The 56,864-nt window shown below is 59.9% G+C and carries 51 protein-coding genes (2 of these 51 running past the window's edge); 29 read left to right on the forward strand and 22 right to left on the reverse strand.

Features of this window, described 5'->3' with window-relative positions; all coding sequences use genetic code 11:
- The 3 genes in view from RHIBUN_RS0115505 to RHIBUN_RS0115515 are tightly spaced (at most 14 nt apart) and all read left to right on the forward strand, a layout consistent with a single transcriptional unit that may run on beyond the window.
- On the forward strand, window positions 1-458 hold the 3' portion of the coding sequence (locus RHIBUN_RS0115505) for a D-amino-acid transaminase (protein WP_025660228.1). Its footprint begins 394 nt before the window's first position; the window shows 458 of its 852 coding nt (coding positions 395-852); its start codon lies off the left edge, out of view; its stop codon occupies window positions 456-458.
- 14 nt (window positions 459-472) lie between these two features.
- The gene (locus RHIBUN_RS0115510) at window positions 473-1,510 is read left to right on the forward strand and encodes a P1 family peptidase (protein ID WP_025660229.1); all 1,038 of its coding nucleotides are present in this window, start codon (window positions 473-475) and stop codon (window positions 1,508-1,510) included.
- Entirely contained in the window at window positions 1,507-2,307 is an 801-nt protein-coding gene (locus RHIBUN_RS0115515; protein WP_025660230.1) for a M55 family metallopeptidase, read from the forward strand. Before RHIBUN_RS0115510 ends, RHIBUN_RS0115515 begins: the two co-directional genes overlap by 4 nt.
- Window positions 2,308-2,331: 24 nt before the next feature.
- Here the strand turns inward: RHIBUN_RS0115515 and RHIBUN_RS0115520 are convergent, their stop codons facing one another.
- On the reverse strand, window positions 2,332-3,273 hold the full coding sequence (locus RHIBUN_RS0115520; RefSeq protein WP_025660231.1) for a LysR family transcriptional regulator: 942 nt from the start codon (window positions 3,271-3,273) through the stop codon (window positions 2,332-2,334).
- Window positions 3,274-3,491: 218 nt separating this feature from the next.
- Between RHIBUN_RS0115520 and RHIBUN_RS0115525 the strand changes: the two genes are divergently transcribed.
- The 7 genes from RHIBUN_RS0115525 (at window position 3,492) to RHIBUN_RS0115555 (ending at window position 11,727) form a co-directional block, all read left to right on the forward strand.
- Window positions 3,492-5,120 carry an amidohydrolase gene (locus tag RHIBUN_RS0115525; RefSeq protein ID WP_025660232.1) on the forward strand — a complete coding sequence of 543 codons (1,629 nt, stop codon included), beginning with the start codon at window positions 3,492-3,494 and terminating at the stop codon, window positions 5,118-5,120.
- A 65-nt stretch (window positions 5,121-5,185) separates the two neighbouring features.
- Window positions 5,186-6,778: an ABC transporter substrate-binding protein gene (locus tag RHIBUN_RS0115530; RefSeq protein WP_025660233.1), complete on the forward strand. Its 1,593-nt coding sequence runs from the start codon at window positions 5,186-5,188 to the stop codon at window positions 6,776-6,778.
- 96 nt (window positions 6,779-6,874) lie between these two features.
- Entirely contained in the window at window positions 6,875-7,810 is a 936-nt protein-coding gene (locus tag RHIBUN_RS0115535) for an ABC transporter permease (RefSeq protein ID WP_025660234.1), read from the forward strand.
- Window positions 7,811-7,814: 4 nt separating this feature from the next.
- Complete coding sequence (locus RHIBUN_RS0115540; protein WP_025660235.1) at window positions 7,815-8,636, forward strand: ABC transporter permease; 822 nt, start codon at window positions 7,815-7,817, stop codon at window positions 8,634-8,636.
- Window positions 8,633-9,541, forward strand: a complete 909-nt coding sequence (locus RHIBUN_RS0115545; protein WP_025660236.1) for an ABC transporter ATP-binding protein — start codon at window positions 8,633-8,635, stop codon at window positions 9,539-9,541. The genes RHIBUN_RS0115540 and RHIBUN_RS0115545 overlap by 4 nt, the downstream gene beginning before the upstream one ends.
- The gene (locus tag RHIBUN_RS0115550; protein ID WP_025660237.1) at window positions 9,538-10,503 is read left to right on the forward strand and encodes an ATP-binding cassette domain-containing protein; all 966 of its coding nucleotides are present in this window, start codon (window positions 9,538-9,540) and stop codon (window positions 10,501-10,503) included. Before RHIBUN_RS0115545 ends, RHIBUN_RS0115550 begins: the two co-directional genes overlap by 4 nt.
- A 351-nt stretch (window positions 10,504-10,854) precedes the next feature.
- The gene (locus tag RHIBUN_RS0115555; protein ID WP_025660238.1) at window positions 10,855-11,727 is read left to right on the forward strand and encodes a Hint domain-containing protein; all 873 of its coding nucleotides are present in this window, start codon (window positions 10,855-10,857) and stop codon (window positions 11,725-11,727) included.
- 156 nt (window positions 11,728-11,883) lie between these two features.
- On the opposite strand, the gene RHIBUN_RS0115560 is transcribed toward RHIBUN_RS0115555, so the two are convergent.
- The 8 genes from RHIBUN_RS0115560 to RHIBUN_RS0115595 form a co-directional block, all read right to left on the reverse strand.
- The gene (locus tag RHIBUN_RS0115560) at window positions 11,884-12,861 is read right to left on the reverse strand and encodes a L,D-transpeptidase (RefSeq protein WP_025660239.1); all 978 of its coding nucleotides are present in this window, start codon (window positions 12,859-12,861) and stop codon (window positions 11,884-11,886) included.
- Window positions 12,862-13,036: 175 nt separating this feature from the next.
- The gene (locus RHIBUN_RS0115565) at window positions 13,037-13,816 is read right to left on the reverse strand and encodes an ATP-binding cassette domain-containing protein (protein WP_025660240.1); all 780 of its coding nucleotides are present in this window, start codon (window positions 13,814-13,816) and stop codon (window positions 13,037-13,039) included.
- A 502-nt stretch (window positions 13,817-14,318) separates the two neighbouring features.
- A complete protein-coding gene (locus RHIBUN_RS0115570) occupies window positions 14,319-14,657 on the reverse strand; it encodes a hypothetical protein (protein ID WP_025660241.1) in 339 nt (112 codons plus the stop codon).
- Window positions 14,658-14,675: 18 nt separating this feature from the next.
- A complete protein-coding gene (locus RHIBUN_RS0115575; protein ID WP_025660242.1) occupies window positions 14,676-15,230 on the reverse strand; it encodes an ATP-binding protein in 555 nt (184 codons plus the stop codon).
- A gap of 4 nt (window positions 15,231-15,234) precedes the next feature.
- Complete coding sequence (locus RHIBUN_RS0115580) at window positions 15,235-17,592, reverse strand: SpoIIE family protein phosphatase (protein WP_025660243.1); 2,358 nt, start codon at window positions 17,590-17,592, stop codon at window positions 15,235-15,237.
- The gene (locus RHIBUN_RS0115585) at window positions 17,589-18,767 is read right to left on the reverse strand and encodes a class I SAM-dependent methyltransferase (protein WP_025660244.1); all 1,179 of its coding nucleotides are present in this window, start codon (window positions 18,765-18,767) and stop codon (window positions 17,589-17,591) included. The genes RHIBUN_RS0115580 and RHIBUN_RS0115585 overlap by 4 nt, the downstream gene beginning before the upstream one ends.
- The gene (locus RHIBUN_RS0115590; protein WP_037216559.1) at window positions 18,764-19,261 is read right to left on the reverse strand and encodes a hypothetical protein; all 498 of its coding nucleotides are present in this window, start codon (window positions 19,259-19,261) and stop codon (window positions 18,764-18,766) included. The genes RHIBUN_RS0115585 and RHIBUN_RS0115590 overlap by 4 nt, the downstream gene beginning before the upstream one ends.
- Before the next feature lie 20 nt (window positions 19,262-19,281).
- Complete coding sequence (locus tag RHIBUN_RS0115595; RefSeq protein ID WP_025660246.1) at window positions 19,282-21,009, reverse strand: EAL domain-containing protein; 1,728 nt, start codon at window positions 21,007-21,009, stop codon at window positions 19,282-19,284.
- Between the two features lie 707 nt (window positions 21,010-21,716).
- Between RHIBUN_RS0115595 and RHIBUN_RS0115605 the strand changes: the two genes are divergently transcribed.
- Window positions 21,717-22,154, forward strand: a complete 438-nt coding sequence (locus tag RHIBUN_RS0115605; protein WP_025660248.1) for a hypothetical protein — start codon at window positions 21,717-21,719, stop codon at window positions 22,152-22,154.
- Between the two features lie 105 nt (window positions 22,155-22,259).
- Here the strand turns inward: RHIBUN_RS0115605 and RHIBUN_RS0115610 are convergent, their stop codons facing one another.
- Entirely contained in the window at window positions 22,260-22,892 is a 633-nt protein-coding gene (locus RHIBUN_RS0115610) for a hypothetical protein (protein WP_025660249.1), read from the reverse strand.
- Window positions 22,893-23,386: 494 nt separating this feature from the next.
- On the opposite strand from RHIBUN_RS0115610, the gene RHIBUN_RS0115615 reads away from it, so the two are divergent.
- Window positions 23,387-24,664, forward strand: coding sequence for a DUF3422 family protein (locus tag RHIBUN_RS0115615; protein WP_025660250.1), 1,278 nt, complete (start codon window positions 23,387-23,389; stop codon window positions 24,662-24,664).
- Between the two features lie 207 nt (window positions 24,665-24,871).
- Here RHIBUN_RS0115615 and RHIBUN_RS0115620 read toward each other — a convergent pair whose 3' ends face one another.
- From RHIBUN_RS0115620 to gabD, 4 genes are all read right to left on the reverse strand, one after another.
- The gene (locus tag RHIBUN_RS0115620) at window positions 24,872-26,413 is read right to left on the reverse strand and encodes a SpoVR family protein (RefSeq protein ID WP_025660251.1); all 1,542 of its coding nucleotides are present in this window, start codon (window positions 26,411-26,413) and stop codon (window positions 24,872-24,874) included.
- 11 nt (window positions 26,414-26,424) lie between these two features.
- Complete coding sequence (locus tag RHIBUN_RS0115625) at window positions 26,425-27,741, reverse strand: YeaH/YhbH family protein (RefSeq protein WP_025660252.1); 1,317 nt, start codon at window positions 27,739-27,741, stop codon at window positions 26,425-26,427.
- A 25-nt stretch (window positions 27,742-27,766) separates the two neighbouring features.
- Window positions 27,767-29,716 carry a PrkA family serine protein kinase gene (locus RHIBUN_RS0115630; RefSeq protein WP_025660253.1) on the reverse strand — a complete coding sequence of 650 codons (1,950 nt, stop codon included), beginning with the start codon at window positions 29,714-29,716 and terminating at the stop codon, window positions 27,767-27,769.
- A 405-nt stretch (window positions 29,717-30,121) separates the two neighbouring features.
- On the reverse strand, window positions 30,122-31,576 hold the full coding sequence (gabD, locus tag RHIBUN_RS0115640; protein WP_025660254.1) for an NADP-dependent succinate-semialdehyde dehydrogenase: 1,455 nt from the start codon (window positions 31,574-31,576) through the stop codon (window positions 30,122-30,124).
- 247 nt (window positions 31,577-31,823) lie between these two features.
- Here gabD and RHIBUN_RS0115645 point away from each other — a divergent pair, with 247 nt between their 5' ends.
- The 4 genes from RHIBUN_RS0115645 to RHIBUN_RS0115660 all read left to right on the forward strand — a co-directional run bounded on the left by RHIBUN_RS0115645 (window position 31,824) and on the right by RHIBUN_RS0115660 (window position 34,152).
- Window positions 31,824-32,516: an RNA polymerase sigma factor gene (locus RHIBUN_RS0115645; protein WP_025660255.1), complete on the forward strand. Its 693-nt coding sequence runs from the start codon at window positions 31,824-31,826 to the stop codon at window positions 32,514-32,516.
- An 89-nt stretch (window positions 32,517-32,605) separates the two neighbouring features.
- Window positions 32,606-33,130: a DUF4142 domain-containing protein gene (locus RHIBUN_RS0115650; RefSeq protein WP_025660256.1), complete on the forward strand. Its 525-nt coding sequence runs from the start codon at window positions 32,606-32,608 to the stop codon at window positions 33,128-33,130.
- Window positions 33,131-33,141: 11 nt separating this feature from the next.
- Entirely contained in the window at window positions 33,142-33,459 is a 318-nt protein-coding gene (locus tag RHIBUN_RS0115655) for a plastocyanin/azurin family copper-binding protein (RefSeq protein WP_025660257.1), read from the forward strand.
- Between the two features lie 105 nt (window positions 33,460-33,564).
- On the forward strand, window positions 33,565-34,152 hold the full coding sequence (locus tag RHIBUN_RS0115660) for a YigZ family protein (protein ID WP_025660258.1): 588 nt from the start codon (window positions 33,565-33,567) through the stop codon (window positions 34,150-34,152).
- Between the two features lie 63 nt (window positions 34,153-34,215).
- On the opposite strand, the gene RHIBUN_RS0115665 is transcribed toward RHIBUN_RS0115660, so the two are convergent.
- The 7 genes from RHIBUN_RS0115665 to RHIBUN_RS0115695 form a co-directional block, all read right to left on the reverse strand.
- Window positions 34,216-35,238, reverse strand: coding sequence for an LLM class flavin-dependent oxidoreductase (locus RHIBUN_RS0115665; RefSeq protein WP_025660259.1), 1,023 nt, complete (start codon window positions 35,236-35,238; stop codon window positions 34,216-34,218).
- 136 nt (window positions 35,239-35,374) lie between these two features.
- Complete coding sequence (locus tag RHIBUN_RS0115670) at window positions 35,375-36,922, reverse strand: DHA2 family efflux MFS transporter permease subunit (protein WP_025660260.1); 1,548 nt, start codon at window positions 36,920-36,922, stop codon at window positions 35,375-35,377.
- A 50-nt stretch (window positions 36,923-36,972) separates the two neighbouring features.
- Window positions 36,973-37,350: a VOC family protein gene (locus RHIBUN_RS0115675; RefSeq protein WP_025660261.1), complete on the reverse strand. Its 378-nt coding sequence runs from the start codon at window positions 37,348-37,350 to the stop codon at window positions 36,973-36,975.
- A gap of 354 nt (window positions 37,351-37,704) precedes the next feature.
- On the reverse strand, window positions 37,705-37,926 hold the full coding sequence (locus RHIBUN_RS0115680) for a hypothetical protein (RefSeq protein ID WP_025660262.1): 222 nt from the start codon (window positions 37,924-37,926) through the stop codon (window positions 37,705-37,707).
- Between the two features lie 322 nt (window positions 37,927-38,248).
- Window positions 38,249-39,430, reverse strand: coding sequence for a helix-turn-helix domain-containing protein (locus RHIBUN_RS0115685; protein ID WP_025660263.1), 1,182 nt, complete (start codon window positions 39,428-39,430; stop codon window positions 38,249-38,251).
- Window positions 39,431-39,661: 231 nt separating this feature from the next.
- A complete protein-coding gene (locus RHIBUN_RS0115690; RefSeq protein WP_025660264.1) occupies window positions 39,662-40,882 on the reverse strand; it encodes a 2-oxo acid dehydrogenase subunit E2 in 1,221 nt (406 codons plus the stop codon).
- A 3-nt stretch (window positions 40,883-40,885) separates the two neighbouring features.
- The gene (locus tag RHIBUN_RS0115695; RefSeq protein WP_025660265.1) at window positions 40,886-42,967 is read right to left on the reverse strand and encodes a transketolase C-terminal domain-containing protein; all 2,082 of its coding nucleotides are present in this window, start codon (window positions 42,965-42,967) and stop codon (window positions 40,886-40,888) included.
- Window positions 42,968-43,317: 350 nt separating this feature from the next.
- Here RHIBUN_RS0115695 and RHIBUN_RS35380 point away from each other — a divergent pair, with 350 nt between their 5' ends.
- The 4 genes from RHIBUN_RS35380 to minE all read left to right on the forward strand — a co-directional run bounded on the left by RHIBUN_RS35380 (window position 43,318) and on the right by minE (window position 45,582).
- On the forward strand, window positions 43,318-43,455 hold the full coding sequence (locus RHIBUN_RS35380) for a DUF1127 domain-containing protein (protein WP_018858054.1): 138 nt from the start codon (window positions 43,318-43,320) through the stop codon (window positions 43,453-43,455).
- Between the two features lie 293 nt (window positions 43,456-43,748).
- Window positions 43,749-44,474 (forward strand): septum site-determining protein MinC, encoded by a 726-nt coding sequence (minC, locus tag RHIBUN_RS0115705; RefSeq protein ID WP_025660266.1) that lies wholly within the window; start codon window positions 43,749-43,751, stop codon window positions 44,472-44,474.
- A 32-nt stretch (window positions 44,475-44,506) separates the two neighbouring features.
- A complete protein-coding gene (gene minD / locus RHIBUN_RS0115710) occupies window positions 44,507-45,325 on the forward strand; it encodes a septum site-determining protein MinD (RefSeq protein WP_025660267.1) in 819 nt (272 codons plus the stop codon).
- Window positions 45,322-45,582 (forward strand): cell division topological specificity factor MinE, encoded by a 261-nt coding sequence (minE, locus tag RHIBUN_RS0115715; RefSeq protein WP_018858057.1) that lies wholly within the window; start codon window positions 45,322-45,324, stop codon window positions 45,580-45,582. The genes minD and minE overlap by 4 nt, the downstream gene beginning before the upstream one ends.
- Before the next feature lie 57 nt (window positions 45,583-45,639).
- Here the strand turns inward: minE and RHIBUN_RS0115720 are convergent, their stop codons facing one another.
- Window positions 45,640-46,233: a TetR/AcrR family transcriptional regulator gene (locus tag RHIBUN_RS0115720; protein WP_025660268.1), complete on the reverse strand. Its 594-nt coding sequence runs from the start codon at window positions 46,231-46,233 to the stop codon at window positions 45,640-45,642.
- Between the two features lie 233 nt (window positions 46,234-46,466).
- On the opposite strand from RHIBUN_RS0115720, the gene RHIBUN_RS0115725 reads away from it, so the two are divergent.
- The 9 genes from RHIBUN_RS0115725 to RHIBUN_RS0115765 all read left to right on the forward strand — a co-directional run.
- Window positions 46,467-46,940 carry a (2Fe-2S)-binding protein gene (locus tag RHIBUN_RS0115725; protein ID WP_025660269.1) on the forward strand — a complete coding sequence of 158 codons (474 nt, stop codon included), beginning with the start codon at window positions 46,467-46,469 and terminating at the stop codon, window positions 46,938-46,940.
- Window positions 46,940-47,923, forward strand: a complete 984-nt coding sequence (locus tag RHIBUN_RS0115730; RefSeq protein ID WP_025660270.1) for a xanthine dehydrogenase family protein subunit M — start codon at window positions 46,940-46,942, stop codon at window positions 47,921-47,923. Before RHIBUN_RS0115725 ends, RHIBUN_RS0115730 begins: the two co-directional genes overlap by 1 nt.
- The gene (locus RHIBUN_RS0115735) at window positions 47,920-50,214 is read left to right on the forward strand and encodes a xanthine dehydrogenase family protein molybdopterin-binding subunit (RefSeq protein WP_025660271.1); all 2,295 of its coding nucleotides are present in this window, start codon (window positions 47,920-47,922) and stop codon (window positions 50,212-50,214) included. Before RHIBUN_RS0115730 ends, RHIBUN_RS0115735 begins: the two co-directional genes overlap by 4 nt.
- Before the next feature lie 574 nt (window positions 50,215-50,788).
- Window positions 50,789-51,538, forward strand: a complete 750-nt coding sequence (locus tag RHIBUN_RS0115740; protein WP_025660272.1) for a glycerophosphodiester phosphodiesterase family protein — start codon at window positions 50,789-50,791, stop codon at window positions 51,536-51,538.
- 72 nt (window positions 51,539-51,610) lie between these two features.
- Window positions 51,611-52,315: an HAD-IA family hydrolase gene (locus tag RHIBUN_RS0115745; RefSeq protein WP_025660273.1), complete on the forward strand. Its 705-nt coding sequence runs from the start codon at window positions 51,611-51,613 to the stop codon at window positions 52,313-52,315.
- Between the two features lie 54 nt (window positions 52,316-52,369).
- Complete coding sequence (locus tag RHIBUN_RS0115750; protein WP_025660274.1) at window positions 52,370-53,326, forward strand: sugar-binding transcriptional regulator; 957 nt, start codon at window positions 52,370-52,372, stop codon at window positions 53,324-53,326.
- A 265-nt stretch (window positions 53,327-53,591) separates the two neighbouring features.
- A complete protein-coding gene (locus tag RHIBUN_RS0115755) occupies window positions 53,592-55,220 on the forward strand; it encodes an ABC transporter substrate-binding protein (RefSeq protein WP_025660275.1) in 1,629 nt (542 codons plus the stop codon).
- 89 nt (window positions 55,221-55,309) lie between these two features.
- Window positions 55,310-56,326 (forward strand): ABC transporter ATP-binding protein, encoded by a 1,017-nt coding sequence (locus tag RHIBUN_RS0115760; RefSeq protein WP_025660276.1) that lies wholly within the window; start codon window positions 55,310-55,312, stop codon window positions 56,324-56,326.
- Window positions 56,323-56,864: the 5' portion of an oligopeptide/dipeptide ABC transporter ATP-binding protein gene (locus RHIBUN_RS0115765; protein ID WP_025660277.1), read on the forward strand. It continues 442 nt past the right edge of the window; only the first 542 of its 984 coding nucleotides appear in the window; it begins with the start codon at window positions 56,323-56,325; the stop codon falls past the right edge of the window. The genes RHIBUN_RS0115760 and RHIBUN_RS0115765 overlap by 4 nt, the downstream gene beginning before the upstream one ends.

A 56,864-nucleotide genomic window follows, 5' to 3' on the forward strand; every position in this document is an offset into this window, starting at 1 on the left:
CCGTCGACCTGGCTCCGGATCAGCGCTGGCGGAGGCGGGACATCAAGACGGCAATGCTGCTCGCACAGGTCATGGCCAAACAGGCTGCACGTGCGCGAGGCTTCGACGATGTCTGGCTAGTCGAGGACGGACTGGTGACGGAAGGCGCGTCTTCGACTGCGCATATCATCACCGCGGATCGACGAATCCTTACCCGGCCGGCTTCCCGTGCCACGCTGCCGGGCTGTACGCAGCGCGCCGTTGCACGTTTATGTGCCGAACAGGGATTGCTCTTAGAAGAGCGTGCCTTTACGCCCGAGGAAGCGCAGGGCGCCGCCGAGGCGTTCCAGACCTCAGCCTCGAGTCTGGTCATGCCGGTCGTGCGCATTGCCGACAAGTCGATCGGAGACGGCAAGCCTGGCCCGATGACGCGTCACCTGCAGACGCTCTATCTCGAGGCGGTTCGCGTTCAGGCATAGACAAGAGAACAGAGATGAAAACAGCGCGGGAACTCGGACTGATATTTGAGGGAGTAATGGCTCCCGGGCCAGAAAACGCCATTACCGATGTGCCTGGCGTGGCGGTTGGGCACCGCTCGCTCAGCGCCGAAGGCATCCATACGGGCGTCACCGCCATAGTTCCTCATCCAGGCGACATCTTTCGCAGGAAGCCGCGTGCGGCGGTCGAGGTGATAAACGGCTTCGGCAAGTCGGCGGGACTGATACAGGTCGCCGAACTCGGCACGATCGAGACACCGATTCTCCTGACCAATACGTTTGGTGTGGCCGCCTGCACCGAAGCGCTGATTCGCCGTGCGATCGCGGCAAATCCGGCCATCGGGCGCAAGACCTCGACGGTCAATGGCCTCGTCTTCGAATGCAATGACGGTAGCATCAGCGACATCCAGGCCATGGCGGTAACGCCCGCCGACGCCTGTGCGGCGCTTGACGACGCACGGACGGGTGAGGTGGAGCAGGGTGCGGTCGGAGCCGGATCCGGCATGACGGCGTTCGGCTTCAAGGCTGGCATTGGTACCGCGTCGCGGCGACTGCGGATTGCGAAGCGTGATTTCACCTTGGGAACACTGGTTCTTGCCAATTTCGGCGCTGCCGGCGACCTCATTCTGCCCGATGGTCGCCGGCCGGATCCTCGCCGTCCAGCCAGCCCGGAGCGGGGCTCCGTCATCGTCGTCATGGCGACGGATTTGCCGCTCGGCGATCGCCAGCTGCAGCGCGTCGCCAAACGCGGCGGTGCGGGGCTGGCGCGGCTCGGTGCCTTCTGGGGCAATGGTAGCGGCGATATCTGCCTGTGCTTCACCACCGCCGATCCGGTCGATCATGAACCGGCGTCACCCATTACGGCCCAGGACCGGCTTTCCGACGCGTTCATCGACACCGCCTTCCGCGCTGCCGCTGAAACCACACAGGAGGCGGTACTGAACGCGCTCTGCATGGCGCCTGCAACGCCCGGCCGCAACGGTCGCCTTTATCCCGCCCTTGCCGATTGGCTACAGGAGAACCCGCTGCAATGAAAGTTTTCATCTCTGCCGATATCGAAGGTACCGCAGGTATCGTTCATTGGGACGAGGCCGAGCGCACGCATGCCGACTGGAACGAGTTCCGCGCACTGATGACTGCCGAGGTCGTTGCTGCCTGCGACGGGGCTCGTGCTGCGGGAGCGACCGAGGTCGTGATCAAGGATGCTCATGACAGCGGGCGCAATCTGATCCTCGATCGGTTGCCGGACTATGTCCGGATCGTGCGTGGCTGGTCGGGGCATCCCGATGCGATGATGTTCGGTCTCGATGCCGGTTTTGCGGCGGCGATCTACACCGGCTACCATTCCAAGGCAGGCAGCGAGGCCAATCCGCTCGCTCACACGTCCAACCTGCGCATATCGCGCCTGCTTCTGAACGGTGAGGTGGCTTCCGAATTCACCGTGAACGCGCTCTGCGCGGCGGGATATGGGGTGCCTTCTGTCTTCCTGTCCGGCGACGCGGCCATATGCGCGGATGCGCGCGCGATGGTGCCCGGTATGTCCACGGTGGAGACACTTGAGGGTAAAGGCCGTGCCTCCACGTCGATCTCGCCCGCTTGGTCGCGCCGGCTTATCCGCGAGGGTGTGGCGTCCGCGCTGTCGGCGGATTTCAGCCAGACGCTCCCCGACCGGGCCGAGCGCTACGAAGTGGTGATCGAGTTCAACAATCCGACCGACGCCTATCGTGCTGGCTGGTACCCGGGCGCACGAGCCCATGGCCCGCGCGCCGTTGCTTTCGCCAATGCGGATTTTGCCGAAATCCTGCGTGCACTCGTTTTCATGAAGGTCTGAGGCTGCCGTTTCGTGAGCCGGTCGTCAGGCCGGCTCGCGCTCCAGCAGTTGCCTGGACATGCGCCAGAGTTCGTCGACCTTGCGATTGCGGCTCGCCGCGTGGCGGTAGAGGCGGATTTCGAGATCGAGATTCCACCCCTCGTCCTTCGAGGCGGGCACGAGGCGCCCTGACTCCATCTCGTCGCGTGCGAGGCTTTCAGGCAGCCAGCAGACGCCCGCTCCCGCAAGCGCCATGTTCATCAAACCGGCACTGATCGTATTCTCATGTGTCGTCCGGCGGCGAAATGGCGGGCGGCGAAGCAGAAGACGCGAGAGAGCCACGCCGAAGAAGGAATTGAAGCCGTAGCTGAGATAGGGGATTGCCAGCCGCTGCTGCTCGACGGCCCGATCGAGCAAATTTCTTCCGGCTTGCGAGTGACCGGATACGATGACGTTCGGCGCCACCAGAGGGATCAGCCGGTCGTGGGCGACGGTCAGCCACGCGAATTTGCCGCGGTCGAGATGGAATGGCACCTCCGGATGGGCGTAGGTCAGGAAGAAATCGGCCTCGTCGCCAACGAGCGCATCCAGGTTCGCCTCGATGCCACCTCGGTCCGGTATCAGCGAGGTGTTGAACGCTCCCCCTGCTTTCTCCAACGCCCGCAACCATTGCGGAAAGAATGTAACCGTCAGCGTGTGCAGTGCCGCGAAGCGAATGAGGCCGGGTTCATGTGACGGACGCAGGGCCTCTCGCGCCGCATAGCATGACCGGATCGTTTCCTGTGCGACGGGCAGGAAATTCCGGCCGGCCGGCGTCAGCTCGGCAGGCATCGCCGCACGGCTGATCAAGGTCGCGCCCAGCCATCCCTCGAGCTGCTTGATTCGGCGGCTGAAGGCCGGTTGTGTCACGTTGCGCAGTTCAGCCGCTCTCGAGAAACTGGAGGTGTCCGCAAGGGTTACGAAGTCCTCCAGCCATTTGATTTCCATTCCATTCTCCTCCCCAATGCTCCTCGCCCAATTCAGCATAAGTCATTCATCTTGAATAGATATGCCAAATTCGCATGAGGTTGTGCCAAAACCGAATTGGCCAAGCCTGCCACAAGCTTTCACCTTGTCACACGACAGAAATTCATGGACGGCGCGAGCGCTTCGCATCGCCTGTCCTTGGTGCCGGGTTCGTCCGGGTTGTGACAACGGAGCAGTTAATGGCAGTCAGAATTGAAGCCGATCTCATCCTTCACAACGGCCGCATATGGTGTGGTCGCGAGGAAGGATCCTGCGAGGCGGTGGCCGTCTGGCAGGGAAAGGTACTCGCAACCGGCAGCAGTGCAGAGATGCTGAGCCTTAAGGGATCGCGCACCGAGGTCATCGATCTGGACGGCCGTTTTGCCAGCCCCGGACTGATCGACAACCATCTGCACCTGATTTCGACCGGTATCGTCATGGGCTGGGTGGACGCGACGCCTGCCGCGGCCCCCACCCACGCCGCGCTGATGCGCCAGATCGCCGAACGCGCGGCGGTGACGCCGAAGGGCGAGTGGGTTCGCGCACGTGGCTATGATCAGGTCAAGCTCGATACGGGCCGGCATCCGACACGCGCGGACCTTGATCTCGCTGCGCCGGATCATCCGGTACTGGTGACGCGGGCGTGTGGCCATGTGGCGATCGCCAATTCGAGAGCCTTGACGCTGGCAGGCGTGACCGAGGCGACACCGGTGCCGGATGGCGGCGTCATCGGCCTGACGGACGGCAAACTGAACGGCCTTCTGGCGGAGAACGCCATGAACCTCGTCAAGGCCGTGATACCGTCGCCCAGGACCGCCGAACTGATCGATGGGATCGAGCGCGCCGGGCAATATCTCTTGTCCCTCGGCATTACGAGTTGCATGGACGCCGCCGTCGGGCAGCTTTCCGGCTTTGCGGAAATTCAGGCCTATGAAATGGCCAAGATCGCGGGTCGCTTGCCCGTGCGCGTCTGGCTGACCCTTCTTGGTGATCCCGGCGTGTCGATTGTCGAGGATTGCTGGCGCGCGGGCCTCATCTCCGGCGCCGGCGACGACATGCTGCGCGTTGGCGCGGTGAAAATATTCCTTGATGGATCGGCCGGTGGACGCACGGCGTGGATGACGAAGCCTTACAAGGACGAGCCGGAAAACCTCGGCGTGCAGATGCTGCCCGACGCGGTCGTCGAGGAGATTGTGCAGTCCTGTCATGACCGGGGCTACCAAATGGCTTGCCATGCAATCGGCGACGGCGCTATCGAGCAGTTGATCACGGCTTACGAGAAGGCGCTTGCCGCCAATCCTGATCCGGATCGCCGCCACCGTGTGGAGCATTGCGGCTATCCCTCTGCAGAGCAAAACGCGCGCATGAAGGCGGCGGGCATTCTGCCGGCGCCGCAGATGGCCTTCATTCACGATTTCGGGGACAGCTATATCTCCGTCCTCGGCGAGGAGCGCGGCGTCAAGTCCTACCCGATCGGCACGTGGGCGCGCATGGGGCTCAAACCCTCCACCGGCTCCGACTCACCGGTCTGCTCGCCCAATCCTTTCCCCGACCTCTACGCGATGATCACCCGCCAGACCGGCAAGGGCACCGTCATGGATGCCTCCGAGAAGCTTGGTCGCGAGGAGGCGCTCCAGGCCTACACGGAATACGGTGCCCATTCGCAGAAGGCTGAAAACGTGAAGGGGCGGCTGGTCGCTGGTCAGTGGGCTGACATCGCGGTCTTCGACAATGATCTTCTCACCGCATCGCCCGAGGCGATCCTGTCCGATACGCGCTGCCTGCTGACGCTGCTGGCTGGCCGTGTAGTGCACGACGCGCGAGGCTGAGCCACTCAAAAAAAATGACTGACACGATGCCGAAAAGGGAACCCGGCACAAAGAGGGAGAACGAAATGCTGAAGAGACTTTCAATCGCTGCGATGCTCAGCCTGGGCGTCGCGACCATGGCGTTTGCGGATGGCGAGCGTCATGGTGGTACACTTGTATTCACCGCGCCTTATGGCTCCAGTTTCGCGACGCTGGATGTTCAGTCGAGCCCCAACACGCAGGAAGAATTCATCACCCAGGCCATTCACCGGGCGCTCTACAGCTGGGACTCGATCAACAACAAGCCGGTTCTGGAATTGGCGACCTCGGCTGATGTTTCCGAGGACGGGACGACCTACACCTATCATCTGCGCGACAACGCCGTCTTTCACAACGGCAAGCCGCTGACGGCCGATGACATCATCTACAGCTACAAGCGCATCGGCAACCCGAAGAACGCGTTCCCCGGTGCCAGCTATATCGCTATCATCAAAGGCGCCGACGACTATATCGCCGGCAAGGCGCAAGACATCAGCGGCCTGAAGAAGATCGATGATCACACGCTTCAGGTCACCTATACCGGGCCAATCAATCCCGGCTTTTCGTTGATGCAGAACACGACGGTGATCTATCCCTCGAACGTCGCGGACGAGTCGACTTTCGGCAAAAATCCGATCGGTCTCGGCGCCTTCGCCTTCAAGGAATACACGCCTGGCTCGCAGGTCGTCGTGGAGAAGTTCGACAAGTACTACGAGAAGGGCAAGCCCTATCTCGACCGCGTGAAGATCGTGCTGATGGGTGAGGATTCCGCCCGCGACGTGGCCTTCCGCAACAAGGAAATCGACGTGTCGATCCTTGGGCCCACCCAGTATCAAGCTTACCAGGGTGAGGATGCCCTGAAGGACCATCTGCTGGAGGTCGCCGAGGTCTACACCCGCAACATCGGCTTCAATCCGGCCTTCGAGCCGTTCAAGGACAAGCGGGTGCGCCAGGCCATCAACTATGCAATCAACACCCCGCTGATCGTCGAGCGCCTGGTCAAGAACAAGGCCTACCCGGCTTCCGGCTGGCTGCCGCTCTCCTCGCCGGCGTTCGACAAGGAAAAGCCTGCCTATGCCTATGATCCGGAAAAAGCCAAGGCGCTTCTCGCCGAAGCCGGTTACGCCAAAGGCTTCTCCTTCGAAGTGACCGCCAGCCCGAACGAAAGCTGGGGCGTGCCGATCGTTGAAGCCGTCCTGCCGATGCTGCAGAAGGTCGGCATCACGGTGAAGCCGAAGCCGGTCGAAAGCTCGGCACTCGGCGACGCGGTGACGTCGAACAACTTCCAGGCCTTCATCTGGTCGAACCTCTCCGGCCCGGATCCGCTGCAGGCGCTTCGCTGCTACTACTCCAAGACGCCGCAGTCGGCCTGCAACTACGAGAGCTTCTCGAACGCCGATTTCGACAAACTCTACGAAGCAGCGCAGCAGGAACGAGACCCGGCCAAGCAGAACGAACTGCTACGCCAGGCGAACAACCTGATCCAGGAAGAAGCGCCGGTCTGGTTCTTCAACTACAACAAGGCAGTGATGGCATACCAGCCGTGGATCCACGGGCTTGTTCCGAATGCGACGGAACTGGCCATCCAGCCTTACGATGAAATCTGGATCGACGACACGGCGCCGGACTCGCGCAGTTAATCCGGGAGTTCATGCCGGTGGCCGCGGGATTTCCGCGGCCATTCGAATTCGCATTGCCGCGCGCCTCCCTAAAGGGCGACCAAAACGGGTTTGTTCATGCTTCGCTTCACTCTGCGCCGCGTCCTGCAGATCGTGCCGACGGTGATCGTCGTGGCGTTGTTGATATTCGTCATCTTCAGCGTTGTGCCGGGCAGCTTTGCCACCAGCCTGTTTGCCGATGGCAAACGCACCGCTGACCCACAACTGATTGCCCACCTCAACCAGGAATTCGGCCTCGACAAGCCGCTGACGGAGCGGTTCGTGAAATACGTCACCGACCTTGCGCGGCTCGACCTCGGGACCAGCTTTCGAAGTCGCCAGCCGGTGCTCGATCTGATCGGCGACCGCATGTGGGCTTCGCTGGAACTAGCGCTCGCCGCCATGGCGTTCGCGGTCGTGGTCGGCGTGCCGCTCGGTTTTCTCGCCGCTCTCCGTCCCGGATCGATTCTCGACACGACGACGATGATCGGCGCGGTCTCGGGTCTTTCGATGCCCCAGTTCTGGCTCGGGCTCCTGATGATGTACGTCTTTGCGCTTCATCTGAACTGGCTGCCGAGCTTCGGCTATGGCGACGGATCGTTCCGTAACCTGATCCTTCCCGCCGTCACGCTCGGCGTTACGCCGCTGGCGCTTCTGGCACGCACCACGCGGGCAGGGGTTCTCGACGTGCTGAACGCCGATTTCATTCGCACGGCGCATTCGAAGGGCATGAGCGAAGCCAAGGTCGTGCGCTGGCACGTGATGCGCAACGCTCTCGTGCTGATCGTGACAACGGTCGGCCTGCAATTCGGATCGCTGATCGGGCAGGCCGTGGTGATCGAGAAACTTTTCGCTTGGCCTGGCATCGGCTCGCTCCTGGTGGACAGCGTGGCGATCCGCGACATTCCCGCGGTGCAGGGGACGATCCTGGTCATCGTCCTCTGGTTCCTCGTCATCAACACCCTTGTCGACCTGATCTACGCGGCGATCGACCCGCGCATCAAGCAGGGGTGAGGCGATGCGCTTTGGTTTCAATTTCATCCTCGGCGCGCTTCTCACGGTGCTCGTCATCCTCGCCGGCATCTTTGCTCCCTGGATCGCGCCGTTCGATCCGGTGTTGAATGCCGATCTGATGAATGCCGAATTGCCGCCCGACGCCACATTCTGGTTTGGTACGGACGCTCAGGGCCGCGACGTCTTTACGCGCATTCTCTTTGGCGCGCAGATCTCGCTGACCGTCGGGATCGTCTCGCAGGTCATCAACTCCATCATCGGCTGCACGCTCGGCATGACTGCGGGCTACTGGGGCGGCTGGTGGGACGATCTCGTAAACGGTCTCACAAACGTCATGCTTGCCATCCCCTCCTTGATCTTCGCGCTGGCGGTCATGGCCGTACTTGGCCCGGGCCTGCCATCACTTCTGATTGCCCTGGGTCTCACGAACTGGAGCTGGACGTGCCGCATTGCGCGCTCCTCCACCTTGTCGCTGAAGTCTCAGGGATACGTCCAGGCGGCACAAACGCTTGGCTACGGCGATCTGCGCATCATGTTCACGCAGATCCTGCCCAACATGATGGGTCCGATCCTTGTCATGGCGACGCTGGGCATGGGCTCGGCGGTGCTTTCAGAGGCGGCTCTCTCCTTCCTCGGACTTGGCGTCCAGCCCCCCTTTCCGAGCTGGGGCTCGATGCTGACGGATGCGCGCCAGTTGATCCGCACCGCGCCCTGGGTCGCGGTGTTTCCGGGGCTCGCCATCTTCCTCTCGGTGCTTGGCTTCAACCTTCTGGGCGATGGGCTGCGCGACAGGCTCGATCCGCATATGAGGAGGCGCACGCCATGACTGCTCCGCTTCTCGACATCAAGGAACTCAAGCTCGATGTTTCGGCCGGGCGCTCTCTTCTTCCGATCCTCAAGGGCGTCTCGTTCCAGATCATGCCGGGTGAGGCCTATGGACTCGTGGGCGAATCCGGTTCTGGTAAATCAGTGACGTCGCTTGCCGTGATGGGTCTCCTGAAAAGGCCCTTGCGCGTTTCGGGCGGTGAAGTCGTCTTCAAGGGCCAGAACCTGCTCGCCCTGCCGAAGCGGGAGATGAGACGGCTGCGGGGAAACCGCGTCGCCATGATCTTCCAGGAGCCGATGACGGCGCTCAATCCGCTCTCCACGGTCGGGCGCCAGATCGCCGAGATGTTCGTCCTGCACCAGGGCAAGGACTGGGGCGAAGCGATGAAACTTGCCGTAGACGCGCTCGCAAGCGTGCGCGTGCCCAATCCGGACCGACGCGCCACGAACTATCCGCACCAGATGTCGGGCGGCTTGCGCCAGCGCGTGATGATCGCCATGGCGCTCGCATGCAATCCCGACCTCTTGATCGCGGATGAGCCGACAACGGCGTTGGACGTGACCGTTCAGGCCGAAGTCTTACGGTTGATCAAGGAACTCTGCGCCGCGCGCGGCACCGCGGTCCTGTTCATCAGCCACGATCTCGGCGTGATCGCCAGTGTTTGCCAGCGGGTGGGAGTGATGTATGCCGGTTGCCTGGTGGAGGAGAACGATACCGCTCTACTGTTTTCCGATCCGAGGCACGAGTACACGCGTGGGCTTCTCGGAGCGCTGCCGCGGCTGGGGGGGCGCAGCCTGCATGGACGCCAGCGCCTGGTAGACATCGACAGCATCATCGCCGATCGCTCGAAGTTGACCGAGACGCGGTTCATTGCGCCACGCCGCGACGAAGGAGGAAAGCCGTGACCGGGTCTTTGCTGCAAGTGGACGACCTGCATGTGCGCTTTCCGGTGTCTGGCGGCGGGCTTTTGGGAACTGGACGGCGGACGCTTTACGCCGTAAACGGCATCAGCTTCGAATTGGGCAAGGGTGAGTGTCTGTCGATCGTTGGCGAATCAGGCTGCGGCAAGTCCACGACGGCGCTGTCGATCCTCGGTCTGCAGGCGCCGACCTCGGGAACGATCCGCTACCGGGGTCAACCGCTGACCGGACCTGGTGCGCCGGGGCGCATGCAGCGCGCCAAGGCGGTGCAGATGGTGTTTCAGGATCCGTACGCCTCGCTGAATCCCCGCCAATCGATAAGGGCCTCACTTGCCGCACCCCTGCGCCTTCATGGCATCAAATCGGCCTCGGAGATTTCCGACAGGATCGAGGCGATGCTGATCGATGTCGGGTTGAAGCCGGAACAGGCCAGTCGCTACCCGCACGAATTCTCGGGCGGGCAGCGCCAGCGCATCGGCATTGCCCGCGCACTCATCCTCGAGCCCGAGATCGTCGTATTGGACGAGCCGGTATCGGCCCTCGACGTCTCGATCCGAGCGCAGATCATCAATCTTCTTCTGGATCTGCAGGAAAAGCTCGGTCTTTCCTATTTGATGATCAGCCATGACCTAAGCGTGGTGGAGCACATGAGCGATCGTGTGCTGGTGATGTTCTTCGGCCAGGTTGTCGAGGAAGGTGGATGGCAACAGATCTTCGAGACGCCGGCTCATCCCTATACGCGCCGCCTTATAGGGGCCATTCCCGATCCCGAAATCGCCATGAGCGGGCAGCTGAAGGCGAAGCGCTTCCATGATGCCCAGCTCCCGGCCGGACGCGTTTTCGGATCGGACGGGAGCCCGTCACCGGATGTCTTTGCCGCGCCTATCCCGTCGGAACTGGTCGATATCGCCGACAATCACAGGGTTAGGCTGTCCGTCGCGGCTTGATTGAATTTCATGGTTTGATTTCCGGTAAAGGCGGCCCCGAATTCACGACTGTCTAATTGCGTTGGGCCTCGTTCTCGAGCGGGGCATCATGGCCTTATCGACGCATTGAGCAAGTCTGCAGATGTGCCGTTCGCGATGCTGGCGGACAGTACCTGCGAAGGGAATTCGCAAGACGGCCGAAGCTTCCGGACAACGAGAGTGGGCGAAGCTCTAAGTGCTTTTGCCTGATCACAGCTGACTATCGATGCATACTACCTTTTCGGTAGGCGGCAGCGCTATTCTGCGAAGTTCAACGCGATGCAACTTATTGTAACTTGTGCTGGCGTCACTCTTTTTTCAAAGGAAGCTAGCATGTCATCTCCCGATGATCGGAAGTTGCCCCTCAATACCGCGCGCAGGCATTTTCTAGGTGTGGCGGCTGCGGCCGGTGCACGTTTCGCGAGCGTCGCAACCATAGCAGCGGCGGTCTCATCGTCTCCTGCGCGTGCCATGGGCCGGCGCTGGGGGCGCGGTCACTCCGGTGGAGGCGGGAACGGCAATTCTGGTGGAAACGCTGGCGGTGGCGGCGGTGGCGGCGGCGCGCAGTGCTTCCTGCGCGGGACGTCGATCCTCACCGATCGCGGTGAAAAGCGTGTTGAGGATCTTCGCATCGGTGATCGCGTGGCGCTTGCGGACGGAGATGCCCGACGGATCAAATGGGTCGGTCGCCAGGTGTTCAAGAAGAGCGGTGCACGCTGGCAGGAGGGTGTCGTGCCGATCCGGGTCTTGCGCCATGCGCTGGATGATTGCGCGCCACATTCTGATCTCTATCTATCGCCAGGTCATGCTCTGTTCCTGAATGGCGTTTTGATCCGGGTGCGTGATCTCGTGAACGGTACGACGATTGCGCCGATCCTTCCTGCCGACGACACGATGATCGAGTACTATGCGGTCCTGCTCGATACTCATGAGGTAGTTCTTGCCGAAGGCGCCGCGGCCGAGACGTTCCACATTTCAAGCGACAATCACGAAAACTTCTCAAACTTTGCAGAGTACGAGCGCCTCTATGCCGCTGAGGGCCGCACGGCAATGACGTCCTATGCCCCGGTTGCCGGCGAGGAAGGCGGTTGGAAGCATTTGAAATCGCTTTTGCTGCTTGGTGCGTCGCGTTTGATCCCGATGCGTGACCCATACGAAGAGGCATGCGAGAAGATCAACGCCCGCGCCAGGGAACTGTCGAGCTGATACCGCGCCGCTGGCGCCTCCGGCAAAGGGATAGCAAGATCGAGGCCTGTTCGCCGGCCAGCCGTGTCGGCTGTCGAACACCTCATCGAGCGACGTGGTGTCCCATGTGACGAGAAAGCGCTGGGCCTCGTCAGCAAGACATCTGACAGGCTCGCGTCAGTCGACAAACTCGACAGTCACGCCTGGTTTTACCATCGCGGCCAATTCCTCGGCGTCCCAGTTGGTCAGGCGGACGCATCCATGTGATCCGATCTTGTCGATAAGGGAGGGTTCCGGTGTGCCGTGAATTCCATAGGTCGGCTCTGTCAGATCGATCCAGATGGTTCCAACCGGGCCGTTCGGACCTTTGGGCAGCGTTAGGGGCCTTTTGTTCTTTCCCTGCTGAAAGTTGATTTTCGGATCGTAACTGTATGGCGGCATTCGCGCGACGCCCTTGACCTTGTGGGTTCCTGACGGCGAAGGCGTTTGCCTGCTGCCGATCGTGGCGGGATAAACGGCCAGCAGGGAGCCATCCTTGCCAAACGCCAGGACTTGCCCAATTCGTCGTCGCACTTCAATCCTCTTCACCATATCTTCTTTCGCGTTGCCGGGCATCGCCACCAGTATTGTCTTTCCGACCGTAAACGGCGTGCCGGCGTTCAGTGCCTTCAGAAGATCGATGTCCATGTGAAAACGCTCGGACAGTTTCTCGGCAACACTTGTATATCCGAGGTACCTCATCCTGGCTTGCCTGGCGTAGTCTTTGGGAATGCGGTCGACGAGATCTTGTGTGTCTTCCGGGGAGATTACATAGGCCCCGATGACTGGCTGGTCGTCAAGCAAGAGGCGAATGACCTCAGGATCCAGCTTTCCATCGGTCGGGATGCCCCGCATGGCTTCCAGGCCAGCGATCGCCTTGGTGACGTTCTCGCCGTAATGCCCGTCTATCACCCCGGGAGACGACCCCAAGCGATCCAGAAGCACCTGCAGACGAATAACAGCAGGCTCTGGTTGAGGGGAGGCTTTGGCTGGTCGCTCGGCTGGAATGGAGTCGAGCGAGGCACCGTTGATGGTTTCCGCACCAAGATCCTGGGCGCTTGCGTTGCCAAGCAGGCCCAGGGTCAGCGACACGACGAGAAAGATCGTTGTTTTCATGAGCGTGAAATCTACGACTGGCCAAGTTGTTCCAACGGCGGCGTCCGTTGAGGCAGGCGGGAGTTCAATATCATCAAATGGTATGCAGAATGCTTTCACGCGGTTCACTGCACCGCGGCTCTATTACAGCTCACTGAGTGGAGTCTCGGTCAAAGCCGGATCGCAAGACTACGGCTTAGAGAACGTAGCTGATCGGATCGTTGCTGACCGGATGCGGAAAGACACCCATTTCCAGATCGAAGACCGATTTGAGCACATCGGACCTTACGATGTCGGCTGGCGTGCCGTGTGCCGAGATGCGGCCTTTCCTCAAGGCCACGATCTCGTCGCAATAGCGGGCGGCCAGATTGATATCGTGGAGGACGACGACAATCGTTAGCCGGCGCTCGTGGCTGAGTTCGCGCAGCAGTGCCAGCACGCTGTCCTGGTGTAGCAGATCCAGCGCGGAGGTCGGCTCATCAAGAAGCAGGCACTGCGCGTTCTGCGCCAGCATCATGGCGATCCAGGCGCGTTGCCGCTCGCCGCCGGACATGCTTGCGACCGGGCTGTCTGCAAAACGCTCGAGATCGGTTCGTTCTATGGCCTCGTCGACGAGTTTCTGATCGGCGCTGGTGAAACGGCCGAGCGTGCCGTGCCACGGGAATCGGCCAAGCGCCACCAGTTCACGAACCGTCATGCTATCGGTCGCTGGTGTGAATTGCGGCATGTAGGCAACCTGCCGGGCGAAGGGTCTGGCGTCCCAGCGCGAAATCGCCTCGCCTTTCAGCTCGACCCCACCTGATGTCGGGGCAATCTCTCGGGCCATGATTTTTAGAAGCGTGCTCTTGCCGCTACCGTTCTGCCCAACCAGACCGCAGATGCGTCCGCTCGTCAATGTCAGGTCTATCCCGGAAAGGATGCTCTTTCCTGCCGCGTGATAGGCAATCTGTGACGTTGTCAGGAAGGGTGTCGACATGCGGCTTCTCTTTGCTTGCACCAGATAGCGATCGCGGCTCTGTACGCGCTCGTGCAAAACTTTACCGTTACTGTCAACTTATATATTCTCTGGCGAGCAATTATTTCGAAGTGAAGCTTTGCCGCCTTGAGACAGGTTGCCCCGGACGCCGTCTTAAAGAGGTGGGCACTTTCCGCGCATTCGCAAACAGCGGCCGAAATCGAGCTGGTCAAGTTGCATCCTAGCGAACGCGCTCGCGCGCCGTGTTGCGCTCCGCATCAAGCGAGGCAAGCACTGCGCAGTCGTCTTCTCTGCAATTGCGCCATCGATGGGAGCGTTGACGAGAGCAAACGTGCGTTGACGGTGCCGTCTGCGACTGGTTTGGCCGGTGAATTGCTGGCAATGAGACCAGAACTGCCAGCGCAAGTGGTTGCAACGGCATTACTCACGAAGGGAGCACCAGAGCACCAAGCGGACCAGAGAGAGACCCGCCGCCCGTTCTGCGCGGCCGCACAGGCGGCTGTCAGGTCATCCTCAGATCGACGCCGGGGTGCAGCTTCTTCAGATTGGGTAGCGATTTCGTCTGCCACGAAATTTGGGAGGAACCCAGAACGGTCAAATGGATCTCCGGGCGTTTGCGCGCTTCGATTGTCAGCTTGGCAAGCAGATTTATGCCGGAGGAATTGAGGAACTCCAACCCCGTCAGGTCCAAAGTGGTTTTGCCGCTGCCGTTTTCGAGCGCCTTCATGGCGAGTTCTTGGACCGGGGCGTAAGCGTCAGGCCCCGATAATCGCATTGTCCCATCGAAATAGACGGTGCTGCCTTCGGACCAGACGCGGTAGGCTTCTTCTCTAATTTCCATCGCGCACCTCTTGCTGTTTCATGCCGGAATTGACATAGCTGCATAGGTTTCAAGTCGTGTTCGGTCGTAAGGGTCGTCCTCGTGGAAGAGCCAGGCCAATTGCACCTCGTAGTCGCTCATCAGGGTCAACAATCCGAGGCCCGATGCATTGCCTGACGTGGCCGTGGCGTTTGCTTCGATCTGCCTGATAAGCAGCTCGCTCGGATCACCGCTCGTTACCTTGCGGAGCAGTTGCTTGAATCTACCAGCCGTTTCACGGTCAACGAAATTGGACACCCTAAGCCGCAAACAATCGGCTTGCGCCAGGGCTTCGACAACCACTTCGCCGCGAATGCGAAACTTAATAGCGTTCTCTATCAGCTCGTTTGCAAGGTAACCGATGTCCTGTTTGAGCTGGTTGTAGATCCGTTTCGGCGGCCGAAACCTTGAGACCATCATTTCTGCAATGAAATCAGACGTCATGCCGGAGTGCTTCCAGGCCAGATCAAGTGGGCCATCAAGCAACCTAAGCCGAATTGCGTGGGCTGCAGTGGAGGAGGCGAGGTGTTCCTGCCCATAGAGTACGACCGCCATGTCATCACCTATGCCGCATCACGACCAGCGTGATGTCATCATGTATTTTTTGAGTTCCGATGTAGGCCATCAAACCTTCGACGATACCATCCTTCACTTCCTCCGCGGTCTGGCCATGAAGAAGCCGCGCACTCTGACAGAGCCGGTCGATGCCAAACAGCTCGCCACGCGGATTTTCGGCTTCCGTAACACCGTCCGTGTGGAGCACGATAAGGTCGCCCTGCTTGAACGATATCTCGCGAGTATCAACAAAAGGCGAAATATCGGATTCAAGCCCAACCGGCAGACCGAGGTCACCGGTATCGATCCGCTCGACTTCACCTGTCTTGCGGATGACGATAAGGTCTTCATGCTGTCCTGAAATGGTGAGGCGATCGCCGTCATAGTCAAGAAATGACAAAGTGAGGTGCTTGTCGGTTTTTGTCCTCTCGATATTCTTGAATATCGCCCGATTGAGATGCGCGAGGAATTTCGAAGGATCGGTTTCTCCGGCTTCCTGGAGGGCACGGGCGACCGACTGCACCATCAGCATCAGCACGCCGCTTTCCAGCCCGTGACCGGTTACATCGCCAATGCCGATCTTCAGGCTTCGGCCGTTTTGCAGGACATCATAATAGTCGCCACCAACCTCGTCGGCCGGACGCATATAGGCGGCAATATCGAGGTGTTCGACCGCTCCAAGCTCAGCCGGCCGCGGCAAAACCATCATCTGGATGTGGCGTGCTACATCGAGCTCTGCGCCGAGGCGCAGGTTCTCGCTCTTCAGCTGCGTATTCAACGCCTCGATTTCTTCCTTTGCCGCCTCGATTTCCTTCGTCCGTTCATCGACCAGCTTTTCAAGATTCTCCGTATGGAAGCTGATCTGCTCGGCCATGCGATTGAAGGCAAGTCCGGCCTGCGCCACCTCATCCTTGCTGGTAATCGCCACCCGAACGGAATAGTCCTTCGCCTCAATGCTCCTTGCAGCGGCTCCCAAGGCGCTGATCCCGCCAGTGATGCGCTTCGACGCCGCAAATACTGCGGCCGCAACGATGAGCAAAGACACCAGAACCGCAAGAATCTGGTAAAGCAGGATACGATTGGTGGCACGCGCTATCTGCTCTCGAGCAGCGATAAGCGACGCATAAATTTCGTGCTCCCGTACGACGATACCAAGCGACATGACCTCGCGTTGAACCGGACCGTTGACCCAAAGATTCGATGGGCGGAGCTGTTTGGTGACCACCAGATAGGGCACATCCTCGCCATTCTCTCTCAGTGAAATGTGGTGAATGACGCCGTCGGCGTCGAGTGGAAGTGAGGCAATAGCTTTCTGCGAACTGTTTCGCAGCGAGCGGTCAACGCCGGTCACGCCCTGGTTGGTGGCGTCGCTTGCCGCGCGCAAGCCGATGATCTTCTCCCCCGTCCGGTTAATTGCGGCAACATTGCCGTTGGACATGGCAAGGAAGCCGAAACCGGTTTCGGCGACCTTCACGTGTTCGACGATTTCGGCCAGCTGGTCGAGCGTTATGTCGGCGCCGGCTATCCCGGCGACGTCGCGGCGATCTGCCGTCCAGAGAGGATGAAAAAAGCTGACGATCAGCTTTCCCGTTATCGCGTCTGTGTACGGTGCAGTCTGGGTAATGTCTTCAGGAACGGGGCGTGAGGCTGGATTTCTCGCCCACTGCTGCCATGACTCGTAGATGCCCGGAAAGAAGAAGGCCCAGAAGTTTTCTTTATTGTGGCCGGGGTAGAGCCTGTCGAACGTCTGCGCCTGGTCCGTATAGGGAGCCGTTCTAAAGATCGGCCGCTCTTTCGGACCGATATAGTACATTTGAAGTTTGGAGGCTCCATTTTGCAGGAGGTTAGGAGCAACCAGATCAAGAACTGCGCTGGTTTCGATGTCTGTCTGCACTTGCGGCAGCGGATGGTGATCCTTGTCGAGAAGATAACCCCAGACACTAACGACGGATGGTGACCCGGGAGCGTTCTGCGCCCAACCGCCGCCGCTGTCGAAAGTGACCGTCACGGCGTTGGGATCAGCCTTGGCCATTGCGGCCCCAACCTTACTGTTCCTCGTCGGCCGATCTATCTGCGACTGCAAGACGCCAGCGAGCGCCTTAACGTCGGAATGCACCTGATTAAGAAGCAGCCCAACCTGTGCAACGGTGGACTCGGTGGACGAGCGAATATAGTCTTGGCTTGCCTTTTCAAGCCCTTCTCCGACTTGAGTGGTCGCGTCACGCGATAGCCGTTGCACGTTCCAGAGCGCCAGGCTGCCGCTGACAAGAAGATCGAAAAGCACGGCGCCGCCGACGACAAGGATGAATTTCGTCCGAAAGGAGCGTAATCCGAGGCTTGGCTTCTTTGGCGCAGCGGTCATAGCGGCTTCTGCCCCGACGCCGCCCAGATCGGCCAACCAGCATAGCCTCTCGGGTGAAGCGCTGCAAAGATATGATCCCTGAAGCCCTGCCTGAAGCGGGCGACGAACTCGGGAGAGTCCCCGCGTCTAGCGGACATATCGCCTGCGTAGACATCTTCCCAGGCTTCAATGACATCGGCGAACTCCTGCGGGTCGCCGTCGTGGTTGGTGACCATGAAACTTTCGATCCTTACATCCTCGAAACCGGTATCCAGCAAGAGGCGAGAACCCTTTGGTCCCATTTCGACGTCCATGTCGAAATGGCGAAAGAGCTTGGCGACCTCGTTATAGGTCCATTGGATAGTTTCGGCGCGCGGTTCACCCAGGCAGTGAGAGTTCTTTTCGTTTGTGATGTAGACCCGGCCACCCGGCTTGCAGATCCGATAGAGTTCTCTCAGAAGGAGCTCGGGCCGATCGAAGATCTGTAACGAGTGGCGGCACGTCACAAAATCAAACTGGTCGCTTTCGAACAGCATCTGTGATGCATCGCCAAAGGTATATTCGATATCGCGAACGCAGAAGTCTTCCGCTACGGAGCGCGCATACTCGAGGCTGGCCACGGAATGATCAAGCGCGACAATCCTGGCGGGGTCGAATTCTTTCCTGACAAGCATAGCGAAATCACCGATGCCGCAGCAAATGTCGGCAATCGCCATGCCGCCGCGCAGACCGTGCCGTGGCAAAATCGCCCGTTCGTGACGCCAGGTCATTTTCGTCTGGGTCCGGAGAATCGGTATGAAGCTCTTATCCTCGACGAACGCCTGACCAGGATAGAAAGCAGAGTCATAAATCTCCATGGAAATGTTGGGCGAAAGTTCCCCAAGGTGCCGAAACATCTGTGTCGCCCATGTGACGACACTTGATGCGAGCACGACAATCTTGAGTTCGGGTCGGGAGTACGAGGCATCGACGAGAACACGCGCCAGAGCGCCGAACGCCGTGCTGTTCATGTGGGTGACGCGTTTCAGATTGACGTAGAAGACGCCGTGCACCTTTTCGATTTTGTCGCGCAACAGAAGCAGATCGTCCGCAATGTCTGCGATCGAACGAGGCCGGAAGACGCCTGTTGCCACGAATTCCTGGTTGCTTGTGTCGAATTGCGTCGTAAAGACAGGGGAGGGGTTGTTCGCGGTCAAGTGAGGAGCCTTTCAAGAGGCAGGTCGACAACGAAAGTGAGCGCCTCGGCTGCCGAAGCGCGCAGCTCTATCTCCGCATCATAGTTGACCGCCAATCCCAACAGGATCGCTTGTTCCAGGGGAGCCGTCTCGTCGGCGATGACCTTCACGTAGTTCGCCAGTTTTCCACGGTGTTTCAGACCCCGGACGAGTTCAGCGTAAAAGCGGTGCTGTTGCGATCGGCACGGAAAACTCAACTCGATCCGCTCGACTTGTTCATGACGATAGAAGACGCATGCTAGTTCACCCTCTTGCGCCTCCGAGCGAAACGACATCTCGAGGAGTTCGTTGAGGGCGGAGGACAGAAGGTTGGAATGGCGCAGTGGATCACGGCGGTCATGGCTGACCATTTGGGCAACGTAGTTCGAGAGCTGGTCGCAATGCAGCCAGTCTGACGTGAACGTTGCCATCTCCATTTCCAGATTGAGGAGTTGCTCAAAAGCTGCGTCTGCCATCGCCGTCGCCTCCTGCCTTTTCAACCTGCACCTCCCTGGCCGATCGCCATCCCGGTTGCATCCCGGCCCCCGCCGCCGTTCCCCCGCCGTCCTTTGCGGGGGGCGATGAATTGGCGAATGTGATCGACATGCATCGGTGGGCTCAGGAAATGCCCCTGCAGTCTGTCGCAGCCTTCCTCCAGGAGCCACGCGGCCTGTTCGGCAGTCTCCACGCCTTCGGCAGTGACGCGCATGCCGAGCCCATGCGAGAGCGCAATGACGGAACGTACAATCGTCCGGCTCTTTTCGTCGCTTAGGAGGTCGTTGACGAAGTATTTGTCGATCTTGATGTTATCGAAAGGAAAATTCTTCAGGTAACTCAGGGATGAGTATTCCGTCCCGAAGTCGTCGAGCGAGATCTGGATGCCAAGCACGTTCAGGGTGTTCAAAGTATCGAGATTGTTGATCGTGCGCTCCAGAAGGACGGTTTCCGTAATCTCGAGTTCCAGGCGTTCGGCGGGAAGACCGATAAGATCGAGTGTTTGCGACACGCGATCGGTGAAACCTGCTGTCAAGAATTCCGCCGGGGATAAGTTGACGGCAACGGTGTAATGGTCCGGCCAGCTCAGAGCTTCCCGACAGGCCTGTTCCAGCACCCATTGGCCGATTTCGCTCATCAGCCCATCTGCCTCTGCCATCGGGATAAAGGCAATGGGAGGAATCACGCCGAGCCTCGGATGGCGCCAGCGTAGGAGAGCCTCGAAGCCGGTTACGGTGCGTGAGCGGTCAACAAGAGGCTGATATTCGAGGAAGAACTCGCCATGATGGAGCGCGACCCTGAGGCTGCGCCTCAGCAACTCCCGTTGTTCCAGGACCACCAACATGCTGGGATCGAAGGTTCGTGCGCGACGGCGTCCTTCCTTTTTGGCAGCGTAGAGGGCGACGTCGGCTGCTTTCATCAATTGCTCGCCCTCATCGCCATCACGGGGCGCGATCGCAATGCCGATACTGGCTCCCACGAAGACAGTGATGCCGTCCACCACGAATGGTTTCTTGAATTCGCCAACAAGCGCATCTGCCAGTCGTTCTGCCTCTGCGGGCTGCTCGTGAGAAGTTTGAATGACGGCAAATTCGTCGCCAGCAAGTCGGAAGGCTGTTTCGCCACTACCGAGCACGCTTCGGATCCTGGCGGCTGCAAGCTTCAGAACGATGTCTCCGGCGCCGTGTCCCAAGGTATCGTTCACCGGCTTGAAGTCGTCGAGATCAATCTGCATCAGGGCGAGACCGCATCCGCCGCTGGTCGGAAGAAAGCGCCCCAACTGGTCGCTGAACTGCCGGCGGTTGGGAAGCCCGGTCAGGGCGTCATGGGTTGCCTGATGCAAGAGGAGAGCCCGTTCCTGCTCATGCGCAGGTGTCGATTCAATACGGTCAGCAACGGCGATCTCGATAACTGCCAATCCCTCCTTTGCCGGCAGTAGCAGCAGGTCATAGCCGTTGTCGGTCGACACACCTATCCGTAGCGATTGTGGCGTGCCGTTTTTGATGACGAGTTGTACGAGGTCCGCTGAGGGAGGGGCTTTCAACATGGGGTAAATGTCGCCCAGCCTTGTGGGTTGCTGCCTGTTGAAGCCCGAGCGTTTCGCGAGCGTCTCAGACCAATCAATAAGAACGAGGTCGAGATCCCATAGCGAGAAAACAGCTGCGACACGGCTGAAGAATTCGGATCCATGTGGAACTAGCGTAGGCCAATTCTCACGATTTTCCGGCATATGGGTGGGCCTCCGCGTTGTGCCTGCGCCTAGGTTTTTCCGATGCATCCCACACATGCTGAATCAGCAGTCTCTAAGAAAGCTAGCGTATGCCGTGTTGCAGTCAATCAAAAACGCTACCATAGGGCAGTATTGTCCCTCTACCAGACTGCGATTGTCGAAATGTACGCAGAAGGGAAGTTAGCTAAGCGGTACCCGGGCCACCGTTTTTCGAGGGTCCGTCGGATCCTGTAACCAGGACAAAAGCGCGCTCATTCGGCTCGAGCCTATTGAGGCTCGGCCTGGCTCTCGCGCATCGGATAGCTGAGAGCGCGGGGCTGGATATTTCGATGGCAGCAGTACAATTCCCGCTTCGGGACCCCATGGTATTTTCCGCAGTACTCGGGTCGACCCAGCTCTCGCATATAGCTGCAGATGTCTCCGGACAAAATGATGAGATTCCTGAGACGATCTGGGGCCAGTTCAAGTCCGCCGCGCTTAATTGAAACAAAACTGTCGCTGAGTTCGGCTTCGGCCGCGGTCGCCGACGCGAAGCAACGCTCTTCAGCAAGCTCTGCAGATAGAATGCAGACTGTCGTGCAACTTGCTCCCGACCTGCATAAATCCTTTCGCAAGGATCTTGATTGGGCCTCGCTGTCCCCTAGCTCAATTATTCAGGGCGTACGCGGCAATGGGGCTGCGCAAATTTCAGCCGAATGGAGCCCACCATGAAACATCAGACATTGGAGCAACTGCAGAATATTGCGGATATCGACCAGGCATATCCGCACCGCATCATGTCACGAAGCGAGCGTCTCGAGCGCTGGGTGGAGCTTCTCGAGTTGAGCCCGCATCGACGACTGGCTACCCTCTACCAGACCGAACATCAGCCGACCTCAGTGCTATCGCTCCTGCGTAGCGATAACTCCCCGATCTCGGTCGCCTTTGAGGACCCGATCCTGCGAGCAGCGGGGCTTGAGAACGATACCTATGGCCAGGCCAAGAAGTTCTTCAGTCTAACCGACGGCGAACTGCATAACGTTCTTTGCTACTGCCATTTCGGCGCGACGGTCAGCGCCGCCACAGCCGCCCACTATGTACGCGGTATTCTTGGCGTGGATCGCCCAGGTTTATTCGCTCGCCTGCGGGCACTGTTCACATCTTGACTGGAACGAGACCAGGCGCCATTCGAACACCTGATCACTGCTCCCGTCTTCAAGCCGCCGCTCCGGCGGTCGCCGGCTTGTCGCTAGCGATCGCCAGCTAGCTGATCACTCACCATCCTCGCCAGACAGTCCGGTCTGCTGCTCCAGGCTGCTCAGGCAGGCATCGTTATGGGCAAAGCGAAAAATGCTGTAGACCGCCAGTCCCCAGTCCTCACTTCCAGAAATCGTGACGCTGGCCGACTGGGCATTCTGGAACTTCGTGCTCAGATTGTCCCACTGCTCGAACACCTGCCGCTCCTGAGCGATGACCGCCTGCCGGAACATGCCGTCCTTTCCGAATTTGGACGTGGCGACATGGTCGACCTTCTCGTCCGCTGGCCCGAACTGGGAAGCGAGAAGCGAAGCCGCCTCCTTGTAAACCTGCCGTGTCGTCGTGCCGCGCTGATCATCGTCGATGTAACGGGAAATCGCGACAACGTTGCATATTCCCATGCCGTGGACGTAGGCTAGCACATATTGATCAAAGAGGTCGCTTCCGCCAGGCAGAACGTTGCATGAGTACTGACCTGTCGTATCCGGCTGCTCGCCATTGATCGGTTTGCAGCCGAGCGCTGACGGCAGAGTATCCTGCGAAACGCCGAGCGGCCGGAAGGCCGGAACATTTGTCTCGGACGGTGAAATGGACGCAGTCATAGTTGCGGCAAAAGCCACGGACGCCAGAATATCGATTACGGCCATCGAATCTCTCCCGAGTAAGATCGGGCAATACCACAACAGCAGCGTCAGAAACCCGATCTGCGCGCCAGGCACGGTGCCGAAAGTTGACTTTCCACAGCCTTTCGCGTTCAGCACAGTCGCGCCGAAGGTTGAAATCCAAGGGTCGGGAATTGTTCCATCACGATTTTGTGGCGAGTGGTGCCGGGCTGTCCGCATAGGGTGCTATTCAAGCATGAGTTGCTTGCTGGTTGGAGTGGCTGTGGCAAACGGTCGCGCGGACCGATCGTGCTAGACAGGCATATGAGGAGATGCTTGCATGCCGCCAGCTGAGGGGCCGATGTAGGGATAAGATCATGGACATTCGAAATCTTTTTGCGAATGGCAAAAAGAACTTGAACGTGTCAGCGCCGATCAGAGGTGAACCAATCGAGGTTGTTCAGTCGCGCTCCCGGGCTCAGCCGAATCACAGTATCGATAGCGATGAGCGGGAAACACACACCGAAAGGAGCGCACGCATGACGCAAGGAAGCTTTGGCTTTCCGCCTGCGGATCTTCGATTACGCGCCTTGGGGGAAATTCATGCGCGACCCTATGCGCTCGTTCAGGCACGCCGCGTCATCTTCCAGCTCGCGTTCCTGACGGAGAGTGCCGGTGACAATGACCATGAGATGCTTGCCGATCTTTCCCGATCCAGCGGCGTTGCTCCGCCGACCCGCGAGACCAGCCATCATGCGATAAGCTGGGGCCAGGGCACCTTGCGCTGGGAACGCCATACCGAATTTTCGACCTACTTCTGGGATTGCCCCGCACCAGAGAAGTTCGGCGCCCCGATCGCCGTTCATCCTTTCGGCGACAGCTTCTCGCCACCAGGTCCGTTCATATCGGGCATTCGTTTGGAAATACGCCCCGACACGCCCGAGACGGTGCAGGAAATTGCCGTTTTCGATCCGACCAGCCTGTGTCGAAGCGAACTCAGAAACGGTCAGGCAACGATCCTCACCGATTTCCGCCAGGATGGCGACGGATTGACGAAGTTTCTGGTGATCGATCGCGGCATGTCCGACAGCGCACGCGGTGCGCTGGTCCAGCGGCTTCTCGATATCGAGACCTATCGCACGCTGGCGATGATGGGCCTGCCGCTTGCACAGTCACTCTCGCCCGAAATCCGCCAGATCGAGTCCGGCCTGACGGCCATTACGCAGCGGATGAAGCTGCATGCACGGGATGAAGCGGACCAGATGCTGTCCGAGATCACGCGCCTTGCGGCCGAACTCGAGGCGAATGCAGCGCTCAGCCTCTATCGGTTCGGGGCAAGCCGCGCCTACTACGAGATCGTTCAGGAGCGCATTCGGGCTCTTGCCGAGACGGCAATACCAGGCAGCGAAACACTCGGCTCATTCCTCGAACGACGACTGGCGCCGGCCATGCGAACCTGTCAGTCGGTCGAGGAGCGCCAGGCGAACCTTTCGCGCAAGCTTGCCCGAGCCACGGCCCTGCTGCGAAGCTGGATCGACGTCGAACTCGAGCGTATCAATACGACGGTGCTGAATTCGATGGACCGCCGGGCGCAACTGCAGCTGCGTTTGCAGCAGACCGTCGAAGGCCTGTCGGTGGCGGCAATCTCTTACTACGTCGTCGGGCTCTTCGGCTATGTGGCAAAGGGTGCGCACAATGTCGGCTTCGAGGTGTCCCCCGAGACGCTGACAGGTCTCTCGGTACCGATCGTGGTTGCCGGCATGTGGCTCGTCGTGCGGAGCATCCGGCGAAGACATGCCGAAGAGGACAAGCGTTGACGTTTGGCGTCGTAGGCTGCCATCGCCCTGTCAGGGCGCGTCGGCCGGCCAGACGATGCCAGGAAGTCCGTCATGGACGGCACCATGCTTCCCGGGACGCACACAAGGGAGCCGTCGTAAAGGAAGTCGGCTAACACGCGTTCGATCCGGTGGGCAAGCGCTTTCGATGACCGTAAGCCGCATGGCTCCCACGGTTCCCAGCTGGCTTCAGAGTTGCGCCGTCGAACACTCGTAGAGCGCCGCGCCCGTTCCAGCATCGACACCACTCAGGCTCACGTCGTAACCCCAGAGGTGGCGAATATGGCCGAGCGTGGCATCACGGGTTCTCTCTTCCAGGAGGATGCCGTTCTTCACATTATGCTGTAGCCGAAGTTGCCGGTCACCTAGCAAGTCCACGTCGATAACCTGGATATCGGGCTGTCTGGCCCCGACGTCGTAACTGTGGGCCAGCGCCGAGCGGATCCTGGAATAGCCGCGCTCATTATGGATTGCGGATACTTCGCAATAGCTGTCGGTGGCGCGATCGGAGAGCAGGAACAGCCGGAACTTGCGGATCATCGCCGGGCTCAGATATTGGAGCATGAAGGACTCGTCGCGGTGGTTCGCCCAGGCGTCGAGCAGCGTCCCCTGCCAATCGCCGTTGCCGGCAAACGACGGAAACCAGTCGCGATCTTCCGCCGTCGGTTCCATGCAGATGCGCTCGATGTCCTGCATCATCGCGAATCCCAGTGCGTAAGGGTTGATGCCCGGGAAGCGCGAATCATCGAAGGCCGGTTGGAAAACGACGTTGGAGTGGCTTTTCAGCAATTCCAGCATCGCCCCTTCGCTGATCCGGCCCTGATCGAAGAGGCGGTTGATGATCGTGTAGTGAACGAAGGTCGCGCAGCCCTCGTTCATCACCTTGGTTTGGCGCTGTGGATAGAAATATTGCGCAATGACGCGCACGATCCTGAGAAGTTCGCGCTGCCAGGGATCGAGGATCAGGCTGTGCTTTTCCAGGAAGTAGAGCAGGTTCTCCTCCGGAAGATTGAGAACCTTCTTGCGTTCGGACGCGTCGCGTTCGGCCTCTTCCGGATTGCGGTTTTCCGTTGCCAGCGGCAGCGTGCGCCACAGATCGCTGTAGGTCTGCTCTTCATATTCCAATCGCTCTCGGGCGCGTTCTCTGACTTTTTCGGAGGAAAGGCGGGGCGGGCGCCGGTAGCGGAAGACGCCCTGGTCCATCAGGGCGTGCGCTGAATCGAGGATCGCCTCCACCGCGCTCAATCCATGCCGCTCCTCGCACTTGGCGATGTATTTCTTGGCGAAGTCCATATAACTCAGGATGGAGCCGGCGTCCGTCCACTGGCGGAACAAGTAGTTGTTCTTGAAAAAATGATTGTGGCCGAAGGCTGCATGCGCGGTCACCAACGCCTGCATCGCCATGGTGTTTTCTTCCATGAGATAGGTGATGCAGGGGTTGGAGTTGATGACCAACTCGTAGGCGAGGCCGCGCTGTCCCTTCCGATACAAGTGATCCTCGAAGATGAAGCGCTTGCCGAAGGACCAGTGCTGATACATCAGCGGCATGCCAACCGACGAATAGGCATCGAGCATCTGCTCGGAGGAAATGATCTCCAACTGGTTGGGATAGACGTCCAGTCCCATCTCATCGAGCGCAACCGTCTCTATCGCATCGTAGGCGCGCGAAAGGGTGGTGAAATTCCAGTCGGAACCATCAAACAGCAGGCCTGAACTCGAGCGTCTCGCCATTCGGTCGTCCCTTACTTACGCGTGCGCATGGCAGGCTGTCGGGTAAAGAGCTTGCGGAACACGGGGTAGATGTCCGCCGGTCTGGAGATCCGCGTCATCTGGAAGTTAGGCACTTCGCCGTCGACCGTGCGATAGGCACGCCACAGCGACGTGCCGTTGTCGGTCGCTCCAAAGATTTCGGTTTCACGCTCATCGATGATCTCGACATAGGCATAATATTGGCACAGGCGCATCAGGTGGTCGCGAAGCAGCGCCGCGCACCGTTCGGAATCTCCGCTGATGTTGTCGCCGTCGGACGCTTGAGCGGCGTAGATGTTCCACAGATGTGCCGGATAGCGTTCCTCGATGACACGAAGCATTTCCTCGAGGGCAGTGGAAACGACCGTGCCGCCGCTCTGCTTGCTGTAGAAGAACGTCTCCTCGTCGACCTCGCGCGCCTCGTCGGTATGACGGATGAAAACGATATCGATCCGCTCGTAACGGCGGGTCAGGAAGAGGTGGAGCAGCACGAAGAAGCGTTTCGCGAGGTCTTTTTCGCGTTCGCCCATCGAGGCCGACACGTCCATCAGGCAGAACATCACCGCGCTGGCATTGGGAAGCGGCTGGCGCTCGAAACGGTTGAAGCGAATATCAACCGGATCGACATAGGAGATGCGTCGACGCCTGCGTTCCAATTGCTCGAGCTCCTCGCGCAATGCCTGCAGGCGACGCCGCTCCTGTGCCGACAGGTTCGGTTCGGCCTCCAAGGTGGCGATCTGCTCCGCAAGCGCCTTCACCGCCGCTTCGCTCGGGCGCTGTAGCGCGATCCGGCGGCCGAAGCTGTTGCGCATCGTCCGCCCGACATTGATGTTCGTGGGGGTGCCGGCCGTGCTGAAGCCGACGCGGTGAGGCTTGTAGGTCACCGTCTCCTTCAGGTTCAACTTGACCATGTCGGGCAGTTCCAGATCCTCGAAGAAAAGGTCGAGAACCTCGTCGCGGGACAGGATGAACTGAAAGTCATCCTCGCTCTCGCCGCGGCCGGCGCCCTTGCCACTTCCGCCGGCACCGCCTTGCGGTCGTGAAAGCTTGTCGCCCGCCATATATTCCTTGTTTCCGGGCAGAATATACTCGCGCGCTCCACTGCCGGAGGCAGGCTGAAAAGTCGGCTCGCCGGCGCCGCGTTTCGGCATCGGAACGCCATGGGCGGCGTCCACGTCGGCAATCCTGTCCGATTTGACCTGCTCCTTGATCGCCCGCTTGAGCTCCTCGCGGGCGCGGTTCAGGAAACGCTGCCGGTTGCCGAGGCTCTTATCCTTCGGGTTGAGCCGGCGGTCGATAAAATTCGCCATCTGCCAATCCCCCGGTTCGGCATCGTCAGCCGGCCTTATTGACCCGCATATACCAATCGACGAGCCGCCGGACCTGGCGAACAGTATAGCCGCGTTCCGTCATGCGCTCGACGAATTCCGCGTGCTGCTTTTCCGTTGAGCTGTCCTTCTTGGAGCCGAAGCTGATGACGGGCAGGAGGTCTTCGACCTGACCAAACATGCGCTTCTCGATCACTTCGCGAAGCTTTTCATAGCTCGTCCATGACGGGTTGCGCCCATGGTTCTTGGCGCGGGCACGCAGGGTGAACTTCACAACCTCATTTCGGAAGTCCTTGGGGTTGGCAATGCCCGCCGGCTTCTCGATTTGCGACAACTCGCTGTCGAGAATTTCGCGGTTGAGGATCTGGCCTGTGTCGTAGTCCTTGAAATCCTGGTCTTCCAGCCAGGCATCGGCATAGGCGATGTACCGGTCGAACAGGTTTTGTCCATACTCGCTGTAGGATTCCAGATAGGCTTTCTGGATTTCATGACCGATGAATTCGGCATAGCGTGCTGCAAGCTCGGACTTGATGAAATCCAGGTAGCGCGCCTCCGTTTCCTTCGGGAATTGTTCGCGCCGAATTGCCTGCTCCAAGATGTACATCAGGTGGACCGGGTCGGCGGCGACCTCCTTTGTATCGTAGTTGAAGGTTTCCGACAGCACCTTGAAGGCAAAACGGGTGCTGACACCAGTCATGCCCTCATCCACACCGGCGGCGTCACGATACTCCTGCACCGACTTGGCCTTGGGATCGGTGTCCTTCAGGTTTTCGCCGTCGTAGACGCGCATCTTCGTGTAGAGCGGTGAATTCTCATGAACATGGAGGCGTGTCGCAACGGTGAACCGGCTAAGATTCTCGAGCACTTCAGGGGCGCATGGGCTCTTTGCCAGCTCGCTTTCACGAAGCAGCTTTTCGTAGATTTGCCGTTCTTCGGTGACCCTCAGGCAATAGGGCACCTTGACCACGAGAATGCGGTCGAGGAATGCCTCGTTGTTCTTGTTGTTCTTGAATTGCAGCCACTCGGACTCGTTGGAGTGAGCAACGACAATGCCCTGGAAGGGGAAGGCGCCGAAGTTCTCCGTACCATTATAGCTCCCCTCCTGGGTGGCGGTCAGCAGGGGATGCAGCACCTTGATCGGGGCCTTGAACATTTCGACGAACTCGAGAAGCCCCTGCGTCGTTCTGTTCAGCCCGCCACTGTAGGAGTAGGCATCAGGATCGGCCTGACTGAAGTTTTCAAGTTGACGGATGTCCACTTTGCCGACGAGTGCGGACACGTCCTGATTGTTTTCGTCACCCGGCTCCGTCTTCGCAATTGCTATTTGTCGCAGACGCGAGGGCGTCAGTTTAACCACGCTGAATTTCGAAATGTCGCCGCCGATCTCGTCGAGCCGTTTCGTCGCCCAGGGCGAGATAAGGCCCGTCAGCCTTCGCGGCGCAATCCCGTACTTGTCTTCCAAGAGACCCGCCATCCGTTCCGGGTGGAACAGGCCGAGAGGGGATTCGAAGACGGGGCTGACCTTGCCATTGACGGCCAAAGTGTAGATCGGGCGCTGCTCCATCAGTCTCTTCAGGCGCTCGGCGAGCGACGATTTGCCGCCTCCCACTGGACCGAGCAGATAGAGGATCTGCTTTCGCTCCTCGAGCCCTTGCGCGGCGTATCTGAAGTAGCCGACAATCCGCTCGATTGTATCTTCCATTCCATAGAAGTCGGCGAAGGACGGGTAAATCTTGACTGTGCGGTTGGCGAAAATCCGCCCTAGCCGCTCATCGGCGCTCGTATCGATTAATGTCGGCTCGCCGATCGCTTCGACCATTCGCTCTTGCGCGGTCGCATAAAGGCTTTTGTCATCGCGGCAGGCAAGCAGGTATTCCTGTAGACTTAGTTCTTCTTGCGCGGCGCTTGTGTAAATCTCCGAGAAAAGATCAAAGACGTCACTTTCACCTTTTTGCATGATGCTCTCCCGCGGCCTGTCGGTTGAGGCGGGATTGCCGCCCCGTCGGCGCGCTCATTGAGACAACGGCACAAACTAGCATTCGTTCCTTCAAATACTTACAGGAATTCGAATTTGGCTCGAGTAGGCCATGTAGCATCTCATCGTCTCCATTCTTGCGCCAGATTGCGACTCAAATGTTGAACTGTGCTGATTGCTAATATGGCACGAAAGACGTGCAATAACCATGGCTAAGGTAATCACGCTATCGCTATGAACAGCGCATTTCATCCCGAGCCAATGCTATGTCGGCGAACAAAATCGCAGCGCTGAGCGATCATGCGCCGGTGGACGGCTGCTCCAGAACCCGTGCCGTCCATGGCGAAGAAGCGGTAAAGGAAATTGCGAGCTGGCGCCCGTCGGGCGCTAGCTGATGCCGCCGAGGCAGACGTATTTAATTTCCATAAATTCTTCTATCCCGTATTTGGAACCCTCACGGCCAAGGCCGGAGAGTTTGACGCCGCCGAAGGGAGCTTCCGCCGTCGAGATCAATCCTGTGTTGACACCAACCATGCCGTATTCGAGGGCCTCGGCGACGCGGAAAACGCGAGCCAGATCCTTCGCGTAGAAGTACGAGGCCAGGCCAAACTCGGTATCGTTTGCCTGCTGGATGACATCAGCCTCATCCTTGAAGCGGAACAGCGGCGCCACCGGCCCGAAGGTTTCTTCGCGGGCAACGGCCATCTCCCTCGTGACATTTGAAAGCACGGTCGCCTCGTAGAAAGTGCCGCCGAGCACGTGGCGCTTTCCGCCCTGTACGACGCTCGCTCCCTTGGCGAGCGCATCGGCAACGTGTTCCTCGACCTTCTCCAGCGCTGGCTGGTCGATCAGCGGTCCCAGAATGACACCCTCGTCGAAGCCATTGCCGGTCTTCAATTTGCCGACGGCTGCCGCAAGCTTCTGTGAGAAAGCATCATAGACACCTTCCTGCACGTATAACCGGTTTGCGCACACGCAAGTCTGGCCATTGTTGCGGAACTTGGCGATCAGCGCACCTTCAACGGCGGCATCAAGATCAGCGTCGTCAAAGACGATGAAGGGTGCATTGCCGCCGAGTTCCAGGCCAAGCTTCTTGATTGTCGGAGCACTCTGCTTGTAGAGCTCGGCGCCGATTTCCGTGGAACCGGTAAAGGTCAATTTGCGGACAGTCGGATTGGCGGTCATTTCGGCGCCAATCTCGCGTGCCGAGCCGGTGACAACCGAAAACAGGCCATTCGGAAGCCCGGCGCGTTGCGCAAGCACGGCAATTGCAATGGCCGAGAAGGGCGTCTGGCTGGCCGGCTTCAGCACCATGGCGCAACCGGCAGCAAAGGCAGGCCCCGCTTTTCGCGTGATCATGGCGTTCGGGAAATTCCAGGGGGTGATCGCGGCAACCACGCCGATCGGCTGCTTCATCACCATGATGCGCTTGTCGGGTTGGTGGCCGGGAACCAGATCGCCATAGACCCGCCGCCCTTCCTCCGCGAACCATTCGACGAAGCTTGCGCCATAGACGATCTCGCCGGTCGCTTCGGCAACCGGTTTGCCCTGTTCAAGCGTCAGGATACGGCCGAGATCGTCCTTGTTTTCGATCATCAGCTCGAACCATTTGCGAAGAATGCCCGAGCGTTCCTTGGCGGTGCGCGCCGCCCAGCCCTTTTGGGCAACGCGAGCGGCCTCGATCGCGGCTTTTGTCTCGGGCGCTCCCAGCTTGGGCACGCGGCCGATGACTTCACCGGTCGCCGGATTGTTGACTTCGATCGCATTCGCCGGATCGGCCTCGATCCATCTGTCGCCGATCAGGGCTGCCTGCCGAAAGAGTGTGGGGTCCTTGAGGTTCATGTTGTCCATCCCATCGAGAAATTGTGCCGTTCCGCATCTCCGCGGCCGCCTCGGCCAAGCCTTACGACAATGTCGCCATCCTCTTCCGCCCTGTCAAACGCGTTGTGGTAAAAGGGTCGCGGACAGTGCCGAGGCGCAATCTCGAAAATGGTTGGAGGTTTTCAACACCGGCGCGCATTTTTCGGGAACCTTTGCCGTCGAGCTCCATCTATATCAATGCCAAGGCGGTGACATGAAAGAGATGACGATGTCGCAGATTCAAGCAGATGGGGCCGAAGCACTCGATACGCTCGCCGATGTCGAGCTGGCGCGCCGCGCGGTCGCCCGCGATCGCCACGCTTTTTGCGCGATCATGAAGGCCCACAATCAGAGGCTCTACCGTCTGGCAAGAAGCATTGTTCGCAATGACAGCGAGGCGGAGGACGTTGTTCAGGAGGCCTATGTGCTCGGATTTGCGCATCTCGATCGTTTCCGAGGAGAGTCCTCGCTCGGGACCTGGCTTTCGCGCATCGTAATCAACGAAGCTCTCGGACGTCTGCGCAAGAAACGGCGGGCGGCGGGCGTCGCGCGTTCTGCCGACGAAAACAGCGGAGCGATGATCCTCCGATTTCCAGTCGACAACACCGGCGACCCGGAGCGCACCATGGCACAGCGGCAAATTCTGCAATTGGTCGAGCAGGCGACCGACGCCCTGCCGGATATCTACCGAACCGTCTTTGTCGCAAGAGTGATCGAGGGGCTGAATGTGGATGAGACCGCGGCGTTGCTCGGCCTGCGGGCCGAGACCGTCAAGAGCCGGCTGCATCGCGCCAGGCGCCTGGTAAGGGAGCGCCTCGACGAGCAGATCGGTCCCGTGCTCCTTTCCGCATTTCCCTTCGCGGGCCGTCGTTGCGAACGCCTGACGACGGCGGTGATGAGCCGTCTCGGTTTTCTCGACTGATTCCGGGAACCTTCTCGTCGGGTTGACATCCAATGTCTGTTCCAGAAAAACAATGCCCGGCCTTGCCGGTTCGGGCGAAGGAGGTTCCTATGCAGACTCGACAGATTGCGACCCTGACCGCGCTTTGCCTGTTCGGACTTGTGCCACCCGCATGGGCAGCGGACAAGCCGACGGACCCGCAGATCGCGCATATCGCCTATACGGCCGGCACTATCGATATCGAGGCCGCAAAACTTGCGATCTCGAAATCCAAGAACAAGGATGTTGTCGCCTTCGCGGAGGACATGGTGCGAGACCATGAGGCCGTGAACAAGCAGGCTCTTGCACTGGTCAAGAAGCTCAAGGTTACACCGGAGGACAACGAAACGAGCAAGACGTTGACCAAGGCTGCAACCGATGAGCGAGCAAAACTTGCCAAACTCAGCGGGGCGAGCTTCGACAAGGCCTATGTCGACAACGAGGTCGCCTATCACAAACAGGTCAATGGCGCGCTTGAGACGCTATTGATCCCGTCGGCGAGCAACGCGGAGCTCAAGGAGTTGCTCCAAACCGGCCTCAAGGTCTTCCAGGGCCATCAGCAGCATGCCGAGCATGTCGCTGGCGAGCTTAAATAGGAGATACCAGCATGCTGAGACGGCATCTGTGGATCGTTGCGGTATCTGCGTTGACCATCGGTGTCGTTCCGGTGCGGGCGGAAACAGTCACTGTAACAATCGAAAAGATGATGTTTTCGCCCGCTGAGATCAGCGCAAGGCCAGGCGACACGATCGAATGGATCAACAAGGATATTCTTGCCCATACGGCGACCGTGAAGGGTGACTGGGAGGTGGTCATTCCTCCCGGGAAATCCGCAAGTGCCGTGCTGAAGGCGACCACGTCGGTTGATTACTATTGTCGCTTTCATCCGAACATGAAGGGTCGTATCTCGATACCCTCTCAATAGTAAGGCTGCGCGGCGCTGCGTGAAGACACTCTCCGCCGCCATATCCGACCATCGGCGGATAGAATTCGTCTTCGCTCGGCCTTCGCGCTGCCCTATACAGCTTTCATGTATTCGCTGGAACGCCCTGTAGCCCTTGAGCAAATCGTGAAGAAGAGCCGGTTTCTGGCGATTGGTGTTCCGATCGCCAGCGAGCTCGACGCGAAGGAGGCGCTTGCCGTACGCAGCCATGGCGATGCCAACCATAATTGTTGGGCTTGGCGCATCGGCCAGACCTACCGTTTCAGCGATGACGGCGAGCCAAGCGGAACAGCAGGAAAACCCATACTGCAGGCGATCGATGGCCAATCACTCGACAAGGTCATTGTCATCGTGACGCGCTGGTTCGGAGGTGTGCTTCTTGGTACCGGTGGTTTGATCCGCGCCTATGGCGGTACGGCGGCCGCCTGCCTCCGGTCCGGCGAACTCATCGAACTCGTTCCAACTTTGGAAGGAACGATCCGCGCCGGATTTTCCGACCTTGCGATCCTCAGGGCAAGGCTCGCCGCCTTCGAGGGGGTGCACGTCCTCAGCGAGGCTTTCTTCGAGGCTGGCGCGGAGATCACGGTGAGCTTTCCGCAAGCACGGTCGGACGAGATTGCCCGTTTGATTGCCGATACCACAAGTGGACGCAGCGCGCTCGCCCTCAAACAATAGGGCGAGCGCGAGCATTCAGGTCAGCATCGAGTAAGCGCTCGAGCAAGCAATGCTGGGCCCGACTTAACGCCAGCCAAGTGCTGGTGCCACATATTTGAGGATCGCCTCGATCACATGAGCGTTGTATTCGACGCCGAGTTGATTGGGGACTGTCAACAACAGGGTGTCGGCTTCGGCAATGGCTTCGTCTTCGGAGAGCTGCTTGACCAGCGCCTCAGGTTCGGCCGCATAGGAGCGACCAAAGATCGCCTTGGTGTTTTCGTCGATATAGCCGATCGAATCCTGTTCCTTGCCGCCGCGGCCGAAGTAGGCGCGGTCGCGATCGTCGACAAGTGCGAAGATGCTGCGGCTGACTGATACGCGTGGGGTGCGAGTATGGCCGGCTGCCTTCCATGCCTCCCTGTAGGCGCGGATTTGTGCGGCCTGCTGGACATGGAAGGGTTCGCCGGTTTCGTCATCCTTCAGCGTCGAACTCTGCAGGTTCATGCCGAGCTTGGCTGCCCAGATTGCAGTTGCATTGGACCCCGCGCCCCACCAGATGCGCTCGCGCAATCCTTCCGAATAGGGTTCAAGGCGCAGCAGGCCGGGCGGGTTAGGAAACATCGGACGCGGGTTCGGTTGGGCAAAACCTTCGCCTTTAAGTGCTTCCAGGAACACCTCGGCATGGCCACGGCCCATGTCTGCATCGCTCGAACCATCTTGTGGCTGGTAGCCGAAATAGCGCCAGCCATCGATGACCTGCTCCGGAGAGCCGCGGCTGATCCCCAGTTGCAGGCGGCCACCGGCAATGAGATCGGCAGCACCGGCGTCCTCGGCCATGTAGAGAGGGTTCTCGTAACGCATGTCGATGACCGCGGTGCCGGTCTCTATGGTCTTCGTCTTCGCACCGACTGCCGCCAGGAGCGGAAAAGGCGACGCCAGCTGCCGCGCAAAGTGGTGGACGCGGAAATACGCGCCATCCGCACCGAGTTCTTCAGCAGCAACGGCAAGATCGATGGATTGGAGCAGCGCGTCACCCGCGGAGCGGGTTTTTGATTGAGGCGAGGGCGCCCAGTGGCCGAAGGAGAGAAAGCCGATTTTCTTCATGATTTTACCCGTTGGATATCGCGGTTTGCCGTGGGAATTTTTGATGGGCATAACATGCGGAGCAGCGTCTGCCACGAAAAGACGATTGAACGCTCTGTTCATCCTTTGAGACTGACGAACACCGAATGAGCGGCCGCTACTGCTGCGATGCGGTCAGCCGTCTTGCAAAAGGCAGGAAGAGTAGCGCGCAGCCTGTCAGTATGGCGACGATCAGCCAAGCCTGGTTGATCGCCTGGACGCTTGCTGCTGTCTGTACGAGCGGATCCAGCGCAGCGATCGTGTCCGGTGTGAAGTCGCCGGTGCTCCCGTTGATCGTTCCCGCCGGAGCCCCGATAAACGCCGCCGTGGCTGCGTCGCCGGCCCGCAGTTGATCCCATAGTCTCTGCCCAAGCGGCTCCGACCTCGTGTAGATGATCGTATCGATCATGGCGATGCCGATCGCCCCGCCCAGATTGCGCATCAGATTGAAGAGGCCGCTTGCGTCTGGCACCCGCGATGCCGGCAAGGTTCCGAGGGCGAGGCGTGTCGGCGGCAGAAGGCAGAACATGATCGCGGCACCGCGCACGACCTGCGGCCAGAACATGGCATCGAAGTCGGAGCGCGGATCATGGAATGCGCTCATCCCTAGTCCGATCGCAAACAACCCGAAGCCTGCGGCCGAAAGCAGACGCGGATCTGTCCGCTTTTCCAGCGCAACGGCGATCGGTGCGGTGAACAGCTGCGTTATGCCTGTGACCAGCATCGTCATCCCGATTTCCAGGGCATTGTGCCCCCTGACGAAGGCAAGGAACACCGGCATGAGATAGACCGAGCCGAACAGGCCGATCCCGAGCACGAAGCTGAGCGCGGATCCGACCAGGAAATTCCGATCTCGGAAATGATGCAGGTCGACGATGGGACGCGTTCTGCGCAGCGACCGGGATGCAAATGCGGACCCCGATACCAGGCTGAATGCTAGCAAGCTCAGGACGTAAGGCGAGATCCAACCGCTCGTCGGCGCCTCCTTCAATCCCAGTTCCAGGCTCGCCAGCGCCAGCGCCATCATAAGGAGCGACAGACCATCGAGGTGCCGCAGTTCGGACACGTCGCCCTTCTGCCGGGGCAGGAACTGCCACGCCACCAGCGCCGAGACAATGCCGGGAACGATATTGATGAGGAACAGCCAATGCCACGAATAGGTTGACGTCAGCCAGCCGCCGATGATCGGCCCAACCGTCGGTGCCAAGACAGCCAGCACGCCAGCGATTGTCGTGGCGAGTGCCTGCCGCTTATTGGGAAAGAGGATGAAAACGGCCGAAAAAACCGCCGGGATCAGCGTTCCACCGGAAAAGCCCTGAACGACCCTCCAGGCAACCAGTTCGCCAAAGTCGTTGCTTGCCGCACAGCCAGTGGAAGCGACGACAAACAAGCCTATGGAGGCGACGAACAGCCATCTCATCGTCAGGACACGCGTCAGCAAGCCGGTCAACGGTATCGCGATCACCTCTGCGATCAGATAGACGGTCTGGATCCAGCTCATCTGGTCAGGATCGATATTGATGGCCTGCTGAATTGTAGGCAGGGATGTCGCGACCACCTGGATGTCCAGGATCCCCATGAACATCCCGATGCACATCGCAATGAAGCCCACCCAGATCACCGCCGAAGGCGGATGAGAGGAGGCGGGCTCAAGGTGTTGCGACATGCGGTTGCCCTGCGATCGGGATGGTTCAAGACGGCCCGCGCTGCGGGCCTTCACTCAGGACGGCGGAAAAACGCTTCCAGGCGATAGCCGTCCGGATCGATGACAAATGCTGCGTAATAGAACGATCCGTACTCGGGGCGTATTCCCGGTTCTCCGTTGTCCGTCCCGCCGCCCGACATTGCGTTTGTGTGGAAGGCTCTGACGCCTTCCTCGTTGGGGGCAACAAAACAGAAGTGCAGTCCCGACTCCATGTCGGGAACGACAGGCCGCTCGGCGAGCTTTATCCAGAGCTGGGGCTGTTCAGCACCGTAGCCCAGCCATCCGTCACTCGTTGAAAGCCTCGTATAGCCCAGCGGCTCAAGTGCTGCGTCGTAGAATTTTCGTGCACGCTGGAGATCGGACACGCCGATAGAAACATGATGAAACATCATTCCTCCTTCTATGCGGGCGCTCGTGATTGATGAGCCGCAGCCAATCGGTCCGCTCGCGACTGTACAGCGTCGCATCAGTAAAGCAAATGATGGAGCTCAATTGTCGATCCCGGTTCTGCCCCGAGGACTGACGGGCAGCCAGGAATATTGCCAAAGCAGGCTGAAGCCTTTGAAACGAAACTGATGGATTGTGGCGCCAAGCGAGTTTGACAAGCCGTCAGGAACGCGTAACGTCGGCTCAACGACCGAGGCCCACCGCTTGCATTAGTGCAAAGCGGTGGGCCCCGGACACGCTGAAGAGATGCTGGCATTTCGCGTTCAGGTGGTGCTGCACGCGAAAGTTACTCGATGCTAGTTCGCCTTAACCCTTCGCGCGAGAGCCATTACGTAATCGTCGGCGATATCGGCCAACGTCAGAGCGACCTCGGTTTCCTTCCATCCCGCAGCAACGGCTCGTTGCACGAAAGCTCGAAAAGCCTGTGCAAGGACTTCCTCACGCTCGACGACGCGGTACGGATCACTCGTAGAATATTGAGGGTTGCTGATCTGGATCGTAGGGTTGGTCGGTTCCATGATATGCCCCTGAAAGTTGCCCCATCTGATGACGGGCGCATTTCCTTGTGCGTTCCGTCTCACTGCCTGCACTGCGATTATGCTTCTTTATTAAGGGGTTACTGGGATCTTGTCGTTAGCTACGCATCCGGAAACTTGCAGCAGCGTACATTTCTGCGGCTCCAGGGACGGCTCAGGTGCTCTCGCTGTTGAGCGATATTGGCACAGCCGTGGGTGCTCGCCTTGCAAGAGGCATGACCCAAAAACGCGGGAACTTGCGGTGGCGGGCATTCAGCGCGAACGGGGAGGCGACCGACGCAAGGCGTTAGCACAATGACCGCGTTCAGGCTCGACGGTTGTGCCCAAGCGTTCTCAGCCAAGTGTCGAAGGACTGACCACTCTCAGCCTCGGCTACCGGCTCGACGGAATAGCCAATATTGGACGGCATGCCCGAAGTCCTCGCCTCACGCGGGCTGTAGCCGAATTCCTTGCTGAAGGCGCGGCTGAAATGTGCGGCTGAGGAAAAGCCAGCCGCGAAGGCGATATCGGCGATTTGTTGCCGGTTGGAGGTATCGCTCAATGCGGCGTGCGCGGACAAGAGCCGGCGCCGCTGGATATAGTGATGCACACCGCCGTCTGTCTCGAACGCCTGGTAGAGCCGCGTGCGGGAGACGCCCAGTTCCCGGCACAAACGGTCGGTCGTCAGGTCGGGTGACATCAGATTGTGCTGGACGAAGCGGTGGACGCGTTCCTTCAGTGGCAAGCCGCTGCTTTGTTCAGGCGACGAGACATGTGCTGACGATGATGAAACACAGGCCAGGATCAGATCGCGGACGGTCTGTACCACGTGAGAAAGATCCGCCTCAGCAAGCAGGGCCAGCTTCGTCTCGACGCCATCCAGATAGTCGATCAGCAGTTTGGCGCGTGTTCCGACGAGCGCGATGTTGTTCTTGATTTCGACAGCGGAGGCGGGATGGAGCAATTCGCGAGGCAGGTAGAGGGACAGGGTTTGGGCGTCCGTCGATCGACCACGAAAGGGATGCCCCAAACTACGCAATTCGACATTTCCAGGCTCTCCCTCGGAAACGTGTCCGCCAACTTCCGTCCATGTTCGGCCGCCGCGCAATACAGAGATATGCCAGTGATCGATCGGGCTTGATCGAACCTTCGCTTCCGAACGCATATAGCTATGGGCGGGCGTGCTTTGCTGAACGACAAGCATGCCGCCGAGGTTCCAGACTGCATGGTCGGCCACAAAACCCGTATCCGTGGGAATGCTATCCGGGCGCCTGATATCGACAAGCGGCGCGACATAAGACTGCCAGGCGAAAAATTGCTGTGCCGGCTCAAGGTCTCGCGTGGAAAATCGCAGGGGTTTCAATGCCGGAGGAGGCGCAGGGTGCTCGTCCGTTGGTTTGGTGTCGCGAGGAAAGCGACGGCGTTCCACCTGCACGGTCTTGCTATCGTCGCGCTTGCCGCCATCAGGGTGTGGGGGGGAGAGGCGAGATCGTTCATCGTCCGGCAATTCGGTCTCCATATTGGATCAGGGAGCACGGCCTAGCTATCCCACCAGTACTGAATCAGCTTTTGTCAAAGCTAGCGCATGCCGCGTTGTAGTCAATGAAAACGCTACCATAGGACGCCGTTATGCACACTCGCGCGATTGTGGATGCGTGCATGCAACGGTGCCGTCTGGGTGATAAGTGGCGGACGCCAGTCGAACTCGCAGCGCGCGGCTATTTGCGAGCCGCCCGCGCTATTCCCGCCAGCCCTCGAGGGTCTGGACGAAAGACGTCAACCAGGCATTTGTCTGGTGGGCGTCCAGCGCGCGATGGTCGATCGTTAGCGAGACATAGGCCATCGGCCGAATCTGGATGGTGTCGACGCCGTCGATCTCTCGTACGACGACGCGCTTCTCCATTTTTCCGACGCCAAGAATTGCCGACTGCGGCTGATTGATGACGATGGGCGTAGCGACCAGCGAGCCAGACACGCCATGGTTTGAGATGGTGAAGGTGCCGCCGCGCATGTCGGCGTTGGTCAGGCCACCGGAACGCCCGCGATTGGTCAGGTCTTGAAGTCTGGCGGCGACATCGGGTAACGCGAGGCTCTGCGCTTGCTGGATCACCGGGACGACCAGGCCCCTGTCGCCGAGGGCCATGCCGACGCCGATGTTGATATCGTCGAAGACCTCCAGATGATCCTCATGCCAGCGGCTGTTGATCTCCGGTACTGCCCGCATCGCCACGACGCAAGCGACGATGATATAGGCCGTATAGGAGAGATTGATGCCATCGGCGGCCATTGCCGCCTTGTTCCTTTCGCGATGCCTGATGACTGCCGTGAAATCGGCCTCGAAGATCGACGTGACATGGGGGGCAGCCGTAAGCGACTCCAGCATGTGCCGGGCGATGGAAAGCCGCATGGGCGTATGGGCGACCATACGCGACCCGTGACTGATCTGATCGCGGGCGAGAGTGGCCGGCCCGGAGCCGGTCGGCGTGTTCAGGGACGACGGTACCCCGTCGCGTCGCTGTTTTTTTTCGAACGCGGCATCCATATCCAAACGCGTGACACGTCCGTCCCTGCCGGTGCCAAGCACCGCAGCCGGGTCGATGCCATATTGTGCGCCGGCGCTGCGAACCGCTGGCGAGAACCGGTCCCCGGCAGCATTGCTTGTCTCGCGGGACGGTAAGGGTGGAATATCGCGCGTATGGTCATCACCAGCGGCGGCGGCTTTGAGGCGGATACGGCCGAGAACCGCGCCAGGCGTCGCATCCGTGCCCGACGCCATGACGATCTCGTCAAGTATTCCGGCCGCGGGTGCGGAAATCTCCTGCGTCACCTTGTCCGTCTCAAGCTCGACGAGGGGATCATCCAGCGCGACAGTCTCACCCGGTTGCTTCAGCCAGTTGCGGACGACCGTCTTCGTTCCTTCCTGTTCGACGGGAACGAGGACTTCGGCGAAATCGACCATGATCTAGTACTCCACCAAGGCGGTGATCTTCTGCCGGATCCGGTCCACGGACGGCAGTGCCCATTCGAGCAAGGATGGATTGTGCGGGCTCGGGATGTCAGGCATCGTCAACCGTGCGACCGGGGCGTCGAGATCCAGGAAGGTCTCGTCAGCAACGACGGCGGCGATCTCCGCGCCGAAGCCGGCTGTCTTAAGGTCCTCATGGACGATAAGGCAGCGCCGTGTGCGACGAACCGACGAGATGACGCTCTCGCGGTCCCACGGCATCAATGTTCGCAGATCGATGACATCGGCGGAGATGCCTTCTGCCGCTTCCTCGCAGCGTGGAACCATGGCACCCCAGGTCACGATCGTGATGGCGTCGCCCCTGCGTGTAAAGCGTGCCTTGCCAAAGGGAAGCGCGAAGTTGTCGCCGGGGTAGGGGCGACGGGCCCATGGATGGTCGAGCATGGCGCGATGCTCGAAGAAGATCACCGGATCGTTCCCGCGCAGGGCCGTTCGCAACAGCCCGACGGCGTCTTCGGCGTTCGAGGGAACGGCAACCTGCCAGCCTGGTTGATGGATAAAGGCGACCTCGTTCGTCTGGCTGTGCCACGGATCCCCACATTTGAAAAAGCCGCCGGGCACGCGCAGCACCACCGGCGCTGCGAACCGGTTGTTGGTGCGCCAGCGGATCGTACCGCAATCGTTGATCTGTTCGGTCGCGGGCTCGGCGTATTTGCGGAACTGGATCTCGGGAACGGGAACGAGGCCCGCAAGCGCCATCCCGACGGCGCGACCGACAATGCCTTCTTCCGACAGCGATGTGTCAAAGACACGGTCCTTGCCGAATTTCTCCTGGAGTCCAAGCGTGACCGCGTGAACGCCGCCCTTCGGGCCAATGTCCTCGCCAAACAGCACCACGCGTGGGTTGGTGGCCAATTCGTGGTCCAGTGTGCGCCTGATCGCCGTGACCATATTGATACGTTGGCCGTCTGGCGCGGCCTCGTTGCTGCATTCCGGAGCCTGGTAGCCGTCGCAGTGCTGACCGCCCATTGACTGCATTTCCCCGTCGAAGAACACATGACGGGTGACGGTTTCGGGAGACGAAAAGGCGCGGCTTTCAGCCTCCGCGCGTGCCTTTTCCGCGGTGTCGCCGGCCTCAAGCCTGCAGGCTTCCCACTCGTCAGCGCTGATTGCCAAGGGAACCAGGTAGTCTCGCAGACGAGGCAGCGGATCGCGGGCCCATTCCGCCTTTACGAGCTCTTCACTCTTGTAGGACTGGGTGTCCTGGAAGCTATGACCCTCCAGCCGCGGAACCGTCAGCCGCAGGAGAGCGGGCATTCTCTGCTCGCGGACGAAACCGACGGCGTTTTGCATGAGGCGAGCCACGTCAGCGGGATCGCAGCCATCACCTTCAAAGATGGCAAGGCCGCGCCAGCTCGCGAGATTGGCTGCAATGTTTCCGCCCGGCGTTTGCATGTCGGAGGGAACTGAGATCCCGAAGCCGTTATCCTCGACGTAAAACAACATCGGCAGCTTCTGCGTTGTAGCGATTGTCAGCGCCGACCAGAAGCCATTCGATGCGACCGAGCCATCTCCACCAAGGACGACCGCTATCGCGTCACTGTAGTCATGCTCCCCCAGGACCGTTGCATGGTAGTGAATAGCCTGGGCCCAGCCCGCGGTCGGGGTGTACTGGGCGCCGACACCGCCGCACATCGGCAGGGCAGAGGCGCCGTCGCGGTTCGGATAGTTGAAGACGACGCCGATGTCGCGACCGTCCGAATAGCCGCCGGCGCGCGCCATCGCCGAGCCGAGCGCATCGGCCGGATCGACGCCGAGCGACAAAAGCAGCGGGCGTGACCGATAGTAGCCGCAGGTAGCATCGTGGCGGTTCGTCAGCTGCAGCCCGAGCATGATCTGCGCCATGTCGTGGCCGCGGGCGGAAAACTGATAGAGGATCTTTTTTTCGGGGACGAGCCGCGTTTCTTCCATCTCGTCAAGGATGCGCGAGAGATGCAGGAGATAGGTAACGCGCTTCCAGTCTATTCCCTCATCGGGTGCGTTCCTGCCACGCATTATAAGCGCGGTCGCCTGTGCCATCTTCGATCCTCCCAAATCTCTGATCCACGAGGAGGTTAGTACAGCCTTGGAGAAATTTCGTTTCAGTTTTCCGCGAAAGGCACGGTGGTGTGAAACATTCATTTCACCAGACGGCGATATTTCACACCATCAATTCGGCGTTCTCGATAAGGTTCCAGTTTGCCGGTATTGCCGGTGGCTGCCTATCGAATCGTCGGGCAGATCCGCGTGTCGCCGATGGGATCGTGCAAGTTTCCTTCGCAACCTGCATCTCGAGGCTGCAAATTCCAGATGCCTCATATGCGCTTTTCGAAATGCTCATTCATAAAGCAATGCGCTATACAATTGTGCATCGCACAAGGAGATATGACATGAAAATCGGCAACAAGATCGGAGAGTTCCTTCAGCTCCGCAAGGCATACAGAGATCTTTCCAGACTTGACGACTCGGCGCTGAAGGACATCGGCGTCAGCCGTGGCGACATCAAGCGGCTGGTTTATGGCCGCTAAGGCACCGAACGAGACCCAGACCTCAAGGCCCGCCCAAGCGGGCCTTTATTGTTTCAGGGATTGCCTGGCAGGTTCTTGGCGTCCGCTGCCAGCGACACCAGCCCCCCTTTATGAGAAGGCATCCTCGCTTACCCCAGGGTGGCGATCCAAGATGCCTGCTGTCAGCGCATCAGGGGCTAGTGGCTTCGATTTGCGGTGAGAGGATTTGCGATCTGTTAATGATCTGGGCGCCCGAAATTAACTATTTGTTAACCAAATCAGACATAGAAATAGTCAACGATTTCTTAACATAGATGACCAAAGTGCTAACTGACGCTCGCTCGATCCGTATCAAGGGCCGCTCTTTTCTGGCGGTCATGCTTTCGCCAGATCTTCCCTTCGATGACTGGCTCGTAAGACTAGACGATCTTGCCGCGCGCTCCGCCGGCTTCTTCCTGGGGCGACCGGTCGTGCTTGACGTCGGCGATCTCCAGATCGACCGGGCGCAGCTGAAGGGCCTGATTGCCGAGCTGGCGCAGCGCAACGTCAGCATCATGGGGATCGAGGGCTGCCGCCCGTCGATGATCGGCCCTGGCATGCCCCCAGCCCTCAAGGGCGGGCGCCCGGTTTCGGACTTCGAGGTTCCGCAGCAGGAGCCGGTCATCGATGTTCGCGCCGCCCAGTCCGAAGCCGTCGAGGCCCGACCTGCGCTGCAGTCGATCGTCATCCGTGAGCCGATTCGTTCAGGCCAGTCGCTGATCTTTCCAGAAGGCGATGTCACGGTCATCGGGTCCGTCGCTTCCGGTTCGGAAATCATCGCCGGTGGCTCGGTTCATATCTACGGGACACTGAGGGGGCGGGCCATGGCGGGCTCCGTCGGAAATACATCGGCGCGAATCTTCTGCCGTAAGCTTGAGGCAGAGTTGGTGGCGATAGATGGCATCTACAAAATGGCGGAAGACATTGCGCCGAACCTTCGCGGACAGCCCGTTCAGCTTTGGCTGGAAGGCGAATCGATCAAGGCAGAGAAACTTATCTAGGCCCGAAGCTGGCTATCACACAGGAGAGAAAGATGGGGAAAGTCATCGTCGTCACTTCGGGCAAGGGCGGAGTGGGCAAGACCACATCCACCGCAGCCCTCGGAGCAGCCTTGGCTCAAAGAAACGAGAAAGTCGTTGTTGTCGACTTTGACGTCGGCCTGCGCAATCTCGATCTCGTCATGGGCGCTGAACGAAGGGTCGTTTACGATCTGATCAACGTCATCCAGGGGGACGCGAAGCTTTCGCAGGCGCTGATCCGTGACAAGAGACTTGAGACGCTCTTCCTTTTGCCGGCATCCCAGACGCGCGACAAGGACAACCTGACCGCGGAAGGCGTGGAGCGCGTTATCAACGACCTGAAGCGTCATTTCGACTGGATCATCTGCGACAGTCCGGCCGGGATCGAGCGCGGTGCCACGCTTGCCATGCGCCACGCCGACGTCGCCGTCGTCGTCACCAATCCCGAAGTCTCTTCAGTGCGTGATTCCGACCGCATCATCGGGCTGCTCGACTCGAAGACCGCGAAGGCCGAAAGCGGAGAACGGATGGAAAAACATCTGCTCCTGACGCGCTACGACCCCAACCGTGCAGAACGCGGTGACATGCTGAAAGTCGATGACGTGCTGGAGATCCTCTCCATCCCACTTCTCGGCATCATCCCAGAAAGCTCGGATGTGCTTCGCGCATCCAACATTGGTGCCCCCGTGACCCTGGCCGATAGCCGCAGTGCGCCGGCGATGGCCTATTTCGATGCTGCGCGCAGGCTGGCGGGTGAGGAATTTCCAGTCGTCGTTCCGGGAGAAAGGCGGGGCATCTTCGGTAAAATCTTCGGACGGAGGGCCGCTGCATGAGCATCTTCAGCATCTTTGGCAAGCAAAGGACCGCGCCAGCGGCCCGGGAACGACTACAGATTCTACTCGCGCATGAGCGCGTTTCGGCAGGATCCGATCTCGTATCGTTGCTGCGCGAGGAGATCCTCGCCGTGATTGCCAAACACGTGCAGGTCGACAGCGAACGGGTTCGCGTGACGATGGATCGCGACGAGCATATGTCGATCCTCGAGATCGACGTCGAAATCCCACTGGGCGCGACCGTCCGGGCAGCATGAACAAAGGGCGGCGCCACGAGCGCCGCCTCCCGCTTGGCGCAAAGCCTGGCGATGGCGTTATTTCTTCGTCCGCAACCCATCCATCAAGAGACCGATCAGCCGGTTCGAGCGATCCCGCCACTCCGCAGATGCCGGTAGCGAATAGATGCTCGAAAGGGCGTGCAGAAGGTCGCTCGTGTCGATATCGTTTCGAATGAAGCCCTGATCGGCTGCCGCTCTCAGGAGCCGTTCAACGGCGCCGCGCAGGATGCCGCTGCCTTCGGCAAACAGCGAGGCGTTGGAGTCCATCAGGATTTTCAAGCTGCTTGCCATCCCCCGCTTTGCGGCAATGTAGCCTACAAAGCGGCGCATCCATTCTTCCAGCGCAGCGTCAGGCGCGTGGCTTGCCGCGAGATCCTCCGCCGCCGCGGCGAGGCTTTCCAGTTCCCGCCGATAGACCACCTCAACCAGATGCTCGCGCGTTGGAAAATGCCGGTAGAGCGTTCCAATGCCGACGCCGGCCCGGCGGGCAATGTCTTCCAGCGATGTTTCGACGCCAGCTTCCGCAAAGACGGCGGCGGCGACTTCGACGAGCTTCTCACGATTGCGACGGGCGTCGGCGCGCAGTGGCGGCGGTGTCGACTGTGCTGTCTTCGGCGGTGCCGAGGCCAAAATAAGCTCCAAGCGCATTCCGGACTTGACGGCAACCGGCAAGTCACTAGATTAAACGGAGGCTCCTCCGTTTGTGAGGAGGGCCTTTTACCTCTTAATCCAGAAGGGGGCAGGATGTCATGTCGAAACGTGCCCAGACTTGCTTCCCGTGAGTTTAGGTAGCGCTCCTATTCCCGGCGGCCACCCTCTTTCTGGATTTACCTCCAATCTCGTGACGATAGCAGGAGCTTATCATGACACGAACGGTTCATCTTTCCCTGGACATCAACGGACGGCGGCATGATCTCGATGTCGAACCGCGCGTGATGTTGCTCGACGCACTGCGTGAGCAACTTGGCCTTACTGGCACGAAGAAAGGCTGCGACCAGGGGCAGTGCGGCGCATGCACCGTCCACGTCGACGGCAAGCGCGTGCTCGCCTGTCTCACGCTCGCCGCCCAGGTCGAAGGGCGAAGCATCACGACGATCGAAGGACTTGTGGCCGAAAGCGGCGACCTGCATCCGGTACAGACCGCCTTCCTGGAACATGACGCCTTCCAGTGCGGCTATTGCACGCCGGGCCAGATCATGTCGGCCGTCGCCTGCATCCGCGAGGGGCGAGCGGGCTCGGACGACGAGATCCGGGAATACATGGCCGGCAATCTCTGTCGGTGCGGCGCCTATAATCATATCGTGGCGGCGGTCCGCGAAGCGGCGGAGATGGCGTGATGAGGGACTTCAGCTATTTCCGGGCAGGTTCGCTCGACGACGCCCGCCAGCAGGCCACGCAGCCAGGCGCGATGCTGCTTGCCGGCGGCACGACGCTTCTCGACCTGGCAAAATGTGGTGTTGCGGAACCCAATTCAGTCGTCGATATCAGTCACCTCTCGGGCCTGTCGCAGATTGCGGCGGATGCTGATGGCGTTACCATTGGCGCGCTGGCGAAAATGGAAGATGTGGCCCGCAGCCCAGGGATACGGGCCGACTATCCGGCCGTTTCGCAGTCGCTGTTGCTGGCGGCTTCTCCTCAGTTGCGCAATATGGCGACGATAGGCGGCAATCTTCTGCAGCGTACGCGGTGCCCCTATTTCCGTGACCCTGCGACGTTTTCTGCCTGCAACAAGCGCAACCCCGGTTCCGGCTGCTCGGCGATCGGGGGTGTGACCCGTAATCATGCGGTGCTGGGTACCAGCGAGGCGTGCATTGCTGTCTATCCGGGGGATCTCGCCGTTGCGCTGGTTGCACTGGACGCGACGATCGACCTCGGGGGCCGAAAGGTGACTGCTGACGAATTCTTCGTGCTTCCCGGCGACACACCCGATCGCGAAACCATCCTTGAGCGCGGCGAGATGGTGGTTGCGGTCCTCATTCCGGCGTCCCCAATCGCCAGACATTCGACCTATCTCAAGATCCGGGACCGCCAGTCCTATGAATTCGCAGCCGCAAGCGCTGCCGTCGGTCTCGAGATGGAGCCAGACGGCAGCACGGTCCGCGACATCCGCGTCGCGTTGGGTGGCGTTGCCACCAAGCCCTGGCGTGCACGAGCCGTCGAGGAGGCTCTGATTGGGAAGCCCCTCGATGCCGGTATCATCGAGAAGGCAAGCCGACTGGCGATGGATGGCGCCATCGCGCATGGCGCCAATCGCTACAAGGTCGAACTCGCGCCGCGTGTCATTGCGCGCGCCATCCTCAATCTGGGAGGTCTCGCATGACCATCATGGAACCCCGAAACAAACGTGGTGATGCTTCCGACGGTACGATCGGCGGTCGCCTCTCGCGCTTCGATGGAAAGCTGAAGATCACCGGTAGCGCTACCTATGCTTTGGAACAGCCAGTCGAGGGCTTGGCCTATGCTGTCCTGGTGCAGAGCCGGATTGCTGCCGGTCGGGTTGTAAAGGTCGACACGACGCGGGCAAAGGCCGCTCCAGGCACGCTACTGGTGCTGACACCCGAAGTCGATCTCGGCCTGAAGGTGGCTTCCGACTGGTACGGAAACCGGCCGGACAACCAGCCCTACCATCCCCTTTCGCACAATGTCAGCTTCAACGGTCAGGCGGTTGCTGCCGTGATCGCGGAAACACTGGAGCAGGCAACCGAAGCGGCAAGGTTGGTCGACATCACCTACGAGGAAGGGCCGGCGGTCGTCGATCTCGATGACCCCGAAGCCGGAGAAGGAAAGCTGCTCGATGCGCTCACGGTGAGCTGGGGCGATGCCGAGACCGCGCTCGCCGCCTCCGCGGTGCGTGTCGAGGCACAGTATCGAACGCCACGCGAATATCACGTGACGATCGAGCCGCATGGCCTGATTGCCAAATGGGACGGTGATCAGCTGACCATCTGGGAACCGAGCCAATGGACGCACGGGATGGCCCGCACCTATGCCGAGTGGTACGGACTGCCCCCCGAAAATGTGCGTATCGTCTCGCCCTTTATCGGTGGTGGCTTCGGCTCCAAGGCAACAGCCTATGCCTATGGCGCCGTTGCAACGGCAGCAGCGCGCAAGCTTGGGCGAGCGGTAAAGCTCGCTGTCGCGCGCCCGCAGACTTTTACGGCCTATGGTGGCCGTGCCGCGACCAGGCAGACAATCGCTCTTGGCGCCAACGCCGATGGCGTGCTGCAGTCCATCGTGCATCGGGGTGTGAGCGAGACAGCGACTTACGCCGATTTCCCCGAGCAGACAAACGCCGCGACGCCACTGATGTACGCTGTGGAGAATTTCAGCGCGAAGCATAGCATCGTACCTGTCAATACGGTTGTGCCGGGAGCTTTGCGCGCCCCTGGCAAGAATCCAAGCGCCTTTGGCCTGGAAAGCGCCATGGATGAGCTCGCCTACGCGGTCGGGATCGATCCTGTCGAACTCAGGTTGCGGAACTACGCCGAGGCGGACCCACAGTCCGGCAAGCCATGGTCGACCCGCCGCTTGCGCGAGGCGCTTGCCGAGGGCGGCAAGGCGTTCGGATGGTCACGCCGCAGCTTCGAGCCACGCTCGATGCGAGATGGCAGACAACTGATCGGCTGGGGGGTGGCGTGCGGAACCTTCCCGGTCCTGCGCGCTTCGAGCGAGGCACTGATCCGAATTCTCGCCGATGGTTCGGTGGAAGTCGTCAGTGGCGCGATCGACATGGGACAGGGCACTTACACGATCCTCGCCCAAACCGCGGCTGAAGTGCTCGGTGTTCCGGTCGAAAGCATCAATGTCCGGCTTGGTGACTCATCGCTTCCCGGCGCTACGGTTGCTGGCGGCTCGATGCTTGCCGGCGCAATCACCGGGGCCGTCCACAAGGCAGCATCGGCTGCCCGCGACGAGCTGATCGAGCTTGCCCTCAACGACAGTGCCTCTCCTTTCCGTGATACTGGCGCCAATACGTTGACACTCGCAAGCGGTCGGATTTCAGTGCCTCGCGACGGGGGGCTTTCTGTCTCCATCTCGGAGCTGATGACAGCTCTTGGCCGCGACAGCGTTGAGACACGGCGAAACACTCTTCCTGATGGAGAGCAGGGGCCGGAAGGTCACCGGAAAGCCTGGACCACGATGACAAGCATCAAGGGGCCGACTGCGGGCGAGTTCGCCATGCACAGCTGGTGCGCGCATTTTGTGGAGGTCAAGGTGGATGAGGATTTCGGTACCGTCCGTGTCTCCCGCATGGTCTCGGCCTTCGATTGCGGCAGGATCTACAACCCCAAGCTTACCGAAAGCCAATGGCGTGGTGGGATCATCATGGGGATCGGTCAGGCGCTGCTCGAGGAAGGCCTGGTTGACCCGCGCAACGGGCGCGTCATCAACAACAACCTCGGCGATTACCTCGTTGCGACCAATGCCGACATTCCGCCGATCGAGGTAATCTCAGTTGGCATCCCCGACCTCAACGCCTCGGTGCTCGGGGGCAAGGGTGTCGGCGAAGTCGGCATTGTCGGCGTTGCGCCGGCAATCGCCAATGCCGTCTTTCACGCCACCGGCAAGCGGGTTCGCGACCTGCCGATAACGCTTGAGAAGCTGCAGTGACGAGTGGCTTCGTCGGCTTGCGTTCTGCGCAGGCGACGGGCCGTGCAGCGTAAAGCGCGTATGGCGAGTTCCCGTGCATCCGTGATTGGATTGCGCGGGAATGATTCCCTTATGGAAAAATACATCCGCGACCGCGTGGCTGGCCGGTCATGAATTCGCATCTCCCGTAAGGATGTCGAATGACAAGGCTTCGCTGATATCTCAGCATCGACGGCAGCCATTGGCATTCAGGCACATGAAGCCGCTTCAATGCCGCTAACCGCACCCGCAAATTTTGAACCCGATCAGCACGCCTTGTTCCCGGAACTGAGCATTTGCTCATCCGTGGAGGTAGATGTCACGCAACGGTTATCTGCGCTCACTATACCGTGCCGCTAACGCTGTCCGTTAGGCGGCTAAAGCGCAGACCGAGGGCCCCACGCGATGCCAGCTTCGAAAAGAGGCGTGCGTCGATGCTCCACTCCTGTCGCCTTGGCCGCGAGACGTGACGGTGCCTGTCACATTGCTGGCAGACGAGCGTCGCTTCCGGGAGGCGGCACTTTCGACCAGTTGATCTTTACGGAAGGTATTTCCCATGACGAAAATCGTTGGCCATCGCGGAGCACGAAACAAATGGCCCGAAAATTCGATTGAGGGTTTCAGAAGGACCTTGGAACTCCCTGTCGATGCGATCGAATTTGATGTGCATTTGACCGACGCCGGGGAACTCGTCGTCATTCACGACGCCACGCTTGAGCGTACGACCGAGAAAGCGGGCAAGGTCCGGGCTTTGTCACCTTCCGATCATCAGGCGACCCGCCTCAAAGGATCGCAGGAGTCAATCCCGACCCTTGACGAGGTGCTTGCTCTGTTTGCTTCCTCGAGACCCGTCGAGCTTCATGTCGAGCTGAAAGCCGACGCGGATGGAGCGCATTACGAAGGGCTTGAGGCCCTGGCGGCAGCGGCCATTCGACGTCACGGGCTTGCCGGGCGCAGCCTGCTGACAAGCTTCAATCTGGGGGTTCTCGCGCGGTGCCAAGAGGTTGCTCCCGAAATCGGCCGCCTGTGCTCGATCAATGCCAAGTCCGCCGAGGCGCTGGGTGCGGCTGCGACCTTCGCCAAAGCTGCGGAAGTCGCCGGCCTCGTTGCCATCGAGAAGTCGCTGCTGGCCGCAACCTTTCACGACGTTGCCGCGATCGTTTCACGCGATCGTCTCTGCTGCTGGGTGTTGAATGAGGAAGAGGAGATCGAACACTGGCTCGGGCAGGGCGTCGGCTGGATCACCAGCGATGATCCAGCCCTGGCCCTGGCGCTGCGCGCCGGATCGCGGCATTCGGCCGCTTGATCACTTGGGGTCCCTCAGCAATGGCCTGTGCACGCAGACATGCGAACCACCGAATACCTGAATAGCGAACCTATGAGTAATTTGGATCTTCTGATTTTTGATTGCGATGGCGTGCTGATCGATAGCGAACCGATTGCGGCGCGCACGCTTGCGCATGCCATAACCCAGGCCGGCATGGAGATGACGCCGCGCCAGGTGCTCGTCGAGTTTACCGGAAAGTCGGAGGCTGACTTGCGGCAGATTCTGGCCAGCCGCATCAGCGCCGACCTCGATACCGTTTTTGCCGGTTGGCATGCCGAAATATTTGCTGCCTTCTGCCGCGACCTTCTGCCGATGGAGGGCATCAGCGCCGTTCTCGATGGGCTCGACGTTGCAAAATGCGTCGCATCCAACAGCACGGTCGAACGCCTCAAAAAGAGCCTGGGCCTTCTCGATCTGTGGCCACGCTTTGCCCCGAACATATTCAGCGCCGAGATGGTCGCCGCCCCAAAGCCCGCGCCGGATCTCATCCGGTTCTGCCTGTCCAAAATGAACGCGAGCAGCGCGCGCAGCATCGTCATCGACGACAGCGCAGCGGGTATTCAGGCGGCAGTTGCTGCCGGTGTACCGGCAATCGGCTTCGTGGCGCCAAACGATCCGCGTTCGGGCCGGCGCGAGGCGCTGTTTGCGGCAGGAGCCGAGGAGGTCGTTCTCGGTGCCAAAGAGCTGCTGCATGTCCTGTGGCGACGAGTCGGCAACCAGCACCAGGCCCGGCCATCGGTCGAGGTGGGTGCGTGACGTCGATCGAGGCCGTGACGCAGATGAGGATGAACCAGCGGGGAGGCGGGCGACATGATTGCGAGGCGAGATGACCATGGCAGCCGTCTCGATTTCACGGCAAAGGCTGGCTGGCTTTATTACATAGGGGGGCACAGCCAGGATGAGATCGCACAGAAGCTCGGCGTTTCCCGGCAAACCGCCCAGCGTCTCGTATCGCGCGCTGTCTCGCAAGGCTTGATCAAGATCCGGCTCGATTATCCGGTTGGCCACTGCATGAGTATGGCAGCAAGGCTGAAGAGCAAGTTTTCGCTGCAGTTCGTGGAAGTCATTCCGTCCGGCGATCAGGCTCAGGGTTTGAGCGGCGGCCTTGCCCAGGCAGCGGCTGCCGAAATCGAGCGCCGGTTGGCTTGCGACAAGCCTGCCGTGATCGCCATTGGTACCGGTCACACGTTGAAGGCCGCGATCGAGGAAATGGTGCCCATGGAAGCACACCAGCACAAGATCGTTTCCTTGACAGGCAATATCACCCGCGAAGGCTCGGTCTGGTTCTATAATGTGGTCTTCAAGCTTGCCGACCTGATCACGGCGAAATGCTTTCCGATGCCGGTTCCGGTTATCGCCTCGTCGCGACAGGAACGGGTGGTCCTTCACAACCAGCCCGTAATCCGCCAGACACTGTCGCTTGCCGCACGCGCTGACGTTGCCTTTGTCGGCATTGGGGACGTCGGCATTCAGGCGCCTCTTTTCCTTGATGGTTTCATCCTGAAGGACGAACTGAAGCTCCTGCACCAGGCAGGCGCGGTCGGAGAGATTGTCGGGTGGACGTTCGACAAGGACGGCAAGCTGATTGAGGGCATTACCAACGATCGCGTCGCGAGTGCGCCCATTCCATCTTGCAGCAGGACATTGGTGATCGGCGTGGCGAAGGGTCAACAAAAACTGGCGGCGATCCAGGGTGCCCTGAAGGGGCGCCTGATCAACGGTCTGATGACCGACGAGATTACTGCGCAGAGCCTGCTGGGATCATAAGGTCGAGGCGCCCGAAAGGGCGACTTGATCGGCGAATTGTGCATCGCTCGCCTTGGCTCGACGAAGAGCCCGTGAACCAAAATCCAGACGGATTGGGGGCGGAATTCGATGCCTGGACAAGTCGAGATAAGTTAACAAATACAGCATCTTAAATGTCACGTAAACTTCATCGTTTCATCAAGAAACCGACATGCAGTCTGCCATAAAACACCGCGACATTATGACCGATCCATTTCCGTCAAAACTTCGTCAAAGGGGGACCTTCATGCTTTCTATCAATCGACGCAACGTCCTGGGGTTGCTTGGCGCAACGGCAGGCACCGCGATATTGCCACGCTTCGCGTTGAGCCAAGGCAAGCGGCCGTCCGTGACGATCGCCGTGCAGAAAATCACCAATAACAACACGCTTGATATCTGGAACGAGCAGTCGAATGTCGGCGAGCGAGTTTTCTTCCCCAACCTCTGGGAAGGCTTGATCCTGCGTGACTGGATGGGCAATCAGGGTCCAGTTGCCGGTCTCGCCACCGAGTGGAAGCGCATCGACGACAAGACGCTGGAACTCAAGCTGCGTCAGGGCGTGAGGTTCCACAACGGCGACGAGTTGACTGCTGACGATGTCGCCTTCAGCTTTTCCTCCCAGCGCGTGTTCGGCAGCACGCAGCCGGCAGGCGGCAAGACCGTCTTCGAAGACGACAACAAGCCGACGTCCGTCAAGGAATTGCCGGCAGCGGTACCGGGCGTCGGCCGCCGTCTGTGGCCGGCGCTCGCTGGCGTCGAAGCCGTCGACAAGTACACGGTTCGTTTCCACAACGCGACGCCTGACGTGACGCTCGAAGGCCGCCTCTACGCTTTCGGCAGCCAGATCGCCAATCGTCGCGCCTGGGACGAAGCCGGAACCTATGTCGACTGGGCCCGCAAGCCGGTCACGACAGGTCCTTACATGGTCGCCGAATTCAAACCCGATGTGTCGCTGACACTCGTGGCCTTCGACGAATATTGGGGCGGTCGCCCGCCGCTCGAACAGATCCGCTTTGTTGAAGTTCCAGAAGTCGCCTCGCGCGTCAACGGCCTGCTTTCCGGTGAATATGATTTCGCCTGCGACCTTCCGCCCGACCAGATCGCAGCCGTTCAGGCGGCTCCTGGCTTCGAGGTGCAGGGTTCGACGATCAACAATCACCGCATCTCGGTCTTCAATATCCAGAATCCGATCCTGCAGAACCCGCTGGTCCGCCGCGCCATGACGCATTCGATCGACCGCCAGGCGATCGTCGACGCGCTGTGGGCTGGCCAGACGAAGATCCCGGCAGGCCTGCAGTTTCCGTTCTACGGCGACATGTTCGTCGAAGGCTGGTCGGTTCCTGAATACAATCCGGCTCTCGCCCAGAACCTCCTGAAGCAGGCGAACTACAAGGGCGACGCGATCCCCTTCCGGCTGCTCAACAACTACTACACCAACCAGACCGCCAACGGCCAGATCATGGTGGAAATGTGGAAGCAGGTTGGTCTCAACGTCGAGATCGAGATGAAGGAAAACTGGGGCCAGATCCACGATCCGGCAGGCGTCAAGGGGGTACGCGACTGGTCGGCCTCAGCCAACTTCAACGATCCCGTCTCCTCGATCGTTGCCCAGTTTGGCCCGAACGGCGAAGTCCAGCAGAAGAAGGACTGGTCGAACGCCGAGGTCAACCAGATGTCTCAGATCCTGGAAACCAGCACCGACCGCGGGCAGCGCAAGAAGGCCTTCGCCCGTATGCTCGAGATCTGCGAGCGCGAAGACCCGGTCTACCAGGTCTTGCATCAGAACGCTGTCTTCACCGGCATGAAGTCGTCGCTCAAGTGGAAGGCCGCTCCCGCCTTTGCAATGGATTTCCGCGCCAACAACTGGCCGAGCTGATCTCAGCGATGAACCGGATCCGGCGGCGGCGAACCGCCGGATCCATCTCGTTCGTCATGAACGCAACCGCCGACAGGAAGGGTGAGCCGATGAGCAAAGCTGCCGCCAAGCTCGTGGAAATGCGCGGGCTGAAAGTCGCTTTCGATAGCGTGCAGGTACTGCATGGGATCGATCTCGACATTGCAAAAGGCGAGGCGGTCGGCCTGGTCGGTGAATCGGGCTGCGGCAAGTCGGTGACATGGCTTGCCGCGCTGGGTCTGTTGCCCGGCAAGGCGAGCGTCATGGGATCGGTCAAAATCGACGGGCAGGAATTGCTCGCCGCGCCTCGTTCCGCGCTGGAGCAAGTCCGAGGCGGACGCGTCGCGATGATTTTCCAGGACCCGTCAAGCTCGCTCAATCCGGTTCTGAAGATCGGGCGCCAGATCACCGAGGCGCTTCTCATTCACCGCGGCCTTCGCGGCGAGGCGGCAAAGACTGAAGCATGGCGGCTCATGGATATGATCGGCATCCCGGATGTGCGGCGCCGTTTTGACCTTTATCCGCATGAATTTTCAGGCGGACAGTGCCAGCGGTTGATGATTGCGATGGCCCTTGCCGGCGAGCCGGATCTGCTGATCGCCGACGAGCCGACGACAGCGCTCGACGCGACAATCCAGGCGCAAATCCTGGACCTGTTGACCTCTCTCAGGACCGAGACGGGCATGGCGACCGTTTTCATCAGTCACGACCTCGGCGCGGTGTCGCAGATCTGCGAGCGCGTCTGCGTCATGTATGCCGGGCGCATTGTCGAGGAAGGGATGGTGGACGAGCTTTTCGCTGAGCCACGCCATCCTTACACCCGCGGTCTCTTCGATGCCATTCCAAGTATCGATGGTCCGCGGCAACGTTTGATCCCGATCACAGGGACTGTGCCGGATCCACGGAACCTGCCCAAAGGGTGCTCCTTTTCGCCGCGCTGTCCTCGCGCTGTCGAGGCATGCAGTCACGAGTTGCCTCCGCTTGTTTCGATCGGCCGTGGACGCCAGCTCGCATGTGCTCGGCCGGTCCCGCCAGCCGCGATTGCCGCCGAGACGAGAGACCGCATCGCAGAGGGGATGATGCATTGACGCCGTTGATCGAAGTCCGCGACCTCGTTCGCATCTACCATGTCCGCCGTGGACTGTTAGGTCGCCCGACACCGGTGCGCGCCGTCGACGGTATCTCGCTGGCCGTGATGCCCGGCGAGACCCTTGGCATCGTCGGAGAGTCTGGCTCGGGAAAATCGACGCTCGGGCGTATGCTGCTCGGGATCGACGCCGCACAGGAAGGCGAGGTCGTGTTCGATGGCAAGCCCATGCCGGAAAGCAGAACCCCGGAGTGGCGCAAGCTGCGGGCAAAGATGCAACTTGTCTACCAGGATCCGCTCGCAGCCCTCGACCGACGCCTGACGATTGCCACGCAGCTGTCCGAACCGCTGGAAATCCACCGGCTGATCCCAAGGGAACATCGCGCCGCACGGGTTGCCGAACTCATGAACGCGGTTGGCCTTCGGCCGGATCAGGCCCCACGCTTCCCGCACGAATTGTCAGGTGGCCAACGCCAGCGCGCCGTGATCGCACGCGCAATCGCTTCCCGCCCGAAGCTTCTGGTGTGCGACGAACCGGT

Source organism: Rhizobium sp. IBUN (assembly GCF_000510625.1).
Taxonomy (GTDB): domain Bacteria; phylum Pseudomonadota; class Alphaproteobacteria; order Rhizobiales; family Rhizobiaceae; genus Rhizobium; species Rhizobium altiplani.

Excerpts from the sequence above, each read along its gene's own strand:
- RHIBUN_RS0115510 (WP_025660229.1), top strand. The coding sequence starts at position 473 with ATGAAAACAGCGCGGGAACTCGGACTGATATTTGAGGGAGTAATGGCT.
- RHIBUN_RS0115515 (WP_025660230.1), top strand. The coding sequence starts at position 1,507 with ATGAAAGTTTTCATCTCTGCCGATATCGAAGGTACCGCAGGTATCGTT.
- RHIBUN_RS0115520 (WP_025660231.1), bottom strand. The coding sequence starts at position 3,273 with ATGGAAATCAAATGGCTGGAGGACTTCGTAACCCTTGCGGACACCTCC.
- RHIBUN_RS0115525 (WP_025660232.1), top strand. The coding sequence starts at position 3,492 with ATGGCAGTCAGAATTGAAGCCGATCTCATCCTTCACAACGGCCGCATA.
- RHIBUN_RS0115530 (WP_025660233.1), top strand. The coding sequence starts at position 5,186 with ATGCTGAAGAGACTTTCAATCGCTGCGATGCTCAGCCTGGGCGTCGCG.
- RHIBUN_RS0115535 (WP_025660234.1), top strand. The coding sequence starts at position 6,875 with ATGCTTCGCTTCACTCTGCGCCGCGTCCTGCAGATCGTGCCGACGGTG.
- RHIBUN_RS0115540 (WP_025660235.1), top strand. The coding sequence starts at position 7,815 with ATGCGCTTTGGTTTCAATTTCATCCTCGGCGCGCTTCTCACGGTGCTC.
- RHIBUN_RS0115545 (WP_025660236.1), top strand. The coding sequence starts at position 8,633 with ATGACTGCTCCGCTTCTCGACATCAAGGAACTCAAGCTCGATGTTTCG.
- RHIBUN_RS0115555 (WP_025660238.1), top strand. The coding sequence starts at position 10,855 with ATGTCATCTCCCGATGATCGGAAGTTGCCCCTCAATACCGCGCGCAGG.
- RHIBUN_RS0115560 (WP_025660239.1), bottom strand. The coding sequence starts at position 12,861 with ATGAAAACAACGATCTTTCTCGTCGTGTCGCTGACCCTGGGCCTGCTT.
- RHIBUN_RS0115565 (WP_025660240.1), bottom strand. The coding sequence starts at position 13,816 with ATGTCGACACCCTTCCTGACAACGTCACAGATTGCCTATCACGCGGCA.
- RHIBUN_RS0115570 (WP_025660241.1), bottom strand. The coding sequence starts at position 14,657 with ATGGAAATTAGAGAAGAAGCCTACCGCGTCTGGTCCGAAGGCAGCACC.
- RHIBUN_RS0115575 (WP_025660242.1), bottom strand. The coding sequence starts at position 15,230 with ATGGCGGTCGTACTCTATGGGCAGGAACACCTCGCCTCCTCCACTGCA.
- RHIBUN_RS0115580 (WP_025660243.1), bottom strand. The coding sequence starts at position 17,592 with ATGACCGCTGCGCCAAAGAAGCCAAGCCTCGGATTACGCTCCTTTCGG.
- RHIBUN_RS0115590 (WP_037216559.1), bottom strand. The coding sequence starts at position 19,261 with ATGGCAGACGCAGCTTTTGAGCAACTCCTCAATCTGGAAATGGAGATG.
- RHIBUN_RS0115595 (WP_025660246.1), bottom strand. The coding sequence starts at position 21,009 with ATGCCGGAAAATCGTGAGAATTGGCCTACGCTAGTTCCACATGGATCC.
- RHIBUN_RS0115605 (WP_025660248.1), top strand. The coding sequence starts at position 21,717 with ATGAAACATCAGACATTGGAGCAACTGCAGAATATTGCGGATATCGAC.
- RHIBUN_RS0115610 (WP_025660249.1), bottom strand. The coding sequence starts at position 22,892 with ATGGCCGTAATCGATATTCTGGCGTCCGTGGCTTTTGCCGCAACTATG.
- RHIBUN_RS0115615 (WP_025660250.1), top strand. The coding sequence starts at position 23,387 with ATGACGCAAGGAAGCTTTGGCTTTCCGCCTGCGGATCTTCGATTACGC.
- RHIBUN_RS0115620 (WP_025660251.1), bottom strand. The coding sequence starts at position 26,413 with ATGGCGAGACGCTCGAGTTCAGGCCTGCTGTTTGATGGTTCCGACTGG.
- RHIBUN_RS0115625 (WP_025660252.1), bottom strand. The coding sequence starts at position 27,741 with ATGGCGAATTTTATCGACCGCCGGCTCAACCCGAAGGATAAGAGCCTC.
- RHIBUN_RS0115630 (WP_025660253.1), bottom strand. The coding sequence starts at position 29,716 with ATGCAAAAAGGTGAAAGTGACGTCTTTGATCTTTTCTCGGAGATTTAC.
- gabD (WP_025660254.1), bottom strand. The coding sequence starts at position 31,576 with ATGAACCTCAAGGACCCCACACTCTTTCGGCAGGCAGCCCTGATCGGC.
- RHIBUN_RS0115645 (WP_025660255.1), top strand. The coding sequence starts at position 31,824 with ATGTCGCAGATTCAAGCAGATGGGGCCGAAGCACTCGATACGCTCGCC.
- RHIBUN_RS0115650 (WP_025660256.1), top strand. The coding sequence starts at position 32,606 with ATGCAGACTCGACAGATTGCGACCCTGACCGCGCTTTGCCTGTTCGGA.
- RHIBUN_RS0115655 (WP_025660257.1), top strand. The coding sequence starts at position 33,142 with ATGCTGAGACGGCATCTGTGGATCGTTGCGGTATCTGCGTTGACCATC.
- RHIBUN_RS0115660 (WP_025660258.1), top strand. The coding sequence starts at position 33,565 with ATGTATTCGCTGGAACGCCCTGTAGCCCTTGAGCAAATCGTGAAGAAG.
- RHIBUN_RS0115665 (WP_025660259.1), bottom strand. The coding sequence starts at position 35,238 with ATGAAGAAAATCGGCTTTCTCTCCTTCGGCCACTGGGCGCCCTCGCCT.
- RHIBUN_RS0115670 (WP_025660260.1), bottom strand. The coding sequence starts at position 36,922 with ATGTCGCAACACCTTGAGCCCGCCTCCTCTCATCCGCCTTCGGCGGTG.
- RHIBUN_RS0115675 (WP_025660261.1), bottom strand. The coding sequence starts at position 37,350 with ATGTTTCATCATGTTTCTATCGGCGTGTCCGATCTCCAGCGTGCACGA.
- RHIBUN_RS0115680 (WP_025660262.1), bottom strand. The coding sequence starts at position 37,926 with ATGGAACCGACCAACCCTACGATCCAGATCAGCAACCCTCAATATTCT.
- RHIBUN_RS0115690 (WP_025660264.1), bottom strand. The coding sequence starts at position 40,882 with ATGGTCGATTTCGCCGAAGTCCTCGTTCCCGTCGAACAGGAAGGAACG.
- RHIBUN_RS0115695 (WP_025660265.1), bottom strand. The coding sequence starts at position 42,967 with ATGGCACAGGCGACCGCGCTTATAATGCGTGGCAGGAACGCACCCGAT.
- RHIBUN_RS35380 (WP_018858054.1), top strand. The coding sequence starts at position 43,318 with ATGAAAATCGGCAACAAGATCGGAGAGTTCCTTCAGCTCCGCAAGGCA.
- minC (WP_025660266.1), top strand. The coding sequence starts at position 43,749 with ATGACCAAAGTGCTAACTGACGCTCGCTCGATCCGTATCAAGGGCCGC.
- minD (WP_025660267.1), top strand. The coding sequence starts at position 44,507 with ATGGGGAAAGTCATCGTCGTCACTTCGGGCAAGGGCGGAGTGGGCAAG.
- minE (WP_018858057.1), top strand. The coding sequence starts at position 45,322 with ATGAGCATCTTCAGCATCTTTGGCAAGCAAAGGACCGCGCCAGCGGCC.
- RHIBUN_RS0115725 (WP_025660269.1), top strand. The coding sequence starts at position 46,467 with ATGACACGAACGGTTCATCTTTCCCTGGACATCAACGGACGGCGGCAT.
- RHIBUN_RS0115730 (WP_025660270.1), top strand. The coding sequence starts at position 46,940 with ATGAGGGACTTCAGCTATTTCCGGGCAGGTTCGCTCGACGACGCCCGC.
- RHIBUN_RS0115735 (WP_025660271.1), top strand. The coding sequence starts at position 47,920 with ATGACCATCATGGAACCCCGAAACAAACGTGGTGATGCTTCCGACGGT.
- RHIBUN_RS0115740 (WP_025660272.1), top strand. The coding sequence starts at position 50,789 with ATGACGAAAATCGTTGGCCATCGCGGAGCACGAAACAAATGGCCCGAA.
- RHIBUN_RS0115745 (WP_025660273.1), top strand. The coding sequence starts at position 51,611 with ATGAGTAATTTGGATCTTCTGATTTTTGATTGCGATGGCGTGCTGATC.
- RHIBUN_RS0115750 (WP_025660274.1), top strand. The coding sequence starts at position 52,370 with ATGATTGCGAGGCGAGATGACCATGGCAGCCGTCTCGATTTCACGGCA.
- RHIBUN_RS0115755 (WP_025660275.1), top strand. The coding sequence starts at position 53,592 with ATGCTTTCTATCAATCGACGCAACGTCCTGGGGTTGCTTGGCGCAACG.
- RHIBUN_RS0115760 (WP_025660276.1), top strand. The coding sequence starts at position 55,310 with ATGAGCAAAGCTGCCGCCAAGCTCGTGGAAATGCGCGGGCTGAAAGTC.